The sequence below is a fragment of the Mesobacterium hydrothermale genome (assembly GCF_035818635.1).
Lineage (GTDB): Bacteria > Pseudomonadota > Alphaproteobacteria > Rhodobacterales > Rhodobacteraceae > Mesobacterium_A > Mesobacterium_A hydrothermale.
In genome coordinates, this window is sequence record NZ_JAYLLH010000006.1 from 113,801 (window position 1) to 167,628 (window position 53,828).

Genomic DNA, 53,828 nt, shown 5'->3' on the forward strand with positions numbered 1-53,828 from the left:
ACCAGAGGATCAGACGGCAACCGGGCGCACCTCGGTCACTTCGGGGATGTAGTGACGAAGTAGGTTCTCGATCCCCATCTTCAGCGTCAGGGTCGAAGACGGGCAACCGGCGCAGGCACCCTGCATGTGCAGATAAACCACGCCGCGATCAAAGCCGTGAAACGTGATGTCGCCACCATCCTGTGCCACCGCCGGGCGCACACGGCTGTCCAGAAGATCCTTGATCTGGCGCACGATCTCGCCGTCCTCGCCGCTGTGATCGGCGTGGCCCGACGACTGCGCGGCACCTTCGGCCATCACTGGGGCACCGGACTGGAAGTGTTCCATGATCGCGCCAAGGATCGCCGGTTTCAGATGATCCCAGTCGGCCTCGTCATCCTTCGTGACGGTCACGAAGTCAGAACCAAAGAACACACCGGTCACCCCGGACACACCGAACAGGCGTGTGGCCAAAGGCGAGGCTGCAGCCCCTTCGGCAGAGGGGAAATCCGCGGTTCCGATTTCCAGCACTGTCTGGCCGGGCAGGAATTTCAGCGTTGCGGGGTTCGGGGTGGATTCGGTTTGAATGAACATCTGTCATGTTCCTTTTGTGGCTTGCCCAACTATATGCGCCCGCCGATGCGGAGCGTCAAGCTTTGGAACGGTTCTAAACTGAAAGCGCCCCGGATTTCAGCGCCTTCAGACGGGCGCGGATGTATTTCGCGGCCGAGCGGTAGTGCGACGGGCCGGCTGCCTCGGCCCACCGTCCCGTGGTCCAGGCATTGCCTCCGCCCCGCATCGGGACACCATACAGGGCATCGTCGTCAAGGTCTGAAAGAAAGGCAATCAGCCGTGCATGACTGCCGGTCAGGGCGGCCCGGACCTCGGTCCAGCCAAGCGCGGCCTGTTCGCGCCGCAGATCGGCGTTGAAGCGTTTCAACTCGTTCCATTTGTAGCCCGGCGCGGGCATCGGGACGGGGGTGCCTGTCTGACCCTGCAGATACCACCCAAGAAACAGGTCGATCCAGGCGGCGCGATGGCCAACGATATCTTTGAGCGTGGTGCCCTCGGCCTCTGGATCGGGGGCCAGCCAGGCGTCAGCGGGCACGGTGTCAAGCAGCGCCTGAAGCTTGGCGAATTCCTTTTCGGTTATGGTCAGCAGGTCGGATTTGTTGGTGGCGGCGGGCATTGCGAAACCTCTGATCAGGGAAATCATGAACCATCCGCGCGCGCGTTGCCTTGATTTGCCGCATGTCGGCCAAAGAGTCCGGGGTCAACCGCGCGTCAGAGTGCCAATGTCATTTGCCCGGTCACAGCTTCGGTGTTTGATCAGGTGATCGCTTCCAGCCGTTCTTTCGAAAGGTCGCCGGGAACGATCGTGATCGGGATCGGCAGATTTCCCGCGCCTTTGGTCATTTGGGTGACCAGCGGGCCGGGTCCCTTCTTGTCGACGGCGGCCCCCAGCACCAGCACGCCGATTTCGGGGTCTTCACGCACATGGGCAAGGATTTCGGACACAGGCTCGCCTTCGCGGATGACAAGCTCGGGGTCGACCCCCTGCTTAGCGCGCATCCACTTGGCAAAAACCTCGAAATGGGCGTGGATGCGTTCGCGCGCCTCTTCGCGCATGACTTCGCCGACACCGATCCAGTGGTTGAATTCATCCGGCGGAATGACCGACAGGATCGCGACCCCACCGCCGGTGTGCGACGCCCGCATCGCCGCGAAGCGCATCGCGTTCAGGCATTCGCGGCTGTCATCGAGCACGACAAGGAATTTGCGCATGGGGCCTCCAGGGTCTTGGCGGATTTTGAACGACCGGCGCTGTCCTGTCCAGCGTCACGGCTTGGCAGCGCTGGTGGCCGATCAGGCCCCGGTGCTGGCCGCCCAGTCCCAGTACATCTCGCGCACGCGGCGGGTGACCGGGCCGACCTGATAGGACGTGTCCTCGAACCCGACGACGGGGGTCACCTTGCTCATGTTGCCGGACAGGAAAACCTCGTCCGCGTGCTTGAAATCGTCGAAGGTCAGGATGGTTTCATGCACGGCGGTGCCATCTGCGCGCAGGTTCTGCATGTGCCGCGACCGGGTGATGCCGGCAAGAAACGTGCCGTTGGCGATGGGGGTAAAGACCTCTCCGTCCTTGACCATGAAGACGTTGGCGGTCGCGGACTCCGCGACGTTGCCCATCGCGTCGGCCACCAGCGCATTGCCAAAGCCGCGCGCGCGCACCTCTGCCAGCATCCGGGCGTTGTTGGGGTACAGGCATCCGGCCTTGGCGTTGACCACCGCGTCTTCCATCACTGGGCGGCGGAACCGGGTGTGGCCCAGGGTGGTTGTCGTGGTTTCCGGTGCCATCGGGATTTCTTCGAGGCAGATCGCGAAACCGGTGGTTTCCTTCGACGGAACGATCGCGGTCAGATCGCCGTCGATTCCCCAGTACATCGGACGGATATAGACGGCGGCGTCTTTCGGGTAGGCCTGCAATCCCTCCCAGACGATCTGCACCATGTCTTCGGCCGAAACGGTGGGGGTGATCATCAGCGCCTCGGCGGACCGGTTCACCCGTGCGCAGTGCGCGTCAAGATCGGGCGCCAGCCCGTTGACATAGCGCGCGCCGTCGAACACGCCGCTGCCCAGCCACGCGCCATGATCGGCGGCGTTGATGATCGGCGTATCGCCGTCGTGCCAGCTGCCGTTGAAATAGGTGCGAATGTTCTTGCCGGTCGCCATGGCCTGTCTCCTTCTGAGTTGCGCGGAGACTAGGGGCAGCCCGGGCCAAGGTCCAGAGGGTCAGGCGCAGCGCGATTGCGCGCTGTCCTCGATCCCCTGTCCGGCGACCGGGATATTGTCGATCAGCCGGATCCCCCCGATCCATGCGGCGGCAAACAGGCGGGCATCGCGGTCGGGGCTGTGCAGCAGCGACAGGTCGTCGATGGCGCGCAGGTCAAGGTATTCGACCTCTTCGAACCCGGCCTTGTCCAGATCGTGCAACGCGGTCTCGCACAGGCCGTCCCAGGCAAGACCGGCGGCCAGCCCGTCCGCCAGCGTACCCATCGCCCTGTTCAAAGCCGAAGCCGCCACACGCGCCTGCGGATCCAGCCGCAGGTTGCGCGACGACATCGCCAGCCCGTCTGTTTCGCGCACGGTGGGACAGCCGATCACTTCGGTCGGGATGTTCAGATCGGCGGTCATGCGCCGCACGACCTGCAACTGCTGGAAATCCTTTTCGCCGAAATAGGCGCGGTCGGCGCTGGTCTGCAGGAACAGCTTGGCCACCACGGTGGCCACCCCGTCGAAATGCCCGGGCCGATGCGCCCCGCACAGCACGTTCGTCAGCCCGGACACGGACACGTTTGTGGTAAAGCCATCGGGGTACATCTGGTCTGGGTCCGGGCACCAGATCGCGTCGATCTGCCGTGGGGCCAGTTTCTCGGCGTCGCGCGCCTCGGTGCGCGGGTATTTCGCCAGATCCTCGGGGTTGTTGAACTGCTTGGGGTTCACGAAGATCGTCACGATCACCCGGTCGCAGTCTGCCTTGGCAGCGCTCACAAGGCTCAGGTGCCCGTCATGCAGCGCGCCCATGGTCGGGACCACGCCAATGGTGTCACCGGCCCGGCGCCAGCGCGTGGTCAAGGCGCGCAGATCGCTCAGGCGGCGGAGGATCGGGGGTGTCAAGGCCATCGGGCAACTCCGGGTCGCGGCATGTTTGGCCGGCGTTTACCCCGCGCGGACATGCTCTGCAAAGGTGCAATCTTTAGCGACTTCTTGAAAACGCCGCGGATTGGCCCGAAAGTCAGGGGGATTCCAGCGCCATCGGCGCACCAACAGGAGGACACCCCATGACTTTCCGGACACTTGGCAGCGTTGCCGGGTTGGCCATGTTCGCCGCGCTTTCCGCGCAGGCGCAACAGACCGACCTGACCATCGCCCTGCAACTAGAGCCGCCGCACCTGGACCCGACCAGCGCCGCGGCAGGGGCCATTGACAGTGTCCTCTATGCCAACGTCTTCGAAGGGCTGACGCGGTTCATGTCCGACGGGTCCGTGGTGCCGGGGTTGGCCAAAAGCTGGGACATCAGCGAAGACGGTACGGTCTACACCTTCCACCTGCACGACGGGGTGGTGTTCCACGATGGCACCACGATGGATGCCGAGGACGTGAAATTCAGCCTTGACCGCGCCCGGGCCGAAGACAGCGTGAACGCGCAGAAGGCGCTGTTCGCCGGGATCACGGACGTGACGGTGGTCGATCCGCTGACCGTGCAGGTCACGCTGTCCCAGCCGGACGGCAATTTCCTGTTCAACATGGCGTGGGGCGACGCGGTAATCGTCGCGCCGGAAACGATCGACGGGATCAAGCAGACCCCGATCGGTACCGGGGCCTTCCATTTCGTCGACTGGACCCAGGGCGATTCGATTCGGCTGGAGCGTTTCGGCGAGTATTGGGGCGCACCCCCGGCGCTGGAGACCGCGACCTTCAAGTTCATCTCGGACCCGACGGCGGCCTTTGCGGCCATGATGGCACAGGACATCGACGCCTTTGCCGGGTTCCCGGCTCCGGAAAACCTGCCGCTGTTCGAGGCGGACCCGCGATTCCAGGTGCTTGTCGGCTCGACCGAGGGCGAGACGATCCTGGCGATGAACAACAAGCAACCGCCGCTCGACAATGTCATGGTGCGCGAAGCCGTGGCCCATGCCATCGACCGTCAGGCGATCATCGACGGGGCCATGTTCGGGTTGGGCACGCCCATCGGCACCCATTTTGCACCGCACAATCCCGACTATGTCGACCTGACCGGCCTGTCGAATTACGACCCCGCGAAATCCAAGGCCCTGCTGGCCGAGGCGGGCTATCCCGACGGGTTCACCACCACGCTGAAACTTCCGCCGCCGTCCTATGCCCGGCGGGGTGGGGAAATCATCGCGGCGCAACTGCGCGCGGTTGGCATCCAGACCGAGATCACCAATCTGGAATGGGCGCAATGGCTTGAGGAAGTGTTCCGCGGCAAGGACTTCGGCATGACCATCGTCAGCCATACCGAACCGTTCGATATCGGCATCTATGCCCGGCCTGACTACTACTTCCAGTATGACAACCCGGCGTTTCAGGACCTGATGAAGACCCTCACGGCAACGACCGATCCGGCGAAACGCAGCGAACTGATCAAGGAAGCAGAGACGGTCATCGCCAAGGACTACGTCAACGGCTACCTGTTCCAGCTCGCCTTCCCGACCGTGGCGGATGCCCGCCTGCGCGGACTGTGGCAGAACGCGCCGACCCAGGCCACAGACCTGACCGGCGTCAGTTGGGCGGAATAAGGCATTGTGAAAAAAACAAGAAACGCCCCGGGGCCTTCCGGGGCGTTTCTTTGTTCCGGATCGGACCGGATCAGAACCGGTAGGAAATCCCGAAGTTCAGCGCGTTGGTTTTGATGTCGGTGCTCATCTTGCCGACGCCGCCCAGGTCCACATCGTTGGTGGAATAGGTGAACTGGTATTCGGTGAACAGCGCGTAACGCTGGTTCAGGTCATAGCGGACACCGGCCAGCAAACGTACCGCAGGACCGGAATACTGGAACCCAAGGGTGCGCACCCCGCCGGTCGAGGTCGAATCCACATGCGGCACGGCGACGCCGACACCGGCGCCGACATAGGGGGTCAGCTTGTCCCACTTGTTCTGCCAGCGGTACATGGCGTTGACGGTGGCCACGTTGTGACCATCGGAAAATTCCAGCCGGTCAAAGCCAAGCGCGGCGCGATCGGCGCCGGGCACATAGGCCCTGGTATGGGTGTATTCGAGCGCCCAGCCAAAATTCTCGGACCGCCAGAACGCAGCGCGCAGGCCATAGTACGGCGGCATGGCAAAGGGCTTGCCTTCGAATTTCACAAGGCGGTTGAACGACAGACCGGTATCCGGGTTCACGCCGGTGACGCGGCTGTGCGGCAGGGTCTGCCATCCCATGTAGAAGGACAGCTCGGTCTCTGCCAGCGCCGGAGTCGCAGCGCTGAGGGCCAGGAACGAAGCTGAGAGAATCAGGCGCTTCATATTCGGTCTCCGATATGTGTTTGGGCCATGGCTATATGACATAAACCTTACGTCGAGGGGTTATCAACCGCGACACAAACGCGCTAAGTGAAGTGGCAGGAAATTGCACGCTGGACGACCAGCCACAGCGCGGCTAAACAGCGCGGCGGAGACGCCGTGTTTTGGACGCGCTTCGAAAGCGTTGACGCGTCAATGGCCTGGCCTTGAGAAATGGAGAGACGCCCGTGTCACATCAAGACGACCACGCACCCACCCGACGAGATTTTCTATACTACGCGACCGCAGGTGTAGGTGCGGTGACGGCAGGGGCGGCAGTCTGGCCGCTGGCCAACCAGATGAACCCGTCGGCAGATGTGCGGGCCCTGTCCTCGATCCGCGTGGATGTTTCCAGCGTTGAGGTCGGCACGCAGCTGACCGTGAAATGGCGCGGCAAGCCGGTGTTCATCCGCCGCCGCACCGAAAAAGAGATCGCCGAAGGCCGCGCGGTCACCATGGATCAGCTGATCGACACCAAGTCGGAAAACGCCAACAAGCCCGACGCGGACGCCAGCGATGAAAACCGCACGATGGACGAAGCCGGCGAATGGCTGGTGATGATCGGCGTCTGCACCCACCTGGGCTGCGTGCCGATCGGCAACAACGCCGGTGACTATGATGGCTGGTTCTGCCCCTGCCACGGATCGCATTACGACACCGCAGGCCGCATTCGCAAAGGCCCGGCGCCGCGAAACCTCGATGTGCCCATCGCGGTCTTCGAAGACGACACCACGATCAAACTCGGATAAGGAAACGCGCTCATGTCCGGAATTCCGCACGACCATTACGAGCCGAAAACAGGCGCCGAGAAGTGGCTTCACAAGCGTTTGCCCATCGTCGGTCTGGCTTATGACACCATCATGATCCCCACCCCCAAGAACCTGAACTGGTGGTGGATCTGGGGCATCGTGCTGGCCTACTGCCTGGTGCACATGATCGTCACCGGCGTGGTGCTGGTGATGCACTATACCCCGCATGTCGATTACGCCTTCGCGTCGGTCGAACATATCATGCGTGACGTGAACGGCGGCCATATGCTGCGGTATCTGCACGCCAACGGCGCCTCGCTGTTCTTCGTCGCCGTCTACATTCACATTTTCCGTGGTCTCTACTATGGCTCCTACAAGGCGCCGCGCGAAGTGACCTGGATCATCGGCATGCTGATCTACCTCTGCATGATGGGCACGGCCTTCATGGGCTACGTTCTGCCCTGGGGTCAGATGTCGTTCTGGGGGGCCACCGTGATCACCGGCCTGTTCGGCGCAATCCCGTTCATCGGGGAATCGCTGCAGACCTGGCTGCTGGGCGGGCCCGCCGTGGACAATGCCACGCTGAACCGCTTCTTCTCGCTTCACTACCTGCTGCCAATGATCATCGCGGCGCTGGTCGCCGTGCACATCTGGGCCTTCCACACCACCGGCAACAACAACCCCACGGGTGTTGAGGTCCGTCGCGGCTCGAAGGCCGAAGCCGAGAAAGACACCCTGCCGTTCTGGCCCTATTTCGTGATCAAGGACCTGTTCGCGCTGGCCGTGGTCATGGTGATCTTCTTCGCCATCGTCGGCTTCATGCCGAACTACCTGGGCCACCCCGACAACTATATCGAGGCAAACCCGCTGGCGACGCCCGCACACATCGTGCCGGAATGGTACTTCCTGCCGTTCTACGCCATCCTGCGCGCCTTCACCTCCGAAGTCTGGGTTGTGCAGTGGGCTTCGTTCCTGACCGGTGGCATCATCGACGCCAAGTTCTTTGGCGTGCTGGCGATGTTCGGCTCGATCGCGGTGATGGCCCTGGTGCCGTGGCTGGACACCTCTGCCGTCCGTTCGGGCCGCTATCGCCCGATGTTCAAGTGGTGGTTCTGGCTGCTGGTCGTGGATTTCGTCTTCCTGATGTGGCTGGGCGCCATGCCGGCGGAAGAGCCTTATGCCAGCTTCTCGTTGATCGGCGCAGCTTACTGGTTCGCCTATTTCCTGGTGATCCTGCCGATCCTCGGCGTGGTCGAAAAGCCCAAGCCGCAGCCTGACACCATCGAAGTGGATTTCGAAGCCCATTACGGCAAATCCACGCACCCGGCCGAGTAAGAAAGGACGACCGATGTTCAAGAAACTTGCCCTCTCGGCTGCCTTGGCGCTGGCGCTTCCGGTTTCCGGTGCGCTTGCCGCAGGCGGAGAAGCCCATGTCGAGGACTTCAAGTTCTCTTTTGAAGGCCCGTTCGGGAAATACGATCAGAACCAGCTGCAACGCGGTCTGAAAATCTATACCGAGGTCTGCTCGGCCTGCCACGGCCTGAAGTTCGTGCCGATCCGCACGCTGGCCGATCCCGGTGGTCCGTCGCTGCCCGAAGATCAGGTGCGCGCCTACGCCACCAACTTCGAGGTATACGACGCAGAGCTGGAAGATTTTCGCCCGGCCAAGGAAACCGATCACTTCCCGGCCAACACCTCGGCCGGTGCGCCGGACCTCAGCCTGATGGCCAAGGCCCGCGCCGGGTTCCACGGCCCTTACGGCACCGGCCTGAACCAGCTGTTCAACGGCATGGGGGGGCCTGAATATATCGCCTCGCTGATGCTGGGTTACACCGGGGAAGAAAAGGTCGAAGCCGGCACCACCTTCTATGAAAACCACGCCTTCCCGGGGGGCTGGATCTCGATGGCGCCGCCGTTGGCTGGGGAAGACGTGGAATTCGACGACGGTCATCCCAACAGCCTGCACCACGAGGCGCAGGACGTTGCCGCTTTCCTGATGTGGGCGGCAGAGCCCAAGATGATGGCTCGCAAGCAGGCCGGATTCGTCGGCGTGCTGTTCCTGACCCTGCTGTCGGTGCTGCTCTACCTGACGAACAAGCGCATCTGGGCCAAGGTCAAGCACCAGAAAGGCTGACCGCGCCTGCGTGAAAAGGATCGAGGCCCCGGTAAAGTTACCGGGGCCTTTTTCGTCCAGCGCGCAAATCGCGTTCGCCTGTCTTTTGCTTTCCAAATACCTCGGGGGAACTGGGGGGGCGCCGCCCTGTGTGCCCGGTACGGGCACACCATCGGATCACAGCAGCAACAGCCGCTCCAGTGCCCGGCCCATCACCTTGGCGCTGTCCAGCATGTCGGTCACGCCGATCCACTCATCGGGCTTGTGCGCCAGTTCCAGAACCCCCGGCCCATAGGCGATGCAGTTCTTCAGCTTGCCGATCCGGTCGATGTGCTTCTGGTCATAGCTGCCGGGCGATGCGACATAGGCCGGGTCCTGCCCCATCACCTCGCGCATCGCCGCCGCCACCGTTTTCACCACCGGTGCATCGCGGTCCGTCATCGACGGGATCACCCGGTTCAGTTCCCGGATCTCGTAGTCGAACCGGGGGCGCGTTGCCTTCAGGTCTTCCAGCAGCGCCACCACCTCGGCGGCGACCCCTTCCACCGTTTCCTCGATCAGGAAACGGCGGTCGATGGTGATCCGGCAGCTGTCGGGCACACAATGCGCGGGCAAGCCGGTATAGTCCGGGTCCTGCTCGGGTTGGCCGCCATGAATGGCGTTGATGTTCATCGTCGATTGCCGCGCACCTTCAGGCACCACCGGCATCTCCGTGTGCCGCGTCGCCATGGCGGGATAAAGCCTGTCCTCGAAGGCCTGCAACACCGCCCCCATGTGCCGCACCGCGCAATCGCCGAGGAACGGCATCGAGCCATGGGCGATTTCGCCCTTGGTTTCGATCTCGGCCCACCAGCCGCCGCGATGGCCCAGGCAAATCCGATCCTTGTTCAGCGGTTCGGGGATGATGACATGCTGCACCCGCGCCGGATCAAAAAACCCTTGTTCGGCCAGGTAGGCAACGCCGCCATAGCCGCCTGACTCTTCGTCCGCCGTGCCACTGATCTCGATCGCGCCGGCAAAATCGGGATGCTCCTCGATAAACGCCTCTGCCGCGATGATGCTGGCGGCCAGCCCGCCTTTCATGTCGCAGGCGCCACGCCCGAAAATCTTGTCGTCGACCAGGTCTCCGCCGAACGGATCCCGGGTCCAGCCGTGGCCAACCTCGACCACGTCGGTATGGCTGTTGAAATGCACGCAATCGCCCGCCCGCGTACCTTCGCGCAGGGCCACGATGTTCCAGCGCGGATAGCGGTCGCTGTCCCCCGGCGCGCCATGCGCCCGCACCAGCCGGCAGTCGAACCCCCGCGCCGCCAGCCGGACCTTCAGGTAATCGCAGATTGCCGCATAGTTTTCCCCCGGCGGGTTCAGCGTCGGTATCCGGATCAGGTCCTGTGTCAGGGCGATCAGGTCGTCACGTTTGCCGTCGATCCGGTCCAGCAGGGTCATCTTGGTCTCCTTCCAGTCCGGTCCAGTCTGGGCTGGCGAAAAAAATTTGTCCATCCGGCCAAGGATTGACCTTTGACCCACGTCTATCCTTTGTGATGCGCATGGAAACCACGGACGAAGATTTGGCCCTTTCAGCGGCCACGGGCGACCGCGCGGCCTTTGCCGCGCTGGCGACCCGTGTCTATGACCGGGTGTTGCGGTTGGCCTGGCGTCTGACCGGCAACCGGGCCGAGGCAGAGGATCTGACACAGGACGTGCTGATGGCCCTGCCGGCCAAGCTGCGCAGTTTCCGCGCAGAGGCGCGTCTGACCACATGGCTCTACCGCGTGGTGATGAACGCCGCCCATGACCGCCGCCGCCGTGCCGCTGCCCATGGCCGCGCCGCCGATGGCTGGGGCGATTGGGAAATCGCCCGCCAGGCCGAGATCAGCGAAACCGCCGAGGCGCGCGATTGGCTGACCACCGCGATGGCACAGCTTGCACTCGATCTGCGCGACACGCTGGCGATGGTGCTGGACGGTGAAACCCATGCGCAGGTGGCCGAGGTGCTGGGTATCAGCGAAGGCACGGTCAGCTGGCGCATGTCAGAAGTCAGGAAACACCTGCGCAGCATGAAGGAGGCAGAGGCATGACCGACGATCTGGACGATCTGAAACGCGCGCTGGATGCCGGCGCCCCGATCCCCAGCGCCGCCGTAAAGGCGCAGGCGCTGGACGCGGCAATGCGCGCCTTCGATGCGGAATTCGAAAATTCTTCCCAAGGAGCGGTGGACCAGCCGCGTCCCACCTCTGAGCGCCCGAAAGCGGGCCTATTCAGAGGAGTGAAAGAGATGTTTGCCACTATCCCCCTGCGCGGCGCGCTTGTCGGATCGACCGCCCTTGCGGCTGTCGCGCTTGTCGCGCTGCTGCCGGTGTTGCGCGAAGGTCCGACCGGCCTGCCGGACCTGGCTGTGCGTCGCGAAGTGGACAGCGACCGCGCCCAGCTTGAAAAACCGCAAGCCATCGTCGTGGCCCCGTCTGCCGTCACCGAGGACTCCGCCGCGGGCCTGTCTCTGGACGAGGCACAGAACCTTGCCCCGCAGGCCCGCAGCGCCGTGCCGCAGGTGATGGGCAAGATGGCCCCGCCGTCCCCCGCGTCCGAGATGTATTCCGACGGGGCCTCTCCGATGGTCCTGCCTGCACCGATGCCGGAAATCGTGATGCAGCCCGAACCGAATACCGAAGCCTTCCCCGACTCGGATGAAAACCCGCTCAAGGTCACGGCAGAGGAGCCGGTTTCGACCTTCTCTGTCGATGTGGACACGGCGTCCTATGCCATCGTGCGCGATTCGCTGATGAACGGCTACTTGCCGCAGCCGGATGCGGTCCGGGTCGAGGAAATGGTGAACTATTTCCCCTATGCCTATCCCGCGCCGGACGGCGATGTACCGTTCCGGGCGACGGTCAGAGTGGGCCAGACCCCGTGGAACGCGGGTACGCAACTGGTGCAAATCGGATTGCAAGGCGCGCCGGTGGCGGACCGTCCGCCGCTCAACCTTGTCTTCCTGATCGACACCTCGGGCAGCATGAGCGACCCCGACAAGCTGCCGCTGCTCAAGCAATCCTTCCGCCTGATGCTGGGCCAGTTGCAGCCGCAGGACCAGGTGGCCATCGTCACCTATGCCGGCAGCGCCGGGCAGGTTCTGGCCCCGACCTTCGCTGAAAACCGGGCCGCGATCCTGGCCGCGCTGGACCGGCTGGATGCGGGCGGTTCGACCGCCGGTCAGGCCGGGTTGCAACAGGCCTATGCCGTGGCCGAAACCATGGCGACAGAGGGCGAGGTCAGCCGCGTGATCCTGGCCACCGATGGCGATTTCAACGTCGGAATTCACGATCCTGACGCCCTGAAAGACTACATCGCCACGAAACGCGATTCGGGGGTTTTCCTGAATGTTCTAGGCTTTGGGCGCGGCAACCTGGACGACGCGACGATGCAGGCGCTGGCGCAGAACGGCAACGGGCAGGCCGCCTATATCGACACGCTGGGCGAGGCGCAGAAAGTGCTGGTCGACCAGTTGCAGGGCGCGCTGTTCCCGATTGCAGGCGACGTGAAGGTGCAGGTCGAATTCAATCCGGCACTGGTCGCGGAATACCGGCTGATCGGCTATGAAACCCGCGCATTGCGGCGCGAGGATTTCAACAACGACCGTGTCGATGCCGGAGACATCAGCGCGGGCCATCAGGTCACCGCGCTGTACGAAGTCACGCCGGTCGGCTCGGATGCCCGCTTGACCGACCCGCTGCGGTATGGCGCGGCGGAACTGTCGGGCCCGGCGGACGAACTGGGTTTCCTGCGGCTGCGCTACAAGGTGCCGGGTGAAACCACCAGCCAGTTGATCGAGGCGCCGATCCCTGCCGTGGCAACCGATCTGGGGCAAGAGGCGCGCTTTGCCGCCGCCATCGCCGGGTTCGGGCAGTTGTTGAAGGGCGGCGCCTACCTGGGCGACTGGGGCTATGACGATGCCATCGCGCTGGCGACCGAGGCGCGAGGCGACGACCCGTTCGGGTACCGGCAAGAGGCGGTGAAACTGATGCGGCTGGCCCAATCGCTGGCGCAGTAATCATCGAAGGGACAGGGGTGCCCGGAGTCGGGCCCCCTTTTCCGACAGAAACGATCAAGAGATTTGCACTTTCCCCGTTCCTCGGCTAAGGCCGGATCAACGGAGGCGCGTTTGAAGATCAGGGCAACAGGGCGGGCGAAAGAGGCAGGCTGGCTTGGCGCGGTGTCGGCAGTGATCGCGCTGCTCTGCCTGATGCCGATGCTGGCGGTGCTGGTCACGGCCCTGTCCGGTGGCACGGAAACGCTGGTACATCTGTGGGATACGGTGATGCCGCGCTACCTGATGACCACGGTCGTTCTGGTCGCCATCGTCGCGCTCGGGACACTGGTGATCGGGACCACCGCCGCCGGGCTGGTGGTGCTGACCGAATTCCCGGGCAGGCGTGTGATCGAGGTGCTGCTGGTTCTGCCGCTGGCCTTTCCGGCCTATGTTCTGGCCTATGCCTACACCCACCTTCTGGATCATCCCGGGATCGTGCAGTCGACCTTGCGGGCGGTCACCGGCTGGGGGCCACGGGATTACTGGTTCCCGGAAATCCGCTCGCTCGGCGGGGCGGCCGCCATGCTGACGCTGGTGCTTTATCCCTACGTCTATCTGCTGACCCGTGCCTCTCTGATGGGGCAAAGTGCGTCAACCTATAACGCTGCCCGCGCGCTGGGGCGCACCCCGATCCGGGCCTTTGTCGCGGTGGTCCTGCCGCTGTCGCGCCCGGCGATTGCCGCAGGTGTCTTGCTGGCCACGATGGAAACCATCGCCGATTTCGGCACCGTGTCCTATTTCGGGGTGCAGACCTTTGCCACCGGCATCTACACCAGCTGGTTTTCCCTGGCCGACAGGGTGGCGGCGGCGCAGTTGTCGTTGGGGCTGCTGGTTTTTGCCTTGCTGCTGGCGCTGCTGGAACGGGTCAGCCGGCGCCAGGCCCGGTTCCATAACGGTCGTCGGCACGAAGCATTGCCCAAGACCCGGTTGAAGGGCGCCACCCGTTGGCTGGCGCTGGCGTGGTGCCTTGTGCCGGTGATCCTTGGCTTTGTCATTCCGGTGCTCGCGCTGGTCATCATGGGCATCGGGTCCGGGCAGGATCTGCTCAGCGACCGATACATGCGGTTTCTGTCCAATTCGCTGACGCTGGCGGCAACGGCGTCGGTGCTGACGGTGATCGCGGCGCTGGTCGTGGGCTATTTCCACCGCGTCCGCAACAGCCGCTATTCGGCTATGCTGTTGCACACCGGGCGGCTGGGGTATGCCGTGCCCGGCGGTGTGATCGCCGTGGGGCTGCTGGTGCCCTTCGCAATGTTCGACAACGCGTTCGACGCCTGGATGCGGGACACGTTCGACATCTCGACCGGGCTGTTGTTCACCGGGTCGATCTGGGTGCTGGTCATGGCCTACATGATCCGCTTCCTTGCGGCGGCCATCGGCGCCTACGAAGGCGGGCAGGCGGGCATCAACCCCAATCTCGACATGGCGGCAAGGGTGCTGGGGCGCAGTTCGATCGGCACCTTGCGCAGCGTTTACCTGCCGCTGTTGCGGCCGTCGCTGTTCACCGCGCTGCTGATCGTTTTCGTCGACGTGATGAAAGAGCTGCCTGCGACGCTGATCATGCGACCGTTCAATTTCGATACGCTGGCAGTACAGGCGCACAGGCTGGCGGCGGATGAACGGCTCGAAGGGGCGGCGGTGCCCAGCCTTGTGATCGTGGCGGTCGGGCTGTTGCCGGTGCTGTTGCTGATCCGGCGGCTCAGAGCCTGACGCGCGGGGCCGGAAACGGGCCCGGCAGGCAACAAAAAAGGCGGCATGACTGCCGCCTTTTCCGTATCGGTCAGACCGAAGATCAGTTGGCAGCAGCCGCGATCAGCGCCAGGATAACCAGCGGAACCACGATGCCAGCCGACGACGACGACTGAGCAGCTTCTTCCACAACAACAACGGGTTCCATGACCACGTCGTCTTTTGCGTAGGAACCAGCCATTGCGGTGGTGCCAGCAGCAGCGAAAGCAGCGGCGATAGCGAGTTTCTTCATATTATATCCTCCAGATATTCGCCTGGCGTCCCCCCAGAAGGACTAAGACGACAAGCACCCAAGACTTACCTCGTGATACTTTCTAAGCAGCAATTTCAGGGGATTGCAAACCCAACTTTGGCGGCTTTTCGCGGGCTCTGCCTTTTTGTCGTCAAATTAGCAACACTTGCGTGCCGATCTTCGCCATTCCGAAAAGTTCGGCAATGTGTTCGTTGTAAAGACCGATGCAACCGTTGGAAGATCTGCGGCCGATCTTGCGTGTGTCGTGGGTTCCGTGGATCCGATAATACTGCCAGCTCAGGTACAGCGCATGGGTGCCCAGCGGGTTGTCCGGACCAGGGCCGACATAGTCGGGCCATTCCGGGTTGCGCACCTTCATCGACGGAGTCGGGCGCCATTCCGGGCCTTCGACCTTGCGCACCACGTGTGTGCGGCCACGGCGCGTCAGGTCCTCGGTCAGCGGGACCGACGATGGATACAGGTGATAGCTGCCGTTCTCTTCCCAGAAATGCAGCGCGCGCGACGAGATGTCGACCAGGATCGCGCCCTTGTTCAGGTTGTTGAAATAGGGCTGCCAGTCGAGCGAGCGAAAGCTCGACACGTTGCGCCGCACGACATTGGACAGGTCGCGCTCCAGCTCGGTGGTGTTGTTGTTGATATCCTGCGCCAGGGCCGGGGTTGCCAGCATGGCCGCAGAGCCAGCCAGAAAGGCGCGTCGCTGCAGCGGGGTGCTTGCCGGTTTCTTCATATCCTGCCTCCTGGGGTCGAAGAAAAAATGACTGTTGCACCATATTGCTGTAAAGCCGCAGTTTCAATTCAAAGGCTTGTCATCCGGTCATTTCACGCCGATGTGGGTTTGCTTCGCCGCGCCACAGCGGCTATGCAACAAAACACATGATTTCATGGGTGGCTGGAAATGATCCGACTGACTTCGTTGATGTTGACGCTCGCACTGGCTGTTGCGGGTTGCGCGCCGGAACCGGCGCAGCGTTCTGTTGGTGCGGATGGCAAGGCTTTGCCACGGGTCTACAAGATCACCGCCGCCGACGAAGCACGGATCGAATACCGTACGCTGGACGGCCTGAACAGCCTGCGTCGCGCTGCTGGTGTGCCCGAGGTTGCATTGAACGCGCAACTGAACGCCGCCGCTGCCACCCATTCCCGCGACATGTCGGTGCAGAACCGCCCGTGGCATTTCGGCTCTGACGGGTCGTCGCCGATCGACCGGGTGCGCCGGGTTGGCTACACCGGGCGGATGCTGGGTGAAAACATCTCGGAAACCTATGAATCAGAGGTCGAGACCTTGGCCGCATGGATGGCCGAGGATGACACCCGCCGCGTACTGATGGATCCGAACGCCAAGGACCTTGGCTTTGCCTGGTACCAGGAACCCAACGGCAAAATCTGGTGGACGCTGATCCTGGGCGGCTGATCGGCCCGACATCTGCGCGTTCCACGTCTGACGCCGGTGCGCCGTGCAGGGCTCAGCCGTTCCGTTCTCTGATCCAGATCGCCTCTTGCCGCAGCGTGGACATAAGCTGATCGAGCGTCTTTGCAGAGCGCTCGTTCACAAGCCGCCCGTCCGCGTCCCACTGGTTGCGCCCGTCGGCCAGCATCAGTTCCGGCCCGGACAGTACCCGGGGCCGGAACGGGTTCAGGCACCAACGCAGCATTTCCTGTGCGCGCTCGCCACCGGCGCGCCCCGCCGCGGCCGACATAACCGCCACCGGCTTGTCTTTCCAGGGATTGCCCTCGACCCGGCTGACCCAATCCAGCGCATTTTTCAGCACGCCCGAAACACCCTTGTTGTATTCCGGCGTCACGACGATCACCGCATCGGCCTGAGCGATCTGATCGGCCAGAAGCTGCACTTCGGGTGGGATGCCCGACGCAGTCTGGATGTCTTCGTCGAACAGCGGCAGGCGCAGGTCGGTGTCCAGAACCCTGGCCGGTCCAAAACGGCGGATTGCCTCGGCCATCAGCAGCCGGTTGGACGATCCCGCGCGCAATGCGCCACACAGGCCTGTCAGTGTCAATTCGCTCATCACATCCCTCGGACTCTCAGTTCGCCTATCTCAACCTATGACACGAAAACGCCGCGGCAAGCCGCGGCGTTCGGGGTTTGTTTGAACCGAACCGGTCAGGCATTTGGCAGGATGACGATTTCCACCCGGCGGTTCTGCTGGCGGCCTTCCGGTGTGAGGTTCGAGGCCACCGGCTGATCTTCGCCCCGGCCAGAAACCAGAACGCGGCTGTAAGGCACGCCTTCCGAGGTCAGGATATTCGCCACCGCCTGGGCCCGGCGCTGCGACAGGTCAAGGTTATAGCCGGCGTCGCCGACGTTGTCGGTATGCCCCAGCACCTGAACGGTCGTGTCGGGATATGCCAGCAGGTTTTGGGCCACGGCGCGGATGTCGCGTTGAAGGTCGGGACGAAGGTTCGAACTGTCGGTCGCGAACAGGATGTCCTGCGGCAGCGTCACGATCAGCCGGTCTCCGGTGTTCTGGATCGCCACGTTGTTGCCAAGGGTCTGGCGCAGGTCGGCTTCCTGCTTGTCCAGTTGGTTGCCGATGGCTGCCCCGGCTCCGGCGCCGATGGCGGCCCCGATCAGCGCGCCGCGACGGCGTTCGCCGGAATCGCCGCCGGCAAGAATGCCGGTCAGCGCGCCGATGCCCGCGCCGACAAGGGCACCCTGTTTGGTTTTCTGGTTCGGATCGCCCTGGAAGGCGCCACTGCCATCGGTGCAGGCGGAAAGCGTCAGCGCGCCGGCGCAGGCAAGAAGGATCGGGAATTTCGCTCGGGTCATTTCGGGCCTCGTGTTGCTCCCCCGCTGAAGCGGGGTTGGTGCTATCTAAGCCCTAGTTGCCCCGCGACCCAAGCGTTGTCACGGGGAAATGAGCGATGATCCGCCAATCACGCCTCGGCCCGCGCCGATTCCCAGGCCAGGATCGCGCGCTTGACCGGCAGCCCCCAGTGATAGCCGCCAAGCCCCCCGGACTTGCGCAACGCCCGATGGCAGGGGATCAGCCAACTGACCGGGTTGCGCCCCACGGCCGATCCCACGGCGCGCACCGCGCGCGGGGCACCGATGCTTTGCGCGATCTCGGAATAGCTGGTGACGTGGCCGGTCGGGATGCGCATCAGCGCTTCCCACACCTTGATCTGGAACGGCGCCCCGATCAGGTACAGCGGCACCGCCTCGTCCGATTCCACGCCAAACGCCGCCAGCACCCAGGGCCGCAGGAACATCGGATCCTCGATGAATGTCGCCTTGGGCCAGCGGCCCAGCAGGTCCTCGAACGTGGCGTCCGTCCCGGTTTCGGCGGCAAAGCCCATGCCGCAGATGCCCTTTTCCGTACCCATCACCAGTGCCGGGCCAAACGGGCTTTCGAACCAGCCCCAAAAGATCGTCAGCCCCGCGCCTCCGCGGGCATAGTCGCCGGGGCTCATCGCCTCCCACCTCAGGAACAGGTCGTGCAGCCGCCCGCCGCCGGACAGCCCCACGCTGTGCGCGGTGTCCAGCGTGCTGAACTTTTCCACCAGCAGGGCCTTGGCGTGGCCCAGTGTCAGGTATTGCTGATACCGTTTCGGCGACACGCCAACCCAGCGCGAAAACACCCGTTGGAAATGCGCCGGGCTCATGCGCATTTCGTCCGCCAGCGCGTCCAGTGTCATCCCCGGCCCGCCCTGGTCGAGCACGTCCAGCGCCCGGCGCATGACGTTGTAGTGATAGCCTTCAGTCTCGGTCATGCTGTACCCCCGCGAAATCGGTTCGTATCCTCGCCTCGGTTGTGCCATCGCCCGCCCGCCGGCGCGACCCGGAACTTGCGCAAGCGCCTTGTACGAATCCGCTAGGTGAGTCGCGCTGTTCCATGAGACACTGCCTTATGGGACAGCATGACGTCGAAGTGTTTGGCTCTCAGGGCCAACAGGATATGGAGCGGCGTGCTTGGGCGCTCTGGCAGCTCTTGGGCGATGATCCCGCCTATGCAAGCCACGGTCGCGCGCTGGGGGTTGTAAATGACGATCCCAATTCACTTGTTCGGCAGATCGCCATGGCCCGCCTCGTCGGCGCCTGCGCCTGCGAAGAAGTCGGGACCGAAATCCTTGAATCCCGCGCGGCAGACCTGCAATCGGCGGGGCTTGTCACTGACAGTTTCGTCAACTGGTCCAGCGGCGACACCACGATTTCCAAGGCGCGCGCACGCCTTTCAGGCAAGGGACTGTCCGATGACCTGACCATCGTGGTTGTCGATTCCGATACCCCGCCCGATGTGATGGCGGAACTCGACCGGGTCACGCAGGCCTGCGAAGTCCTGTTGCCGATGGGACCGTTCATGCGCGGCATCGCGCGCCCATCTGTCTGCGTCGCCGCTCTGGACGCCAATGGCCGGGCTGTCGGGACCTCGGCCTCGGTCGCGATGTTCCACCCGGGCTCGCGCCTGTCCGGCATCTGCTGGTGGGGCATGCTGGCCACCGACCCCGACCGTCGCGGCGAAGGCATCGCCAGCTATCTTGGCGCTTATGTGCTGGACCAGATGCACAGGCGCTTCGGCTATGACCGGTACTTTACCGGCATCCGCACCGGCAATGCCCCGTCCGAGGCGCTGTGCACGAAATTCGGTTTTGCGGCGACAGACGATCACGTTCTGATCGCAATTGATCCGACCGTCTTGGGCGGTGGCCGCGTCACCAAGTAGCGGCAGGCTTTTTGCGTTGCAGGCCGGGGAACCGCGCGGCAATAAGACCCCATGGCCAAGCAACTCGATTATCACACGATCCGGGAAATCTTTACCCGTTTCCAGACAGCGGAACCCGAACCCAAGGGAGAGCTGGAGCACGTCAACGCCTACACGCTGGTCGTGGCCGTGGCCTTGTCGGCGCAAGCGACCGATGCGGGCGTCAACAAGGCGACGCGCGGGCTGTTCGCCGTGGCCGATACACCGGCCAAGATGCTGGCGCTGGGCGAAGACGGTGTGATCGAGCATATCAAGACGATCGGCCTTTACCGCAACAAGGCCAAGAACGTCATCAAGCTGTCGAAGATCCTGGTCGACGACTACGGCGGAGAGGTTCCCAATTCCCGCGCCGCGCTGCAATCGCTGCCGGGGGTGGGCCGCAAGACCGCCAATGTCGTGCTGAACATGTGGTGGGGGTACCCCGCGCAGGCGGTCGACACCCACATCTTTCGCGTCGGCAACCGCACGGGCATCTGCCCGGGCAAGAATGTCGACATCGTCGAACGCGCCATCGAAGACAACATACCGGTGGATTTCCAGCGCCACGCGCACCACTGGCTGATCCTGCACGGGCGCTACACCTGCGTCGCGCGGAAACCGAAATGCAACGCGTGTCTGATACGCGACCTGTGCCAGTTTGAGGACAAGACCCCATGAACACCAAGAAATACCAGGTTGTCGGCATCGGCAACGCCATCGTCGATGTGCTCAGCCGGGCCGAGGACACCTTTCTGGATCACATGGGGATCGAAAAGGGCATCATGCAGCTGGTTGAACGCGACCGGGCAGAGGTCCTGTACGGCGCCATGGAAGGCCGGGTGCAGGCGCCCGGTGGCTCGGTGGCCAACACCATGGCCGGGATCGGCAACCTGGGCTTGCCCACGGCGTTTATCGGCCGGGTGCATGACGACGCGCTGGGCCGGTTCTATGCCGATGCGATGGCGAAGGACGGCACCGATTTCGTCAACCCGCCGGTTCCTGGCGGCGAACTGCCCACCTCGCGCTCGATGATCTTCGTGTCGCCGGATGGCGAGCGGTCGATGAACACCTATCTTGGCATTTCCGCCGAACTGGGCCCCGACGATGTGCACGAGGACGTGACCCGGCAGGCCGAGATCGTGTTCCTCGAAGGCTATCTGTTTGACAAGGACAAGGGCAAGGACGCCTTCCTGCGCGCCGCGCGCACCTGCCGTGCCGCTGGGGGCAAGGCCGGGATCGCGATTTCAGATCCGTTCTGCGTCGAACGTCACCGAGAGGACTTCCTGCGCCTGATCGCCAACGAGATGGATTTCGTGATCGGCAACGAGGCCGAGATCCGGTCGCTGTTCCAGAACGACGACCTTGAAACCGATTTGGCTGCCGTGGCGGCGGTTTGCCCGCTGGTGGTTTGTACCCGGTCTGGCGACGGGGTCAGCATCGTGCGCGATGGCGTGCGCACCGACATCCCGGTGGACAAGGTTGTGCCCGTGGATGCCACCGGAGCTGGCGACCAGTTTGCCGCCGGGTTCCTGTATGGGCTGGCGACCGGGGCCGACATGGCCAGCGCCGGTCGCATGGGCTGTGTCTGCGCCGCAGAGGTCATCAGCCACATGGGTCCGCGCCCCGAGGCCAACATGCAGGCGCTGTTCCGCACCGCTGGGCTGATCTGACAAGGTCGTGCGCGCCTGCGGCGCGCGCAGGGTCAGCCGCGGCTCTGCCTTCGGCAGAGCCGCGGCGGTTCCGGGGGCGCTGCTGTCCGACGGGCGTTCGAAATGCCTTGAATTTATAAGGCAAATCGCTCTCCTGGGGGCATGGTGAAACTCGTCCTCCTGCACAAAGCTGACTCGATCTACGAGGACGAGCCGGATGTCGTTTACGACTTTCCCCGCAGCTATCTGAAAGCCGCTCGGGAGGGGGTTGGTGACTGGATCGTTTACTACGAGCCAGTCAAGGCAGGTCCACGCGGATATTTCGCCGTCGCCAAGATCCGGACCGTGATACCCAAGCCGGGCGTTGAGGGGCGTTTTCTGGCGATCATCGAACCCGGAAGCTACCTGCCGTTCGATCGGGAGGTGCCGCGCCTTGTCAACGGACGCCCATTGGAGGTGTCCTTGGCAGAATCGGACGGATCGCCGAGGAAAGGTGGGGCAGTTCAACGGGCTGTGCGCCGGTTGCCGGAGGCGGATTTTGCGAAGATCGTCAATCTGGGACTGCCCTATGACCTCGAACGCCAGGAAGAGACCCGTTACGATCCCGCCGCGGGTGGCTTCGCGGAAGACGCCCTGGCGTTTCAGCGCCCGGTCACGGAACGCCTGACCCGCAGGCCCTATCGCGATGTCGCGTTCCGTCGGAAAGTGCGGGAAGCCTATGACTATCGCTGTGCCATTTCAGGGCTTCGTCTGCGAAACGGGGGCGGACGACCGGAAGTGCAAGCGGCCCATATCCGTCCGGTCGAGAAAGGGGGGAGCGACTTCGTCCGCAATGGCCTGGCGCTCTCGGGTACGGTCCACTGGATGTTCGATCGTGGTTTGATCTCGGTCGCCGAGGATTGCGAAACCATCCTGATTTCCCGGAACAAGGTGCCGGGCGACGTTATCCAGCGATTGCTCAGGCCCGATGGCAAGTTGTTGAAGCCGTCCGATGCACGAGACTGGCCAAGTCCAGTGAACCTGCAATGGCACCGCGAAAACGTGTTTGGCCAGGTTCTCTCCGACGCGCCAATCGACTGGGGGTAGTGGGGGCGCTGCCCCCTCTGGCGCCTTTGGCGCCATTCACCCCCGAGGTATTTGGAAAACCAAAGACGGATCAGTCGCCCAGCTTGGCGTGGACCTCGTCCAGATCGATTTCACCGATGGGCATCTTGTTGCCAGGGTTCTCGAAATCGTATTTGAACAGGTCGAAATCGCGTTTGTAGATTTCGTAGACCAGGTGCATCGACAGGTCGTCGAAATAGGCCTCGACCGGGTGGGCGCGTTTCGGCCCGTGGCCTTCGCTTTCGTTGAACCGCGGGATCCGGGTCAGATCGACGGGCACGGGGGTCTGAAGCTGGTCGAGCACGTCCTGCATGCCGTCGTTGAAGCGCTCGGTCCAGAAGATGCGGTCATAGCGCCCGCCGTTGACCACGAAGGTGCCGATGTGGCCGGACATGGACGACCAGTGAATGTCCGGGTCCATCGGGCGGCGCCAGCGGATCGTGTCGCGGGCGAACAGAAGGAAGCGGCGAAAGGCGCGGACCTGGTCGAAATCCTCCTGGCCGTCGTCGCCGCCGACCTCGACCCCGTATTTCTGCACCAGCAGCGGTACGAGGTTGCCGCGATAGCGGCGGCCGTTGCGCTGGATGCCGCAGATCTTGTCGAAGAACGAGGACAGGATCCGGGTATAGGGGTTGCGCACGCAGGTGAAGGCGAAGGACCGGTGCGCGTTCACGTTGTCCGCGATCAGCGGCTGGCTTTCCTCGATCCCCCATTTGTGGAGCCCGGTCTGGGCGTCGTGGATGTCGCCGTCGAAAAACCGGCCGTGGTCGGAGTAATAGAGGATTTGCCCGATGGTCGAGCAGGCGCATTTCGGCACCACGCGGTAGACCACGCTTTGGCTTTCGGTCATCCAGGTTCCGGGAAACCCCATTTTATCGTTGCCTCGGCATGGTATCGTTGGTCTGTCTGGGCCAGTTGCCTGTTTATCTGGCGAAGAATGACCCGTATCAACATGATCAATCGGGCGAAAATAGGGCAGATTGTTTCCTGAATGGCGAAGATTGCCTTCCTCCTTCTGTGCCACAAGGATCCGGATGCGGTGATCCGCCAGGCCGAGATGCTGACCGGCGCCGGTGATTTCGTCGCGATCCACTGGGACGGGAGGGCGGCGGCTGCTGGGTATGACCGGATCCGGGCGGGGCTGTCGGGCAATGGCAACGTGATCTTCACGCGGCGGCGGATCAAGTGCGGCTGGGGGGAATATTCCCTGGTGCAGGCCACGCTGGAAGTGGCGCGTGTGGCGGTCGACGGGTTTCCCAAAGCGTCGCATTTCTACCTGCTGTCAGGCGACTGCATGCCGATCAAACCGGCAGAGCATGCCCACGCGTTCCTGGATGCCGGGGAGCGCGACTATATCGAAAGCTTTGACTACTTCACCTCTGGCTGGATCAAGACCGGTATGGTCGAAGAGCGGCTGATCTATCGCCATTTCGTGAATGAACGTCGCCACAAGTGGCTGTTTTACGCGATGATCGAGGCACAGCGCCGGCTGGGGCTGAAACGCGCACTGCCCCGGGGGCTGGACATGCGGATCGGCAGTCAGTGGTGGTGCCTGCGGCGGCAGACACTGGAGGCTGTGCTGGCGTTCATTGCCCGGCGCCGCGACGTTGCGCGGTTCTTCCGGCGCAGCTGGATCCCCGATGAAAGCTTTTTCCAGACGCTGGTCTGGCATCTCGTGCCGCGTGATCAGATTGTCGCGCGGCCGCTGACCTTCCTTGTGTTCAGCGACTACGGCATGCCGGCATCCTTTCATGACGACCATTATGATTTCCTGCTGGCGCAGGATCATTTGTTCGCCCGCAAGATCAGCCCCGGGGCGGCCCAGTTGCGCGACCGGCTGGCAACGCTGTTCCTGTCCTCGGACACGACGGTCTCGGTGACCGGTGAAGGCCGTGCCGTGCACGGTTTCCTGACCCGGCAAGGACGGTCCGGGCAACGATTCGGCCCACGGTTCTGGGAGGCCGCGGCGCAGATCGGGGCTGGGCGTGACCTGTTGATCGTGCTGTCGCGTGACCATGGGTTGGGGCGTCGCCTGGTGCGGCAGGTGGGGCAGGTGGCAGGCATTCCGGCCTATGGCTACCTGTTCCGCGACATCGGCGTCGACCTGCCGGACCTGGGTGGGATCGAAACGTCTTTGGTCAAACGTCACCGGCACCGCGCCAGCGTGCTGCGGATGATTTTCGAACATCACGGCAGCGATCGCCTGGCGATTTGCATGGACCCGGACGATTTCACCATGATCCGCGATCTGGTGCGGGAAAAGTCGACGGTGCGGCTGTTGTCGCTGGACCTGCCAGCAACGCCCGAGGCCCTGCGCGCGCTGGCCATCGCACGAGGGCTGGCGACCGATCAGACCCCCGGGGCACGGCTTGCCCCGGTGCTGGCGGCGCTGAAAAACGACCTACTTCGCGAAGCGGAAAGGTACCGCGCGATCGACAACGGATGTTTTTTCTGCATCTCGCCACAGGCGCCAGAAGCGGACATCGCCCAGACCCTTGCAGAGTTCCTGTCGGTGCCGCAAGACAGGGTGCAGGACATCGTCCGTTCCCGGACACTCTTTGCAGACTAAGGAAACTGCCCCATGGCCTATCAGTATGACCCCGAGAACATCTTTGCCAAGATCCTGCGCGGAGAGATCCCGAACCAGACCGTGCTGGAAACCGAGCACAGCCTGGCCTTCCGCGATATCCATCCCCAGGCCCCGGTGCATGTGCTGGTGATCCCCAAGGGCGCCTATGTCTGTTATGACCATTTCGCGCAGGCGGCGTCTGACGCCGAGATCGTGGATTTCAACCGGGCGATTGGCGAGGTCTGCAAGCGGGAAGGTCTGGAAGCCGGCGGGTTCCGGCTGATTTCCAACGCGGGTGAGGCCGGCGTGCAGGAAGTGCCGCATCTGCATGTGCATATCCTGGCCGGGCGCCCCTTGGGCCGGATGCTGCAAAAGGCCTGATCCGGGCGCGATTTTTCGATGTAAAACCGGTTCTTGGGGGCTTTGCCCCCAAACCCCCAAGGTATTTGGAAAACCAAAGACGGATCAGGACTCGAAGGGCTCGTCGGTCACATCCGCGTGCAGGTGGCGTTCACCGCGCTCCTCGGCCAGCCGGATCTGTTTCTGGCGCTCGCGAAAGCGGGCCTTGTCGTCTGCGGTGGTCTCGTCGATGCACAGATGGCAGCTGACCCCGTGTTCGTATTCCGGACGGGTCTGATCGGCGGGCAGGATCGGGCGGCGGCAGGCGTGGCACAGGATGTGCGGCCCTTCGGCCAGCCCGTGGCCGACCGACACACGTCCGTCGAAGACGAAACATTCGCCCTCCCACGCGCTGTCACCCGCCGGAACCTCTTCGAGGTATTTCAGGATCCCACCCCGCAGGTGATAGACCTCGGGCACGCCTTGCCCGAGCAGCCAGTTGGTCGATTTTTCGCAGCGGATCCCGCCGGTGCAGAACATCGCGATGCGCTTGTTGTGGAACCGGTCCTTGTTTTCCTCCCACCAGGCGGGGAATTCGCGGAACGTGGCGGTTTCGGGGTCCAGCGCGCCTTCGAACGTGCCGATGGCGATCTCATAGTCGTTGCGGGTGTCGATGGTGACCACGTCGGGCGCCCGGATCAGGTCGTTCCAGTCCTTCGGCTCGACATAATGACCGACGCGGGCGCGCGGGTCGACGTCGGGCTGGCCCATCGTCACGATTTCCTTTTTCAGCCGCACCTTCATGCGGGCAAACGGCCGTTCTGCAGCGGTGGACAGCTTCCATTCGATATCGGCGCAGCCGGGCAGGGCGCGGATATGCGCCAGCAAACGGTCGATCCCGGCGCGCGGGCCGGCCACGGTGCCGTTGATCCCCTCGCGCGCCAGCAGCAGCGTGCCGATGATCGCCTGGTCGCGGCACAGGTCCAGCAACGGCTGGCGCAGGGCGGACGGGTCGTCGAAACGGGTGAAGTGGTAAAGGGCGCAGACGGTCAGCATGGCCGTCCCTTACGCCTGCCGTGGCCCGGTTCGCAAGGGGTCAGGCAAGGGCATCCTGTCGCGCGGCGGCGATCGCCAGCCCGTCGACGATGGCGGTGAACGCGTCCGACCGGTCAATCGCGGCCCGCGGAAAACGCGCGCGCACCGCAGCATCCACCGGCGCCAGCAGGCTGGAGCCGCCCACCAGCACGACCCGGGTGATCTGGTCCGCCGCCACGCCCGCGCGGGCCAGTGCGGTGGTCGCCGCATCGCCGATTTCCTGCGCCGAGTCATCGAGCAGCCGCACCAGGTCCGCGCCGTCAAGCGTGGCACGCAGCCCAGGCTCGACCGGGTCAAGCGCAACGCCGCGCGCCGCGCCGGAATTGGCCGCGATCTTGGCCTGTTCCACCGCATGTGCGATGTCATGGGCCAGTTCCGAGTCCAGCACCTCGGTCAGCCGCTCCCAGGGCGTCGGCTCGACCGCCAAACGGGCCATGCCCGCCACCGCGCGCCGGGTTTCGGGCGTGTATTGGAACGGGATTTTTTCCCAGGTCGCCAGTTCGTTGAACAGCGCCTTCGGAGCCTCTGTCAGGCCGGTGCCGAACTCACGGCGCAGCTTGCTGCCCAACCCGAGCAGCGGCATCACCCGGTCGATGTTCAGCAGCCGGTCGAAATCCGTCCCGCCCAGCCGGATGCCGTGGCTGGCCAGCGTTTCGATGGCGTCGCCCAGCCCGCGGAACACGGTGAAATCGGACGTGCCGCCGCCGATGTCGACCACCAGCCCAAGCCCGGATGCCACACCGCCGCAGGCCAGCGCCGCTGCCTCTGGTTCGGCCAGGAACGTCACATCGCGGAACCCTGCCAGCGCATAACAGTCGGCCAGGTCCTTGGCCGCCTGGGCGTCGTAGGCGGGGTTGCGGCTGTGGAAATGCACGGGCCGGCCCGACAGCGCGCTGTCAAAGCTCATGTGGCACTGGTCCTCGGCCTGCGCCTTCACGCGGGCCAGGAACTGGCCGATCACCTGCAGCAGCGTCGTGCGCTTGCCGCCCAGAATGCGGCTTTCGCGCAGCAAGGGCGTGCCCAGAACCGATTTCAGCGCCCGCAGAAACCGGCCCTCGCGCCCGTCGATCAGCGCTGCCAACGCACGGTGGCCATAAAGCACCGTATCGGAATAGGGATCGAAGAACATCGCGGTGGGCATCGTGGTCTCTCCCGGTTCCAGCGGGATCTTCCAGGCCTGTTGCCCGGCCATGATCGCCGCGGCGGTGTTGGACGTGCCAAAGTCGATGGCAAGGCGGGGCATTGCGCGTCTCCTGTGCGGGGAAGGGCGCGGGGGTATCCGCTGCTGCGCGATCCGTCAACAGGTGATTGACGGGGGCGGGCACAGGGGGGAAAACGGGACAGTCCGCAAGACAGGAGACCCGCCATGCAGGCGCTGATCGTGATCGACATCCAGAACGACTTTTGCCCCGGCGGTGCGCTGGCCGTCCCCGGTGGCGATGAAATCGTGGCAGGGGTCAACACGTTGATGGCCGAATTCGACGCGGTGATCCTGACCCAGGACTGGCACCCGGCGGGACATTCGTCTTTTGCCAGCAGCCATCCCGGCAAGGCGCCCTTCGACCTGATCGACATGCCCTATGGCCCTCAGGTTCTGTGGCCCGACCATTGTGTGCAGGGCAGTTCGGGCGCAGAGTTTCACCCCGGCCTGAACACCGATCGCGCCGACCTGATCCTCCGCAAGGGGTTCCGCCGCGGGATCGACAGCTATTCCGCGTTCTTCGAAAATGATCACGAAACCGCCACGGGGCTTGAAGGATACTTGCGGACCCGTGGCATCGACCGGCTGACAATGGTCGGGCTGGCCACGGATTTCTGTGTCAATTTCTCGGCTGTCGATGCGGCGAAGCTGGGTTTTTCCGTCGATGTGCGCCAGGAACTCTGCCGTGCCATCGACCTCGACGGCTCGTTGGCCGCCGCGATGGACGGCATGTCCGAGGCAGGCGTTCTGCTGCACGGCTGACAAGTCTTGCCGGTTTGTTAACCTTTTCGCGGCTATCAGGGTCAAAACCCTGAGAGTGCCCGAGATCCATGCCCTCTGACGCGCAGGAAATCGACGACAAGATTTCCGATTTTCAGCACCGCAACAGCCGGGATGGGCTGTTCTTGCGATACGCGCGCGGACGCGCCCGGCATTTCCTGTACCGTCAGGTCGCAACCGTGCTGGGGGCGGTGACGCTGGCGGTGCTGTTTGCGCCCTGGGCGGGGCTTGCCGCGGTCGGGTTCGCCGTGGTCGGGGAACTGGTGGATTGCAGTGTCTTGTTGTCCGTGCCGGGGCTGCATCAGGCCGGGATTCCGATGTTCCGGCTGCGCCTTGCGGCCACGCTCAGCGCCGCGATTCAGGCCGTGGGCATCGCCGCCGCGGTGCTGCTGGCCCAACGCCTGGCCGGCAACGAGGCAGAAGCGCTTTTTGCGATGACCTTCCTCAGCGCGGCGGCCATCAACGCCGGGATCGCGGCCTACTACTTTCCCCCGGCGGCGCTGGCGCGGCTCGCGGTCTATGGCGTGACGCTTGTGGTCTATCTCTACCTGCGGTTTCCCGATCTCACGCCTGCGGGCAGTGCCGCGGTGCTGGATCTGGCCGGGATCGTGATGATGGGCTTCATGGTACAGGCGTTTGTCCGCACCTCGTGGACGCGGGCAGAATCCCAGCATCGGCAGCGCCTGTCGGTGCTGGAACTGTCGCGTGACGTCGCGCGGGCGAATGCCGAATTGCAGCACCGGCAGAAAGAACTGAAACAGCTGTCCCTTGTCGCGCGTCACGCCAATGACAGCGTGATCGTGTCCGGTGCCGACCGGCGCATCCTGTGGGTCAACGATGCCTTCACCCGCACCACCGGATTTTCCCGGGCAGAAGCGGTCGGGCGCAGCCCGGCCGACCTGCTGAACGGCCGTGGCACCGATCTGGAAACCTCTGCCCGGCTGGAAGCGGCGATTCAGGCCGGGCGCCCGTTCCGGACAGAGATCCTGAATTATACCAAGGCCGGGAAACCGATATGGGTCGATACCAACCTTGTGCCGGTGCTGGACGGCCGCGGCCGCGTCGACACCGTCATCGCGATTGAACGCAACGTGACAGAGGCCCGCGAAAGCGCCCGCATGCTGGCAGAGGCGACCCGCGCCGCCGAACGCGGTGCCCGTGCCAAGGCGGCGTTTCTTGCCAACGTCAGCCATGAAATCCGGACCCCGATGAATGGCATCATCGGCATCTCTGATCTGCTGTCCGAAACCCCGCTCAGTTCCGAACAGTCGGGCCATGTCGACACCATCCGCACCTCGGCAGAGGCGCTTCTGACTCTCGTCAACGACGTTCTCGATGTCTCCAAGCTCGAGGCTGAAAAGCTGCGGATCGAGGCAGAGCCGTTTTCCCCGCTCGCCTGCATCCGCTCTGCCGTCGAACTCTTGCGCGGGCAGGCACGCGACAAGGGGTTGTATCTGGACATGGTGCAAGACTCTGCCTTGCCCGACACGCTGCTGGGTGACGAAGGTCGGATCCGGCAGGTGCTAGTGAACCTGATCGGCAACGCGGTGAAATTCACCGATGCCGGTGGTGTGCGGGTGGAATTTTCCGCGCATCGCGACGGCGACAGGATCCGCCTTGACCTGCGCGTGCGCGACACCGGTGCAGGTATCCCCGAAGACCGTCAAGAGGCGGTGTTCGACCAGTTCGAACAGGCCGAACCGGGCACCGCGCGCAAATTCGGGGGCACCGGGCTGGGCTTGTCGATCTCGCGCCAACTGGCGCGGGCCATGGGCGGCGATCTGACGCTTGAACCGACGGATCCGCCGGGCAGCTGTTTCTATCTCAGTCTGAAGCTGCGCACCGCCACGCCCGATCGCATTGCGCCCGCCGCGCCCCCGGTGCAGCAGGCGCCGCTGGCGCGCATGTCTGTGGTTCTGGCCGATGACAACGAGATCAACTGCAAGCTGATCGAGGCCTATCTGAAAGATCAGGACATCGCCCTGCACATTGCCCGCGACGGGCGCGAAGCCGTGGATCTTGTCGCAGCCCACCCGCCCGACCTTGTTCTGATGGATATGTCGATGCCTGAAATCGACGGGTTGCAGGCCACCCGCATGATCCGCGAAATGCCGATCCCGCAGCCCGCGATCATCGCGCTGACAGCCAATGCCTTCCCGTCAGACCGCGCCCGCTGTTTCGATGCGGGCATGAACGGTTTCCTGACGAAACCGCTGCGCCGCGCCCGGCTGCTCGAGGTGATCGCGGAGGTGATGGCAAAGCATGACACCGAAAACCAGAAACCGCTTGGAAACAAAGGGCCCGATGACGTATCACGGGGCCCAATGTCGAAAGGGGGACCGGGGTGGAGATCGCAACACGGGTCTGGAACCACAAATGGAAAATCGATCCGATCGTAAGGTCGTTGATCGACACTGATTTCTATAAGCTCCTGATGTGCCAGTCGGTGTTTCGCAACAAGCCCGACACGCAGGTCACGTTCAGCCTGATCAACCGGTCGACCCAAGTGCCGCTGGCCAATTTGATCGATGAAGGCGAATTGCGCGAACAGCTTGATCACATCCGCTCACTGTCGCTGACCCGCGGCGAAAGCACATGGCTGCGCGGCAACACCTTTTATGGCAAACGCCAGATGTTCCGCTCCGATTTCATGGAGTGGTTCGAAAACCTGTCCTTGCCCGCCTATCATCTGGAACGCGTGGGCGATCAGTACGAACTCACCTTCGAAGGCAACTGGCCCGAGGTGATGATGTGGGAAATTCCCGCGCTTGCCGTGCTGATGGAACTGCGTGGCCGCGCCGTCCTGCACGACATGAAGAAATTCGAACTACAGGTGCTGTACGCCCGCGCCGCCACCAAGCTGTGGGAAAAGGTCGAACATCTGCGCAAGGTGCCAGAGCTGCGGATCGCCGATTTCGGCACCCGCAGGCGGCACAGTTTCCTGTGGCAGGACTGGTGCGTGCAGGCGATGCTTGAGGGGCTGGGCGACAGTTTCGTCGGCACATCGAACTGCCTGATCGCCAAGAATCGCGACCTCGAGGCGATCGGCACCAACGCCCATGAACTGCCCATGGTCTATGCCGCGCTGGCCCGCAACGATGCCGAACTGGCGCGCGCACCCTATGACGTGCTGGCCGACTGGCACGAGGAACACGACGGCAACCTGCGCATCATCCTGCCCGATACCTACGGCACCGAAGGCTTCCTGAACAACGCGCCGGATTGGCTTGCGGGCTGGACCGGCATCCGCATCGACAGCGGTGATCCGGCCGCGGCGGCAGAGATCGCGATCCGCTGGTGGAAAAGCCGGGGCGAGGACCCGAAGAAGAAACTGGTGATCTTTTCCGACGGGCTGGATGAAACCGCGATTGTCGAGCTTTACGAACAGTTCAAGGACCGCGTCCGCGTGTCCTTTGGCTGGGGCACGCTGCTGACCAATGATTTCCGCGGCCTGGCACCCGATGACGGGCTGGCGCCGTTCAGCCTTGTCTGCAAGGCGATCAGCGCCAATGGCCATCCCACGGTCAAGCTGTCAGACAACCCCAACAAGGCGATGGGCCCGGCAGACGAAATCGCCCGCTACAAGCGCGTCTTCGGGGTCGGCGAACAGCAGCCGCAAAAGGTCGTGGTCTGACCCGCGCGATACCCGGCAAACCGCCGCTGCGTCTGCCGGTCCTTGCATGCAAAACGGCCCGGACCTTTCAAAAGGTCCGGGCCGGTGCATCCGTTTCAGGCAGGTCGGGCGTTAGATCCCGACCTTGATGATCGCTTCGGCCAGGATCGGCACGGTCTGTGTGTTCAGACCGGCGATGTTCAGCCGCGAATCGCCAACCATATAGATCGCGTGTTCGTCGCGCAGCTTGTCGACCATATCCGACGTGGTCCCAAGCCGAGAGAACATGCCGCGATGCTGGCCGATGAAGGCAAACCGGTCAGAGCCCGACAGCCGCTGCAATTCGCTGGCCAGTTGCGTCCGCAGGCCCAGCATCGATTGCCGCACCTCTTCCAGTTCGGCCGCCCAGTCGGCGCGCAGCGCCGGATCGGTCAGCACCATGGTCACCAGCCTTGCGCCGTGATCCGGCGGAAAGCTGTAGTTCTGGCGGTTCAGGAACGACAGCGTCCCCTGGTTGATCTTTTGCCGGGCACTGTCCGCCGACACGGCCATGATCAGGCCGGTCCGTTCGCGATACACCCCGAAGTTCTTCGAGCACGACGCCGCAATCAGGCATTCCGGCACGGAAGAGGCCACCAGCCGGACGCCATAGGCGTCGTCTTCCAGTCCGTCGCCAAAGCCCTGATAGGCAATGTCGATCATCGGCGTGGCGCCGGTCTTTTGCAGCAGGGCCACCACCTCTTGCCACTGGATCTGGGTCAGGTTGGCACCGGTCGGGTTGTGGCAGCAGCCGTGCAGCAGCACGATGTCGCCCGCCCCGGCCTTGGCCAGGTCGGCCATCATGCCGTCGAAATCGACCCCCCGGGTGTCTTCGTCGAAATAGCGATAGGGCACCTGTTCGAGGCCCATGTGCTTGAGGATCGACAGGTGGTTCGGCCAGGTCGGATCGGAATAGAACACCCGCGCACCGACATTGGCCAGCTTGACCATGTCAAAGCCCTGGCGCACCGCGCCGGTGCCACCGGGGGTGGCTGCGGCGGCAATGTTGCCACGGGCCACAGAGCCGCCCAGCACCAGGTCGATCATCGCATCGGCAAACGCCGGATCCCCGGCAAGACCGGTATAGGACTTGGTGGTTTCGGTTTCCCACAACTGCTTTTCGGCGGCCTTGATGGCGCGCATCACCGGGGTCACGCCCTCGGCGTTCTTGTAGACCCCGACGCCCAGGTCGATCTTTTCCGGCCGCGGGTCGTCGCGATAGACCTGCATCAGCGCCAGGATCTTGTCGGCGGGTTGTTCCTTGAGGGTTTCGAACATCAGTCGTCTCCGGTGGCGACGGGCAGGGTGGGGAACTGCCCCCACTCGGTCCAGGACCCGTCATAAAGCGAATGGTCGGTCTTGCCGATGCGTTCCAGCGCAAGGCTCAGCACCGCCGCCGTCACCCCGGATCCGCAAGAGGTGATCGCGGGCTTGGACAGATCGACGCCGGCGGCCTCGAACACAGCCCGCAGCTCGGCGGGGTCTTTCATCGTGCCGTCTTCGTTCAGCAAAGTGGCAAAATGCACGTTCTTCGACCCGGGGATATGCCCGCCGCGCAGACCTTCGCGCGGCTCGGGCTCTTCGCCGCGGAACCGACCCGGGGACCGGGCGTCGATGATTTCATAATCGCGCAGCTTCGAGGCCGCAGCGACCTGCGTCACGTCCTTCACCAGATGGTTCTGGCGGCGCACGGTCATGTGACGGTCACGCACCATCGGCGGCAGGTCCTCGATCGGGCGGCCTTCGGCCTGCCATTTCAGGAAACCGCCGTCCAGCACCGCGATGTTGTCCTGTCCCATCAGCCGGAACAGCCACCACACCCGGGCCGAGGAATAAATGCCGACGCTGTCATAGACCACCACCTGGTGGCCGTCACCGATGCCCATGGCCCGCAGGCGCGACATGAATTTTTCGACCGGTGGCACCATGTGCGGCAGGTCCGACCGGCTGTCGCTGACATCGTCGATGTCAAAGAACCGCGCGCCGGGAATGTGCGCGGCGTCGTATTCGGCCTTGGCGTTGCGCGGATTGCCCGGCAGGAACATCGACGCATCCAGAACCCGCAGATCGGGGTCTTTCAGATGTGCCGCCAGCCATGCGGTGGAAACCAGCGTCTTGGGATCGTCTTGGACCATCGGAACCCCCGGAAATGTCTATCCGGCCCTCAATAGTGCCCGTCTGGCGCGCTGGCAAGTCTGGGTGCCTGTGGCAAGGCGATCAGCCCTGTTTCAGCAGCCGTTCCTTCTGGCGGTTCCAGTCGCGTTTCGCCTCGGTCTCGCGCTTGTCGTGGGTCTTCTTGCCCTTGGCGATGCCGATCTTCAGCTTGGCGATGCCCTTGTGGTTGAAATACAGCACCAGCGGCACGATGGTCATGCCCTTGCGCTGGGTTTCGTTCCACAGCCGTGACAGTTCCTTGCGGCTGACCAGCAGCTTGCGCCGCCGCCGTTCCTCGTGCCCGAACATGGCGCGTTCGTAGGGCGCGATATAGCTGTTGACCAGCCACAGCTCGCCATTGTCGACGGTGGCATAGCTCTCCGCGATATTGGCGCTGTTCTCGCGCAGCGATTTGACCTCGGACCCCGACAGGATGATCCCGCACTCAAGGTCGTCCTCGATGGCATAGTCAAAGCGCGCCCGCCGATTCTCGGCGATCACCTTGTAGTTCGGATCTGACTTCGGTTTCTTGGCCATGGGAGGCGTAGATAGGCGCGTGCCCTGCGTCTGTCCAGAGACACATCCGCATGCGCATGGAATGTGCATGCAATGTGCATCGGTTGTGCATCGCCGATTCAGCTGCCCCGATAGGTCGAATAGCCGTAGGGCGACAGCAGCAGCGGCACGTGGTAATGCGCCTCCAGATCCGCCATCCCGAACCGGATCGGCACCTGGTCCAGGAACAGCGGATCGGCGCCATCCTGCCCCGTGGCCCGCAAATAGTCTCCGGCGAAAAAGATCAGTTCATAGGTGCCGGTGGCAAAGCTGCCTTTCGGCAGGATCGGGCTGTCGGTGCGGCCGTCGTCATTGGTGACCATCTCGACGATCTTGCGGTGCGAATTGCCCGTCACCTTGTAAAGAACGATCTTCAGACCTGCGGCCGGGCAACCCGTCGCAGTGTCCAGAACATGGGTGGTCAGATATCCTTCGGCCATCGGCAAGCTCCCTTTTTCGGCACATCTATCAGAAATCGCGGCCAAGGCATCGTCCAGCCCGCAATGAACCTGCTTTCGGGTTTTTTTGAAAATCTGGCTCGATTAAACGGATTAAGGTGCAGTCTGACGCAGCGAAGGCAGGAACATGCAAAGATACCCCCGCAACATGATCGGCCACGGGCCGGATCGTCCCGATGCCCAATGGCCCGGTGGCGCCAAGGTGGCCGTGCAATTCGTGCTGAACTATGAAGAGGGCGGCGAAAACTGCATCCTGCATGGCGATGCCGCATCAGAGGCGTTCCTGTCCGACATCGCAGGCGCCGCGCAATGGCCGGGCCAGCGCCATTGGAACATGGAATCGATCTACGAATACGGCGCCCGCGCCGGGTTCTGGCGGCTGCATCGCCTGTTCACCGGGGCCGGCATTCCCGTCACGATCTACGGCGTGGCCACGGCGCTTGCCCGCAGCCCCGAACAGGTTGACGCGATGAAGGACGCCGGTTGGGAAATCGCGTCGCACGGCCTGAAATGGGTCGAACACAAGGACATGCCAGAGCCCGAGGAACGCGCGGCCATTGCCGAGGCGATCCGCCTGCACACCGAGGTCGTCGGTGACCCGCCGCGCGGCTGGTACACCGGCCGCTGCAGCGCCAACACCGTGCGCCTTGTGGCTGAAACTGGGGCGCTGGACTACATCAGCGACACCTATGACGACGACCTGCCGTATTGGCTCAGGGTCGATGACCGTGACCAACTGATCATCCCCTACACGCTGGAAGCCAACGACATGCGCTTCGCCACCGCCCCTGGCTATATCGAGGGCGAACAGTTCTTCACCTATCTGAAAGACGCCTTTGACATGCTCTATGCCGAAGGCCAGGCCGGCAAGCCCGCGATGATGAGCATCGGCCTGCACTGCCGCCTGATCGGCCGCCCCGGCAAGGCCGCGGGGCTGAAGCGGTTCATCGACTACATCCAGGGCTTTGACGGTGTCTGGTGCCCGCGCCGGATCGACATCGCCGATCATTGGGCGGCGACCCACCCGCCGGTCGACAAACCCCGCCCCAGCCTGATGGACAGGGAAACCTTCGTCGGCACCTTCGGCGGCGTTTTCGAACATTCCCCCTGGATCGCCGAACGCGCCTGGGACCTGGAGCTGGGCCCGGCCCATGACAGCGCCGCGGGCGTGCACAACGCGCTGGCGCGCATGTTCCGCTCTGCCAGCCACGCCGAACGGCTTGGCGTGCTGACCGCCCACCCCGACCTTGCCGGAAAACTGGCGGAGGCCAAACGCCTGACCGCCGACAGCACCGCCGAACAGGCCAGCGCGGGCCTCGATGCCCTGACCGATGCCGAACGCGCCCGGTTCACCTCGCTCAACACGGAATACGTGGACAAGCACGGATTTCCGTTCATCATCGCGGTGCGCGATCACGACAAGGCGGGAATCCTCGCCGCCTTCGAACGGCGCATCGCCAACGACACAAACACCGAATTCGCCGAGGCGTGCCGACAGGTCGAACGCATCGCCCGCCTCCGGCTGGAGACCCTGATTTGACCTACGCATTCCCCCCGGGCGGCCTGCCCGACCAATCCGTGAGCCCCGAAGGCACGGCCGTCTTCACCGAGGCCTATGCCGTGCTGCCGGCCTGCACGATGCGCGATATCGTGACGTCGTTCCTGCCCGGCTGGCTGTCGGCCAAGGTCTGGATCCTCGCGCGCCCGCTGACCGGTTTTGCCGAAACCTTCGCGCAATACGCGGTCGAACTCGCCCCCGGCGGCGGCAGTGCCGAACCCGAACCGGTGATCGGCGCGCAGGCGGCGATCTTCGTCGCCTTCGGCACGCTGCGCATCTCCATCGGGGGGGCTCGCGAAGACATCCGCGCAGGCCACTTCGTCTATATTCCCGCAGGGGCGCACTGGGAAATCTGGAACACCTCTGACGCTCCGGCGGGCTTCCACTGGATTCGCAAGAAATACGAACGTCTCGATACGCTGAACCCGCTCGAGGCGTTCGTGGTCCATGAATCTGACGTGGTCGCCAACCCGATGCCCGATTGCAATGGAGTCTGGGTCACGCAACGCTTCTTCGACCCGTTCGATCTGCGCTATGATTTCCACGCCAATATCGTCACTTTCCAGCCCGGAGGGCGCATCCCCTTCGCCGAAACCCATGTGATGGAACACGGGCTCTACGTGCTGCAAGGCACCGCGCGCTACCTGCTGAACAAGGACTGGGTCGAGGTCGGCCCCGGCGATTTCATGTGGCTGCGCGCCTTCTGCCCGCAGGCCTGCATCGCCACCGGCGACGAACCGTTCCGCTACCTGCTCTACAAGGACGTGAACCGCCATCCCGCACTCACCCTCTGACCTTTCATCTTTCCCCAAATACTCCGGGGTGAATTGCCCGCAGGGCAAGGGGGGCAGCGCCCCCTGCAACCGAACAGGACCCGCCCATGACCGACCTCAACGCTATCCCCCTGACCGCTGCCGCCTTCGCCCCGTTCGGGGATGTGCTGGACGTGTCCGGTGACCCCGACAAGCTGATCAACCAGGGGCTTTGCGGGCGGTACCATGACCGGGCCCGGCTCGATCTCGGTCCCAACGGACGTGCCGGGATCAGCCTGTTCAATGCCGAGCCCCGCAGCCTGCCTTTCCGGCTCGACATGGTCGAACGTCACCCCGAGGGCAGCCAGGCTTTCCTGCCGATGCACCAGAACCCCTGGCTGGTGATCGTCGCCGAGGATGCAGGCGATGCGCCAGGGCAGGTCCAGGCGTTTCTTGCGGCGCCAGGGCAGGGGATCAACCTGCATCGCGGCACCTGGCACGGGGTGCTGACCCCGCTTGCGGAACCGGGCCTCTTTGCCGTGGTCGACCGGATCGGGGACAGCGCCAATCTGCAAGAACACTGGTTGGGCACGCCATTGACCATCACCGCGTGAGAGGTGGCGAATCTCTGGACAGGGCGCGCCATGGGTGCGAGGTTTGATCAAATTTGATCTTTCTCGAAAGTGACGCGCCATGAAAGACGACAACTTCCTCCGCGAAAACAACGCCCGCCACATCTGGCACCCCATGGGCCACCCGGCCGATATGCAGGCCAACCCGCCAAAGATCATCACCGGGGCCGAAGGCGTGAAGATCAAGGACATCGACGGCCATGCCGTGATCGACGCGGTCGGCGGGCTGTGGTGCGTGAATCTTGGCTATTCCAACGACGTGGTGAAGGACGCGATTGCCAAGCAGCTTTACGACCTGCCGTATTATTCCGCCTTCGCCGGCAGTACCAACCCCACCGCCATCGAAGCCAGCTATATGGTGCGCGAGATGTTTGCCGAGGATGGCATCGCGCGGGTGTTCTTCACCTCGGGCGGATCGGACAGCGTCGAAACCTGCCTGCGGCTGGCGCGGCAATACCACCGTCTGCGCGGCGAACCCACGCGGACGAAGTTCCTGTCGCTGAAGAAGGGCTATCACGGCACCCATTTCGGCGGCGCGTCGGTCAATGGCAACAACCGGTTCCGCACCGCGTATGAACCGCTTCTGGCGGGCTGTTTCCACTTGCCGTCGCCGTATACCTATCGCAACCCGTTCAACGAAACCGACCCTGCCCAGCTGGCACAGAACATTGCCCAGATGATGGAAGACGAGATCCAGTTCCAGGGCGCCAATACCATCGCCGCCTTCATCATGGAACCGATCCAGGGCGCGGGCGGCGTGATCGTTCCGCATGAAACCTTCATGCCCCTGATGCGCGAGATCTGCGACCGCCACGGTATCCTGCTGATCTCGGACGAGGTCATCACAGGCTTTGGCCGCACCGGTCACTGGTCCGGTGCGCGTCACTGGGGGGTGAAGCCCGATCTGATGAGCACGGCAAAAGGCATCACCTCTGGCTATTTCCCGGTCGGGGCCGCGCTGATCGGCGAAAAGGTGGCCGATGTGTTCGAAAACTCCGATGCCGAAGGCGCGATTTTCCATGGCTACACCTATTCCGCGCATCCAGTGGGGGCGGCCGCGGTCATTGCCTGCCTGAGCGAAACTCAGCGCCTGGACACGGCGGCAAACGCCGGGCCACGGGGCACGCAGATTTTCGACGGGCTTAAGGCGCTGGCCGAAAAGCACGATATCATTGGCGATGTGCGGGGCGGCCATGGCCTGATGTCGGGGATCGAACTGGTCAGCGACAAGGCGACCAAGGCACCGCTGGACATGGCGGTGGTCAAGAAGATCCACGAGACGATCTATCAGGCGGGCACGATGGTGCGGTTGGTGGCGCATTCGATCGTGATGTCGCCGCCACTGACCATCACCGAGCAAGAGGTTGCCACCGTACTTGCGTGCATCGACCAGGGCCTGTCCGCGGCCTGAGCGGCGGATTTCCAGACAGTCGCGCTGCGCGCGGCAGGGGCGGTGCCCTTTTGCCTTCGGCGCAAGGGCACCCGGGTCAGGGGGCGCTGCCCCCTCTTTGCCGTTCCGGCAAATTCACCCCCGAGGTATTTGGAAAACCAAAGACCTGAAACGGTCAGTCGTGCTGACCCAGCCTGGGGGACGCGTGATCGAGCACGAGTTTGGCATCCGAGAAGGTCAACGGCGCGCGCAGGCCTGGGATGCCCTCGGGGGAAATCTGCATGTCGCGGGCCTGGACCTGCGGATCGGCCATCACCTCTGCCAGGTCATTGATCGGGCCGGCGGGGACGCCTTCGGCCTCGCAGGCGGCCAGAAGATCGGCTTTGGTGCGCTGCGACGTGGCTGCGGTCAGGCGGCGGATCATTTCCTCGCGGTTGGCGATGCGGTCGGCGTTGGTCAGGTATTCGGGTGCGGTCACCATGTCGTCAAGGCCCAGCAGGCGGCAGAGGCGCTGGTATTGCGCGTCGTTGCCGGTGGCGATGATGATGAAGCCGTCGGCGCAGTCGAACACCTGGTAGGGCGTCAGGTTCGGATGATAATTTCCGGTGCGCCCGGGCGGAGTGCCGGTGGCCAGATAGTTCATCGCCTGGTTGGCGGTGACGGAGACGGCGGTGTCGAGCAAGGCCATGTCGATATGCTGGCCCTTGCCGGTGCGGTCACGCTGGTGCAGGGCCGACAGGATTCCCACCACGCCGTAAAGACCGGTGAAGATATCGGTGACGGCGACGCCTGCGCGCTGCGGCTGTCCATCCGGGTCGCCGGTGATCGACATCAGCCCGGACATGCCCTGAATGATGTAGTCATAGCCCGCGCGATGGGCATAGGGGCCGGTCTGGCCGAAACCGGTGATCGAGCAATAGATCAGGCGCGGATTGATCTGTGCCGCGCTGGCATAGTCGAGCCCGTATTTCGTCAGGCCGCCGACCTTGAAATTCTCGATCAGGATATCGGCATCCCTGATCAGGTCGCGCATCTGGTCCTGCCCGTCGGGCGAGGCCAGATCGACCACGATGGAGCGCTTGCCGCGGTTGCAGGAATGGAAATAGGCGGCCGACCTGTCGCCATCGCGTTCGATGAAGGGCGGGCCCCAGCGGCGGGTGTCGTCGCCTGACGGCGCTTCGACCTTGATCACCTCTGCGCCCAGGTCGGCCAGCGTCTGACCGGCCCAGGGGCCGGCCAGGATACGCGCCAGTTCGATGACTTTCAGGCCTTCCAGCGGGCCGCGCGGGGCCGAGACCGTCATTCCGCCAGTTTCTCGTCCAGCACGCGGGAAAAGTCCTTGTAGGACATGTTCGAGTATTTCTCGCCGTTGATCATGAACGACGGGGCGGAATCGATTTGGTCCCGGGTGGCGTTTTCCTGGTACCAGCCGACCAGCGCGCGCAGCTTGGCTTCGTCGGTCAGGCAGCTGTCGAGCTGTTCGTTGGAAATGCCGGCCAGCAGGCCGATCTTGCGCAGTTCGCCCGCGATGGCAGCATCGGAACCGGCGCGCACCCATTCCGCCTGACCCTTGAAGACCAGGTCGGTGATGCCGAAGAACTTCGACGGTTCGCAGCGCGCGATCATCGACGCCCACATGCCGTACTTGTCGAAGTAGACTTCGCGGTAGACGAACTTGACCTTGCCGGTGTCGATGTAATCTTTCTTCAGCAGCGAGAACACGTCTTCGAAGAAGTGGGCGCAATGCGGGCAGGTGTAAGAGGCGTATTCGATGACCTCGACCGGGGCGTTCACGTCGCCTTCGATCATTTCGATCACGCTGACGGCCTCGGATGTGCTTTCCTGGGCGCTGGCGGCGCCAGGCAGGGCGATTTCAGGGCCGGTCACGGCGGTGCGGCTTTGGCTGAGCCAGAAGCCTGCGCCGACGATCAGAACAAGCGCGAGCGCGGCGACGGAAACGATGCGGTTCATCGGAGGTCCTCTTTTCAAGCGGAGCCGGGGCGTCAGCCCCGGGCGTTGGTCTTGGATATGACGTTTGCGGCCAGACGTTCAAGCGCAAGCCGCAATCCATCGTCGGCAACATCGCCGGTCAGTGTGCGGGCCTCGGCCACTGCGGCGGGCGAGGGGGCGGTTTCATGAGGCTTGGCGGGGCGATGGTCGAAACTGGCGCGGCCTTCGGCAAAACCGGTCGCGGCGGTCTGGGTGATGCGGACGCGGGCGATGGCGTTGTAGCCGTAGACCGCGTTCACCTTTTCGCGGATGCGGTCCTTCTGCATCTCCAGCATCGGGGCCTGCGCCCCGGTTGTCAGCAGAACCAGCGTGGCGCCGAACCCGCCCCGGCCATAGCTGACCTCGACCGGGCGGGAAATGGCGGCGACATCGGGGCCTGCGATTTCGGCCCAATGGGTCAGCAGGCGCGACTGTGCGAATCCACGGGTTTCGCTGACCGAACGAATCTGCTTTTGCAGCAGTCCCGAGGTGCGGGCGAAACCGAATGTGGTGGACGGGCGCTTGGCCATGTTTGACTCCCTCTGCCGCACACTATTCTAGTGGCCTGCGCCGGGCGCGCCAGCCCGGAAGCGCCCCCGCCGATCAAAGGACTGTCAGACGTGCGTGAAATCGCCGACGCAAAGGATTTGCTGGACTGGTATGACCGCCATGCGCGGGTGCTGCCGTGGCGTGTCAGCCCGCAGGACCGGGCGCGCGGGGTGCGGCCCGATCCTTATCGCGTCTGGTTGTCCGAGATCATGTTGCAGCAGACCACCGTGGCCGCGGTCAAAAGCTATTACGAGTCGTTCACCAGCCGTTGGACGACGGTCTCCGATCTTGCCGCCGCGAGAGATGAGGATGTGATGGCTGCCTGGGCGGGGCTTGGCTATTACGCGCGGGCACGCAACTTGCTGAAATGTGCGCGGGCGGTGGCCAGCGAACATGGCGGGCAGTTCCCGGCGGATCACGCGGCGCTGCTGGGGTTGCCGGGAATCGGCCCGTATACCGCGGCGGCGGTGGCGGCGATCGCCTTTGACCTGCCCGAAACCGTGGTCGACGGCAATGTCGAACGGGTGATGGCGCGGGTGCACAACGACGACACGCCCCTGCCCAGGGCCAAACCGGTTTTCACCGACTATGCCCGTGCGCTGACGCCGCGCGACCGCCCCGGTGATTACGCGCAGGCGGTGATGGACCTGGGCGCCACGATCTGCACCCCGCGCAAACCCGCCTGTGGCCTGTGTCCCTGGCGCAAGGGCTGCGCGGCGTGGCTGGCGGGCACGGCGGCAGAGCTGCCGAAGAAAGCCCCGAAACAGCGCAAGCCGACGCGGCTGGGCATCGCCTATCTTGTGCGGCGGGTGGACGGGGCGTGGCTGCTGGAACGGCGCCCGGACAGCGGGCTGCTGGGCGGTATGCTGGGCTGGCCCGGCAGCGACTGGTCCGAGTCCCCGGCAGAGGCGCCGCCGATCCGGGCCGAATGGAAGGCGCTGAACGGCGAGGCGCGGCACACCTTCACCCATTTCCACCTGCGCCTGACGGTCAAGACGGCGCTCGTGCCAATGGAACGTCAGCCGCAGCGCGGCGCATTCGTCGCGGCAGAAGATTTCGACCCGGGTGCGCTGCCCACGGTGATGCGCAAGGCATTTGACCTTGCGCAAGGCAAGTGATCAGCGTCTTGGCCAGTCTGCCCGCAAGGCGGTAGGGTGGCCCTGACCGCATGAAACGCCGGAGCAGATCATGATTCCCGCCCAAAATGTTGCCCGCCTGTCGCAGGCCCTGCCGTTCTGGATGTCGCTGTTGCTGATCCCGCTGGTCTGGACTGGCGCGCTTTGGGGCGGATGGTGGGTTCTGTTGCCGATCGCCGCGACGTGGTACCTGTTCACCGCGTTGGACGCGGTGCTGGGGTTGAACCTGGAAAACGCCGATCTGGATACCAGCGACGACCAGTTGTTCTGGTACCGGATCGTCACCCTGCTCTGGGTGCCGTTGCAATTCCTCAACCTGTTCGCGCTGATCTGGTTCGTGCCGCAGGCCGCACATCTTGGTGTGCTGGAAAAGATCCTGGTGTTCGTTGGCGTGGGAGTGATGACCGGTACGGTTGGCATCAACTATTCCCATGAACTGATGCACCAGACCAACAATTTCGAACGCTGGCTGGGCGATATCCTGTTGTCGATGGTGCTGTATTCGCATTTCCGGACGGAACACCTGCTGGTGCATCACGTCTATGTCGGCACCCGGCGCGACCCTGTCACGGCGCGCTATAACGAGGGGTTCTATCGTTTCTACCCGCGGGTGTTGCGGGAATCGCTGGTGTCGGCCTTCCGGGCGGAAAAGGCGCGCCTGGCGCGGCGGGGGCTGCCCTGGCACCACCGGTCGAACCCGTTCTGGCGGTATTGGGCGTTACAAGGTTTGATGCTGGCTTTGGCGCTGATCATCGGTGGCTGGGCCGGGCTGGCGCTGTTCGTGTGGCAGGCCAGCGTCGCGATCTGGCAGCTTGAGATCGTGAACTACGTCGAACACTATGGCCTGACCCGCAAGCACCTGGGTGATGGCAAGTACGAACTTGTTCTGCCAAGGCATTCGTGGAACGCGGCGCACAAGGCGTCGAACTGGTTGCTGATCAATCTGCAACGCCATTCCGACCACCACTACAAGCCGCAGCGCCGGTTTCCCCTTTTGCAAAACTATGCCGAGGACGAGGCGCCACAACTGCCCTACGGCTATCCACTCATGACCATGGCGGCGATGGTGCCGCCGGTCTGGCGCCGGGTGATGAATCCGCGCGTCAAGGCGTGGCGGCGAACGTTCTATCCAGAGATCGAAGACTGGACCGCCTACAACCGCGCGAACTTGCCTTTGCCGCGCTGATCGTCGGTCGTGTGCACGGCGAATTTTCGCAGACTGACTCGTGTTTGGCGGGATTGTGCGGGTTTCGACGACAATCCACGAAACAGCCGTAAACTGTGCATAACCTCATGACGATTAAGGGTTTATTAACCCTTCTGCAATTGACTCAAGCGGCGGTTGACCAAATATTGCGTGTATCTGATCGCCCGGACTGGTCCCGCAGTGCAGGATCCGACGGACGCGTTTGGGTGGGGATGCTTTTGGACGAGTCATACCCGGCGTGCCGGGCTTCAAAATGTGAGTAGCCATGCCGACCGAGGTCAGTCTTTACATCTACGGCAACAGCCTTGTGAATTACGCCGAAGGCAGCGACTGGACCAATGTGCCGGTCTGGCTTGACATGCTGGCGATGTCGTCAGGCAACGATTTTGCCGCCAGTGGGGGGTATGGGTTTCTGCGCCAGTTCGCCGACCGGGCAGAGCCGGGGTCGGAATGGGGGTTCAACGCGGTCGAGGCGGCCTGGGACGCGGACACCGAAAGCTTTTCGGCATCGTCGGTCGATACGGTTCTGATCACCCCGAACAACTTCATTCAGGACGTATCGCCCAATACCGATTATTATGGCGATACGCGGTCGCCGGTCGAGGCGACGCTGGATGTCGTGGCCGATACGCAGGCGGCGCTGCCCGGTGCGCGTATTTTTGTCTATGAAGGCTGGGCCGATATGGCGGCTTTCGCCGACACCGTCCCCGAAACCAACGCCGCGCTTCAGGCGTATCACGACTACAACACCGGGGCCTATCATGACTGGTATGTTGACTACGTGGCGCAGATCAACGCGGCCGATCCCGATGCCAATGTCGAACTGATCCCGGTCGCCTCTGTCCTGTCGGAACTGCTGACGACGACGCTGTCGGATATCCCGCCCGAAGAACTTTATGTCGACAGTGCCCCGCATGGGACAGAGACAATCTATTTCCTTGCCAGCCTTGTCACTTATACATCGATCTACGGCGAAGCGCCGCCCACCGATTTCGACATTCCGGGATTGGTGCATCCGTCGGTCGCAGAACACTACGCCGAGGTGCTTCGGACCATCGAAGATGCGGTGAACGGCGATGCGCCGGACCTGGCAGACGACGCCCCGGTGATCGACGACGTCGAAGACCCTGCGCCGCAAGACGAGGAACTGATCGTCCGCGAAGATGCGCCGCCGCCCGACCCGGTGACACAGCCCGAGCCGGCGACAGACCCCGAGCCCGACCCGGGACCGCAACCGACGGTTGGCGCATTGGCGCAGGCCGACAGTTACCAGGTTGGCACCGGTCAGACGGTGTACCTCGATGTGCTAGCCAACGACACCCCGGGCGGAGAGTTGGTGTATACCGACACCGGCACGCTGGGAGAGGCGAGCGTTGACGGTGACCGCATCGCCTATACGCCCGACAACGAAGGCACGGATGCGTTCAGCTATGTCATGCGCGACGCCGAAGGGGGCTTTCACGAGGCATGGGTGACGGTTTCGGTGGGGGGCCAGACCCCGCTCGAAAGCGAACAGGTCGTGCAGGACGATCCTGGTACGACCACCGAACTGGATCTGGAACGCCCGGTCAGCCATGAAGCTGCGCGCAGTCTTCAGGCCGATCTGGATGTCGACGTGGCGGGCCGGTTCTCCATCACTTTGCAGGGCGTCAGCGACGGTACGATCAGCATCAATGGCACGGCATTGCAGACGACACTGTCGGACGATGGCGAAACCGTCACGGCACAATCCGATCTTGGCGTTGGCACCCACGATCTGCGGCTTGGCTTTTCCGACCTGGACAATGGGCACGGTCTGTCGGTGTCGGTCCATGGTCCTGGCGACCCGGACCTGAGCGCGCAGGACGACTCATCTGATGACAGCCCGGCGACATCCCCCGAAACCGTGCCTGACGTGGCAGAACCGCACTCCATCGCCGCGTTGCTGATCGGCTATAGCAACACCTGGCAGGGCATGGGGCGTGACGGCGGGTTCGGAGCAGAGATTCGCAACGCGGATTTGCAGGACGATTACCGCAACCCCAACGGCGCCGAAGCGCGCGACGATGCCGAGGACATGTACGACTTTTTCTGATCCTCGGCGCGTCAGCAGCAGCGGCTCAGCCCGATGGGGTCGCAGCCGCAGAACGTCGGTGCCGCGCGTTCGTCGACGGAATCGAGATCGGCAAACAAGGGATTGTTGGCCAGACATTCCTGCACGAAACCGAACAGTTGCGCCTCTGAACGGTGGCCGATCCTGCCGGGCGGTGTGACGCTGCCCAGAATGCCTTGGCCGCGCGCATCCATCACCGCGATCCGGTGTGCAACGCGGGCGGCTTCGGTCAGGTCGTGGGTGATGAACAGACCGGCAAAGCCCATGTCCGCAACCGCCGACAGGACAAGGTCCTGCATGCGGCGACGCAGCGCGGCATCCAGCGCACCGAACGGTTCGTCAAAGATCATGAAATCGGGATCAACGGCCAGCGCCCGCACGATCGAAACCCGCTGCCGCATGCCCCCGGAAAGTTCGGCCGGAAACTTCGCAAGGTCGTCGGGCAGCAGGGCCGCGCGTTCGGCGACCTCGTGGGCCTTGTCTCGGGCGGCCTTGCGCTTCACACCGGTCAGTTCCACCGACAGGGCGATATTGTCCAGCGCGGTGGCCCAGGGCAGCAGTCGCGGTTCCTGGAACACCACCCCGTGGCGGCGATAGCGTCGCAGGACACGGCCCTGATCGGGGGTCAGCGTTCCGGTTGCGATATGGGCGAGCGTGGTCTTGCCGCAGCCCGATGGGCCGACCAGCGCCACCATCTCGCCTTCGCGCAGGACAAGTGAAACGTCGCGCAGCACTTGCCGCCCGGAATAGGCATAGTTGATCGCGGCAAGGGTCATCGGTGTTTCAATCACGGTCACAGACATGACTTACCCCCGACCGATCGCGCGCCAGCGTTCCAGCCGTCGCCGCAGCGGGCGCACGGCGGTGTGTTCGACCGCCAGCAGGCCCGAGACCGCCAGCACGACCCAGGCCATGGCCATATCGACATCCAGATGGGTACGCGCCAGCGCCAATTCGCCGCCGATTCCGGTCACGCTGGTGATCAGTTCCGACATGATCGCAACCTTGAACCCAAGCGCCAGCGCGATGGCCATGACGGGGGCAAGGTGCCCGGCGATCTGGAACAGCCCAACCCGCAGGAATTGCTGCCAAGCGCTGGCCCCGAAGCCCAGTGCCATGTCATCAAGCCGACGGTCGCGAACCAGAACGCCTTCGGCGGCCCCCATGAACAACACCGGGGTCGTCATCACCGAGACTGTAAAGATCACCGCGCCATGTGATGGGCCGAACCAGATCATCGTCAGGATGATCCAGGCAATCGCGGGCATGCCCAGCAGGATCGTCGCCCAGGGCATGAGCATGCGCAGCAGGAAAGGGACGTAACCCGCCGCAATGCCCAGCCCGGCGCCGATGGTCAGCGAAATGGCCAGCCCGGAAATCACCCGGACGATGGTGGACAGCACCGCCGCCCAGCCGTCGACCGAGGAAAGAACAGAGGCCACCGCTTTCGCGGTGGCCAGTGGGGTGGGCAGCACGAAGGGACCATACGCCACCGCACCCAAATGCCAGATGAACAGACCCAGCAGCAGCCCCAGCGCCCCCGGCCCAAGTCGGACCGCTGTGTTGCCCATCTGGATGGGCAGCGCCTCGACAGCTTCGGTCAGCCGGGTGCTCAGGGCGACGCGGGATGTCACAGCAGGTAATATCCGTCGTCGGGCAACTTGCCGGCCAGGATGCCGGGATCGGCGGCCAGCAGCGCCTTGAACGTCCCTTCCAGATCCGCGCGCGCCTCGGACGCGGGGCGGACATGCAGCGCGCAATGCGGCAGCGCGGCCTGGATCAGCGGTGCGGGGCGTTCGGTCAGCGTGGCGGTGTGCGCCGCTGCGGTGGCCGGATCGGAATTGGCGGCCTGGCAGGCCCCTGCCAGCGCGGCGTGCAACGCCTCGACATGGGCCGGGTGGGCCTCTGCGAAGCCTGCGGTGACGCCAAGCCCGGCCTGTGGCAAGGCACTGCCTGCGCCGCTGACCAGTGCCCATTCATCGCGGGTGCGCACGCCCATGGTAATGGTCTGGCCGGCTTTCTTGGCCTTCATCATTGCGGCGGTGCCGGCGGGTTCTGCCAGAATAGCCGCTTCGGTCCGGCCCGACAGCAGCAGTTGCGCGGCCTCGACATGGGTGGCGGCGGGGATCAGCTCAACCTGATCGGCGATGCCGTGCTTGGCCAGCAGCGCACGCATCACATGGCCGGTGAAATCGTTGTAGAACGGCTGGGCCACGGTCTTGCCCTTCAGGTCGGCGAAGGAATTCAGCCGCGCGCCGGTCGAAAACAGACCGCAATGGCCATCGGTCACAACGTTGACCAGACGGATCGGGAAGCCGCGGTTATAAAGGCTGGCCCCGGATTGCGTCGGGATGATCGCGACCTCGACCTTGCCCGAGGACAGATTGGCGCGCAGTTCGTCGCCGGTGTTCCAAAGGCTGAAATCGACCTCTTTCGCGATGTCGTCAAAGGCGCCGGTTGCCACGGCCTGCGACATGACGATCGACGGGCCGGACGGCGGGCTTTGCAGAACAAGGCGGTCAAGTTTTGCACCACCGGCGCGCGCCAGCGACGGGGCGGCAAGAATCGCGCCACCAGCGGCAAGGAAGGTGCGGCGTGAAAGGGGGAGAGTCGGCATGATGTGTCCAGTTCAGTCGATGTGTCCCGGCTCTCGTAGCGATCTGTCGGGGGACGCAACATGATTCAGATCAAACATTCCAGCACTGGAAGGTTGGTCTTTTGCAAGCAGCTTGCATTCACATTCAAAAAACAATATGCGTTTTGGCAGCCGGCATGTCAAACCCAAAAACCCGAAGAGTCCCGGGCTTTCATTGACCTGCAAGTCTAAAACGGATGCAATGATGCACAGACGACCCCGGTCGGGGGCGACTCAACGCAAGAACAATCAAGGCGAGGGCCAGATGCGTTCAGCACTTTTCTCTATTTTTCTGCTGGCGGCAGGAACCGCCGCGACCGCTGCCACGATCGAGGTGGCGCCACAGACCGTGACAGAATGGAAATCGGTATACGGCCAGGTCGAAACCCGCGACTTGATCCCGGCGCGAGCCCGGATCGCCGGTACCGTGATCGCGCTTGACGTGACCGAGGGGGACCAGGTCATGGCCGGACAGCGCATCGCCGTGATCGAAGACGACAAGCTGAATTTCCAGATCGATGCCCTCGATGCCCAGCTGGAAGCGTTGCAGGCGCAGCTGAACACCGCGCGGTCCGATCTTGCCCGTGGTGAGGTGCTGATCGAACGGGGCGTGATCACCAACCAGCGGCTGGAACAGTTGCAGACGGCGGTCAACGTGCTGGATGGCCAGATCTCGTCGTTGCAGGCCGAAAAGCTGGTGGCCGAACAGCGCATCACCGAAGGCGAGGTGCTGGCCCCGGACGATGGCATCGTCCTGTCGGTGCCGGTGTCGCGCGGCTCGGTCCTGAACCCGGGCGAAGCGCTCGCCCAGATCGGTGGCGGTGGCGCCTATCTGCGCCTTGCCGTGCCTGAACGCCACGCCCGTGACCTGTCCGAAGGCGACACGATCGAGATCGACACCGGTACCGGCGTGCTGGAAGGGACGCTGGTAAAGATCTATCCGCAGATCGAAGGCGGTCGCGTGCAGGCCGATGTCGAGGTCGACGGGCTGGACGCGCGCTTTGTCGGATTGCGGATGCCCGTGCGCCTGCCGGTCGGCGAACGCCAGGCGATCCTTGTGCCGCAAGCCGTGCTCAGCCACATCGGCGGGCTTGATTTCATCACGGTCGAGGCCACCGGCGGCCCGATCGAGCGGGTCGTGGTTCCCGGCGGCGTGGTGCGCGTGAATGGTGAAACCTATCGCGAAATCCTCAGCGGTCTGGCCGCGGGCGACGTGGTGGTGACCGATCATGAGTGACGACCAGAAAGACAAGTCCGGCGGACTTGGGATCGCGGGGAACCTGACCCGCGCCTTCATCTCTTCGCCCCTGACACCGCTGTTCCTGATCGCGTCCTTCGCGGTCGGCCTGCTGGCCCTGGTCAGCCTGCCGCGCGAGGAAGAACCGCAGATTTCCGTGCCGCTGGTCGATATCCACGTCATGGCCGACGGTCTGCGCGCCGAAGACGCGCTGAAACTGGTGACCGAACCGCTGGAAACCATTGCCAAGGGCATCGACCAGGTCGAACACGTCTATTCCGATACGCGGGATGACCGGGTGATGGTCACCGCCCGGTTCGAGGTCGGCGTGTCTGCCGATACCGCGATCCTGCGGGTGCGGGACAAGATCCTGTCGAACCTTGACCGAATCCCGGTCGGCATTCCCGAACCGCTGGTGGTCGGGCGCGGCATCAACGACGTGGCCATCGTTGCGCTGACTTTCAGCGCCAAGGAAGGCCAGGACGAGATCACCGCCGCAGACCTGACCCGCGTCGCCAAAGAGGTCGAGGTGCGCCTTGCCCGGATCGACGACGTGGGCCTGACCTATGTCATCGGTGGCACGCAAGAGGCGCTGCGGATTTCTCCGGACCCGCAGAAACTGTCGCTGTACGGCGTGACGCTGCAACAGCTGGGCACCAAGGTGCAGGGCGCCAACAGCGCCGCGCCCGCCGGCACCGTGCGCGATGGCGGCCAGCAAGTTGGCCTGCTTCTGGGCGATACGCTGTCGACCCCGGAACAGATCGGCGCGCTGGAACTGACCGCGCGCGACGGGCGCACCGTCTATGTCCGCGACGTGGCCGATGTGGGTTTTGTCACCGACCTGGATGAATACCACGTGGCAACGATCCAGCGTTCCGGCGCAAACGATATCATCCGCCGCCCGGCAGTCACGCTGGCCATCGCCAAGCGCGCGGGCGCCAACGCGGTGACCGTGGCCGAACGCATCCTGCACCAGGTCGAGGTCATGGAAGGGGACCTGATCCCCGACAGTATCGAGGTCGAGGTCACCCGGGACTACGGTGAAACCGCGGATGAAAAGGCCAACGAACTGCTGTTCCACCTGGGCCTGGCAACCGTGTCCATCGTGGCGCTGGTGCTGCTGACCATCGGCTGGCGCGAGGCCATCGTGGTTGCCATCGTGATCCCGGTGACGATCCTGCTGACGTTGTTTGCCGCGAACCTGATGGGTTACACGCTGAACAGGGTGTCGCTGTTCGCGCTGATCTTCTCGATCGGGATCCTGGTCGATGACGCCATCGTGGTGATCGAAAACATCGCTCGGCACTGGGGTATGAAACGGCACGGGTCGAACCGGATCGGCGCGGCGATTGCCGCGGTGGCAGAGGTCGGCAACCCGACCATCGTTGCGACCCTCACGGTGGTTGTTGCGCTGTTGCCAATGCTGTTCGTCAGCGGGCTGATGGGCCCCTACATGAGCCCGATCCCCGCCAACGCGTCGGCGGCGATGATCTTTTCCTTCTTTGTGGCGGTGATGATCACCCCATGGCTGATGATCAAGATCGCAGGTCGCGCGCAGTTGCATCACGAAGATGACCACGGCACCCCCGGCGGGCGCATGGGCAAGATGTATGCCGCCATCGCGCGGCCGCTGCTGAAACGCAAATCGGTCAGCGCCCTGTTCCTGCTGATCGTCGTTGTGGCGTCTTTCGGTTCTCTGGGTGCGCTGTATACCAAGGACGTAACGGTCAAGCTGCTGCCTTTTGACAACAAGTCGGAACTCAGCATCGTGATCGACCTGCCCGAAGGGTCCAGCGTCGAAGCGACCGATGGCGTCGCACAACAGGCCGCCCGCGTTGCCATGGGACTGGAAGAGGTGATTTCGGCCCAAACCCACGCGGGCACATCGTCGCCCTTCAATTTCAATGGTCTGGTGCGGCACTACTACCTGCGGCAAAACCCGGAAATGGGCGATGTGCAGCTGAACCTGGAGGCGAAGCAGGACCGCGATCGCACCAGCCACGAAATCGCGCTGGAGCTGCGCGAAAAGCTGCTTGAGCTGAAAGTGCCCGCGGGCACCAGCATCAAGGTGGTTGAACCGCCGCCCGGACCGCCCGTGATCTCGACTCTGCTGGCCGAGATCTATGGCCCCGACCCGGAAACCCGGCGCGAGGTCGCGACCAAGGTGCGCGCGGCCTTTGAAGAGGTGCCTTTCGTTGTCGACGTGGACGACAGCTTCGGCGTTCAGCCTCCGCGCATGCGGGCGGTGCTGAAACCTTCGGACCTGGATTTCTATCGCGTGCAGGAATCCGACGCGCTGGACACCTTGCGGTATCTGAACGGCACCTTCACCGTGGGCTATTCCCACCGCGGCGATGGCCGCCGTCCGATCCCCATCATTCTGGGCCGGGACAAATCGGCGCGGGTGATGGACGCCGAAACGCTGTCCACGCCGGTTCCGGCCAACGCCCTGCCCGGCGGGCGCGGCGTGGTCGAACTGGGCGACGTGATCGACATCGTCAAGGAAGAGGCGTCTTACCCGATCTTCCGGCACAACGGTTACGACGTGATCATGGTCACTGGCGAACTGGCAGGCGCGTTCGAGGCCCCGCTTTACGGCATGCTCGATGTGGCCCAACGGCTGGATCAGATGGATTGGGCCGAAGGCACCAAGCCGATCATCAGCTACAACGGCCAGCCCGACAACACCGACACGCCGGTGCTGTTGTGGGATGGCGAGTGGGAGGTCACCTGGGTCACGTTCCGTGACATGGGGGCGGCCTTTGGCGTCGCGCTGCTGGGGATCTATATCCTTGTCGTGGCGCAATTCGGCAGTTTCCGCCTGCCGCTGGTGATCCTGACCCCGGTGCCGCTGACCTTCCTCGGTATCATGATCGGGCATTGGCTGTTCGGGGCACCGTTCTCGGCCACGTCGATGATCGGGTTCATCGCGTTGGCGGGGATCATCGTGCGGAACTCGATTCTGCTGGTCGATTTCATCCGCCACGCAGACCCCGATCAGAAAGTGACCGTCGATATCCTGGTTGCCGCCGGGGCAACCCGTTTCAAGCCGATCCTGCTGACCGCAATCGCGGCGATGATCGGTGCGGCGGTGATCCTGGCCGACCCGATTTTCCAGGGCCTGGCGATTTCGCTGCTGTTCGGGCTGCTGTCGTCCACCGCGCTGACGGTTCTGGTGATCCCGGCGATCTATCGCATCTTCAAGATGTAAGAACCGCCAGCAATGACATGCAAAAGCCCGCCCCACTGGCGGGCTTTTGTCGTTTCCCAGGTAAGGTTTTCGGTAACTTGGCAGGTGTGCCGGCACGGTCTAGTGGATTGAATCCAACATTTGGAACCCTCGATTTCTTGCGGCGATGATGTCGTTGGGGTCTGCCCGCCAAACGA

The 53,828-nt window shown here is 63.7% G+C and carries 52 protein-coding genes (1 of these 52 cut by a window edge); 26 read left to right on the forward strand and 26 right to left on the reverse strand.

Annotation, left to right across the window (positions count from 1 at the left end; genetic code table 11):
* From tsaB to panC, 6 genes are all read right to left on the reverse strand, one after another.
* A protein-coding gene (tsaB, locus tag VK792_RS06370; protein ID WP_326296538.1) for a tRNA (adenosine(37)-N6)-threonylcarbamoyltransferase complex dimerization subunit type 1 TsaB crosses the window boundary here: on the reverse strand, nt 1-20 show its beginning. Its footprint begins 583 nt before the window's first position; the window shows 20 of its 603 coding nt (coding positions 1-20); the start codon lies at nt 18-20; its stop codon lies off the left edge, out of view.
* Nucleotides 10-573, reverse strand: coding sequence for a NifU family protein (locus tag VK792_RS06375; protein WP_326296539.1), 564 nt, complete (start codon nt 571-573; stop codon nt 10-12). Before VK792_RS06375 ends, tsaB begins: the two co-directional genes overlap by 11 nt.
* Before the next feature lie 73 nt (nt 574-646).
* On the reverse strand, nt 647-1,195 hold the full coding sequence (locus VK792_RS06380) for a ClbS/DfsB family four-helix bundle protein (protein WP_326296540.1): 549 nt from the start codon (nt 1,193-1,195) through the stop codon (nt 647-649).
* A 113-nt stretch (nt 1,196-1,308) separates the two neighbouring features.
* Entirely contained in the window at nt 1,309-1,764 is a 456-nt protein-coding gene (locus VK792_RS06385; protein WP_326296541.1) for a universal stress protein, read from the reverse strand.
* An 81-nt stretch (nt 1,765-1,845) separates the two neighbouring features.
* Nucleotides 1,846-2,712 carry a branched-chain amino acid aminotransferase gene (locus VK792_RS06390; RefSeq protein ID WP_326296542.1) on the reverse strand — a complete coding sequence of 289 codons (867 nt, stop codon included), beginning with the start codon at nt 2,710-2,712 and terminating at the stop codon, nt 1,846-1,848.
* A gap of 60 nt (nt 2,713-2,772) precedes the next feature.
* A complete protein-coding gene (panC, locus tag VK792_RS06395; protein WP_326296599.1) occupies nt 2,773-3,657 on the reverse strand; it encodes a pantoate--beta-alanine ligase in 885 nt (294 codons plus the stop codon).
* Between the two features lie 164 nt (nt 3,658-3,821).
* Between panC and VK792_RS06400 the strand changes: the two genes are divergently transcribed.
* Entirely contained in the window at nt 3,822-5,300 is a 1,479-nt protein-coding gene (locus VK792_RS06400; RefSeq protein ID WP_435404832.1) for an ABC transporter substrate-binding protein, read from the forward strand.
* Between the two features lie 70 nt (nt 5,301-5,370).
* On the opposite strand, the gene VK792_RS06405 is transcribed toward VK792_RS06400, so the two are convergent.
* Nucleotides 5,371-6,027 carry an outer membrane protein gene (locus VK792_RS06405; protein WP_326296544.1) on the reverse strand — a complete coding sequence of 219 codons (657 nt, stop codon included), beginning with the start codon at nt 6,025-6,027 and terminating at the stop codon, nt 5,371-5,373.
* A 224-nt stretch (nt 6,028-6,251) separates the two neighbouring features.
* Here VK792_RS06405 and petA point away from each other — a divergent pair, with 224 nt between their 5' ends.
* From petA to VK792_RS06420, 3 genes are read left to right on the forward strand one after another with little or no spacing between them, the layout of a single operon-like run.
* Nucleotides 6,252-6,812, forward strand: a complete 561-nt coding sequence (gene petA / locus VK792_RS06410; RefSeq protein ID WP_326296545.1) for a ubiquinol-cytochrome c reductase iron-sulfur subunit — start codon at nt 6,252-6,254, stop codon at nt 6,810-6,812.
* Between the two features lie 12 nt (nt 6,813-6,824).
* Nucleotides 6,825-8,147, forward strand: coding sequence for a cytochrome b (gene petB / locus VK792_RS06415; protein WP_326296546.1), 1,323 nt, complete (start codon nt 6,825-6,827; stop codon nt 8,145-8,147).
* A gap of 13 nt (nt 8,148-8,160) precedes the next feature.
* Nucleotides 8,161-8,946: a cytochrome c1 gene (locus VK792_RS06420; RefSeq protein ID WP_326296547.1), complete on the forward strand. Its 786-nt coding sequence runs from the start codon at nt 8,161-8,163 to the stop codon at nt 8,944-8,946.
* Between the two features lie 156 nt (nt 8,947-9,102).
* Here VK792_RS06420 and VK792_RS06425 read toward each other — a convergent pair whose 3' ends face one another.
* A complete protein-coding gene (locus VK792_RS06425; RefSeq protein ID WP_326296548.1) occupies nt 9,103-10,371 on the reverse strand; it encodes an acetylornithine deacetylase/succinyl-diaminopimelate desuccinylase family protein in 1,269 nt (422 codons plus the stop codon).
* A 101-nt stretch (nt 10,372-10,472) separates the two neighbouring features.
* Between VK792_RS06425 and VK792_RS06430 the strand changes: the two genes are divergently transcribed.
* The 3 genes from VK792_RS06430 (at nt 10,473) to VK792_RS06440 (ending at nt 14,719) form a co-directional block, all read left to right on the forward strand.
* Nucleotides 10,473-11,003 (forward strand): RNA polymerase sigma factor, encoded by a 531-nt coding sequence (locus VK792_RS06430; RefSeq protein ID WP_326296549.1) that lies wholly within the window; start codon nt 10,473-10,475, stop codon nt 11,001-11,003.
* A complete protein-coding gene (locus VK792_RS06435) occupies nt 11,000-12,970 on the forward strand; it encodes a vWA domain-containing protein (protein ID WP_326296550.1) in 1,971 nt (656 codons plus the stop codon). The genes VK792_RS06430 and VK792_RS06435 overlap by 4 nt, the downstream gene beginning before the upstream one ends.
* Nucleotides 12,971-13,087: 117 nt before the next feature.
* Nucleotides 13,088-14,719, forward strand: a complete 1,632-nt coding sequence (locus VK792_RS06440; RefSeq protein WP_326296602.1) for an ABC transporter permease — start codon at nt 13,088-13,090, stop codon at nt 14,717-14,719.
* Nucleotides 14,720-14,801: 82 nt separating this feature from the next.
* Here VK792_RS06440 and VK792_RS06445 read toward each other — a convergent pair whose 3' ends face one another.
* Nucleotides 14,802-14,990 (reverse strand): ferrochelatase, encoded by a 189-nt coding sequence (locus VK792_RS06445; RefSeq protein ID WP_326296551.1) that lies wholly within the window; start codon nt 14,988-14,990, stop codon nt 14,802-14,804.
* A gap of 151 nt (nt 14,991-15,141) precedes the next feature.
* The gene (locus tag VK792_RS06450; RefSeq protein ID WP_326296552.1) at nt 15,142-15,738 is read right to left on the reverse strand and encodes a L,D-transpeptidase; all 597 of its coding nucleotides are present in this window, start codon (nt 15,736-15,738) and stop codon (nt 15,142-15,144) included.
* A gap of 168 nt (nt 15,739-15,906) precedes the next feature.
* Here VK792_RS06450 and dalA point away from each other — a divergent pair, with 168 nt between their 5' ends.
* Nucleotides 15,907-16,422: a divisome-associated lipoprotein DalA gene (dalA, locus tag VK792_RS06455; protein ID WP_326296553.1), complete on the forward strand. Its 516-nt coding sequence runs from the start codon at nt 15,907-15,909 to the stop codon at nt 16,420-16,422.
* Between the two features lie 52 nt (nt 16,423-16,474).
* Here the strand turns inward: dalA and VK792_RS06460 are convergent, their stop codons facing one another.
* The 3 genes from VK792_RS06460 to VK792_RS06470 all read right to left on the reverse strand — a co-directional run bounded on the left by VK792_RS06460 (nt 16,475) and on the right by VK792_RS06470 (nt 18,740).
* Nucleotides 16,475-17,035, reverse strand: coding sequence for an NADPH-dependent FMN reductase (locus VK792_RS06460; RefSeq protein ID WP_326296554.1), 561 nt, complete (start codon nt 17,033-17,035; stop codon nt 16,475-16,477).
* A 95-nt stretch (nt 17,036-17,130) separates the two neighbouring features.
* Nucleotides 17,131-17,796: a YiaD family glycine zipper/OmpA-like lipoprotein gene (locus VK792_RS06465; protein ID WP_326296555.1), complete on the reverse strand. Its 666-nt coding sequence runs from the start codon at nt 17,794-17,796 to the stop codon at nt 17,131-17,133.
* A gap of 107 nt (nt 17,797-17,903) precedes the next feature.
* Nucleotides 17,904-18,740 (reverse strand): methylated-DNA--[protein]-cysteine S-methyltransferase, encoded by an 837-nt coding sequence (locus VK792_RS06470; protein ID WP_326296556.1) that lies wholly within the window; start codon nt 18,738-18,740, stop codon nt 17,904-17,906.
* A 137-nt stretch (nt 18,741-18,877) separates the two neighbouring features.
* Here VK792_RS06470 and VK792_RS06475 point away from each other — a divergent pair, with 137 nt between their 5' ends.
* The 4 genes from VK792_RS06475 to VK792_RS06490 all read left to right on the forward strand — a co-directional run bounded on the left by VK792_RS06475 (nt 18,878) and on the right by VK792_RS06490 (nt 22,443).
* Complete coding sequence (locus VK792_RS06475; protein WP_326296557.1) at nt 18,878-19,690, forward strand: GNAT family N-acetyltransferase; 813 nt, start codon at nt 18,878-18,880, stop codon at nt 19,688-19,690.
* 51 nt (nt 19,691-19,741) lie between these two features.
* Nucleotides 19,742-20,386: an endonuclease III gene (gene nth, locus VK792_RS06480; protein WP_326296558.1), complete on the forward strand. Its 645-nt coding sequence runs from the start codon at nt 19,742-19,744 to the stop codon at nt 20,384-20,386.
* Entirely contained in the window at nt 20,383-21,378 is a 996-nt protein-coding gene (locus tag VK792_RS06485; protein ID WP_326296559.1) for an adenosine kinase, read from the forward strand. Before nth ends, VK792_RS06485 begins: the two co-directional genes overlap by 4 nt.
* Before the next feature lie 141 nt (nt 21,379-21,519).
* Entirely contained in the window at nt 21,520-22,443 is a 924-nt protein-coding gene (locus VK792_RS06490) for an HNH endonuclease (RefSeq protein WP_326296560.1), read from the forward strand.
* 70 nt (nt 22,444-22,513) lie between these two features.
* On the opposite strand, the gene VK792_RS06495 is transcribed toward VK792_RS06490, so the two are convergent.
* Nucleotides 22,514-23,332: a sulfotransferase family protein gene (locus VK792_RS06495; protein ID WP_326296561.1), complete on the reverse strand. Its 819-nt coding sequence runs from the start codon at nt 23,330-23,332 to the stop codon at nt 22,514-22,516.
* A 120-nt stretch (nt 23,333-23,452) separates the two neighbouring features.
* Here VK792_RS06495 and VK792_RS06500 point away from each other — a divergent pair, with 120 nt between their 5' ends.
* Both VK792_RS06500 and VK792_RS06505 read left to right on the forward strand, forming a co-directional pair.
* Complete coding sequence (locus VK792_RS06500; RefSeq protein WP_326296563.1) at nt 23,453-25,030, forward strand: DUF5928 domain-containing protein; 1,578 nt, start codon at nt 23,453-23,455, stop codon at nt 25,028-25,030.
* Between the two features lie 12 nt (nt 25,031-25,042).
* The gene (locus VK792_RS06505) at nt 25,043-25,411 is read left to right on the forward strand and encodes an HIT domain-containing protein (protein ID WP_326296564.1); all 369 of its coding nucleotides are present in this window, start codon (nt 25,043-25,045) and stop codon (nt 25,409-25,411) included.
* Between the two features lie 84 nt (nt 25,412-25,495).
* Here the strand turns inward: VK792_RS06505 and trhO are convergent, their stop codons facing one another.
* Together trhO and VK792_RS06515 are read right to left on the reverse strand one after the other, a co-directional pair.
* The gene (gene trhO / locus VK792_RS06510; protein WP_326296565.1) at nt 25,496-26,425 is read right to left on the reverse strand and encodes an oxygen-dependent tRNA uridine(34) hydroxylase TrhO; all 930 of its coding nucleotides are present in this window, start codon (nt 26,423-26,425) and stop codon (nt 25,496-25,498) included.
* 40 nt (nt 26,426-26,465) lie between these two features.
* Complete coding sequence (locus VK792_RS06515; protein WP_326296566.1) at nt 26,466-27,707, reverse strand: Hsp70 family protein; 1,242 nt, start codon at nt 27,705-27,707, stop codon at nt 26,466-26,468.
* 123 nt (nt 27,708-27,830) lie between these two features.
* Between VK792_RS06515 and pncA the strand changes: the two genes are divergently transcribed.
* From pncA to pncB, 3 genes are all read left to right on the forward strand, one after another.
* A complete protein-coding gene (gene pncA, locus VK792_RS06520) occupies nt 27,831-28,427 on the forward strand; it encodes a bifunctional nicotinamidase/pyrazinamidase (RefSeq protein WP_326296567.1) in 597 nt (198 codons plus the stop codon).
* Nucleotides 28,428-28,495: 68 nt separating this feature from the next.
* On the forward strand, nt 28,496-30,844 hold the full coding sequence (locus VK792_RS06525; protein WP_326296568.1) for a hybrid sensor histidine kinase/response regulator: 2,349 nt from the start codon (nt 28,496-28,498) through the stop codon (nt 30,842-30,844).
* Complete coding sequence (pncB, locus tag VK792_RS06530) at nt 30,790-32,079, forward strand: nicotinate phosphoribosyltransferase (RefSeq protein WP_326296569.1); 1,290 nt, start codon at nt 30,790-30,792, stop codon at nt 32,077-32,079. Before VK792_RS06525 ends, pncB begins: the two co-directional genes overlap by 55 nt.
* 111 nt (nt 32,080-32,190) lie before the next feature.
* On the opposite strand, the gene VK792_RS06535 is transcribed toward pncB, so the two are convergent.
* The 4 genes from VK792_RS06535 to uraH form a co-directional block, all read right to left on the reverse strand.
* Nucleotides 32,191-33,375, reverse strand: a complete 1,185-nt coding sequence (locus VK792_RS06535) for an amino acid aminotransferase (RefSeq protein ID WP_326296571.1) — start codon at nt 33,373-33,375, stop codon at nt 32,191-32,193.
* The gene (gene sseA, locus VK792_RS06540) at nt 33,375-34,232 is read right to left on the reverse strand and encodes a 3-mercaptopyruvate sulfurtransferase (protein WP_326296573.1); all 858 of its coding nucleotides are present in this window, start codon (nt 34,230-34,232) and stop codon (nt 33,375-33,377) included. Before sseA ends, VK792_RS06535 begins: the two co-directional genes overlap by 1 nt.
* Before the next feature lie 82 nt (nt 34,233-34,314).
* Nucleotides 34,315-34,788, reverse strand: a complete 474-nt coding sequence (smpB, locus tag VK792_RS06545; protein WP_326296575.1) for an SsrA-binding protein SmpB — start codon at nt 34,786-34,788, stop codon at nt 34,315-34,317.
* 98 nt (nt 34,789-34,886) lie between these two features.
* Nucleotides 34,887-35,246 (reverse strand): hydroxyisourate hydrolase, encoded by a 360-nt coding sequence (gene uraH / locus VK792_RS06550; protein ID WP_326296577.1) that lies wholly within the window; start codon nt 35,244-35,246, stop codon nt 34,887-34,889.
* A 145-nt stretch (nt 35,247-35,391) separates the two neighbouring features.
* Between uraH and puuE the strand changes: the two genes are divergently transcribed.
* The 4 genes from puuE to VK792_RS06570 all read left to right on the forward strand — a co-directional run bounded on the left by puuE (nt 35,392) and on the right by VK792_RS06570 (nt 39,617).
* On the forward strand, nt 35,392-36,804 hold the full coding sequence (gene puuE, locus VK792_RS06555; RefSeq protein WP_326296579.1) for an allantoinase PuuE: 1,413 nt from the start codon (nt 35,392-35,394) through the stop codon (nt 36,802-36,804).
* Nucleotides 36,801-37,616 (forward strand): bifunctional allantoicase/(S)-ureidoglycine aminohydrolase, encoded by an 816-nt coding sequence (locus tag VK792_RS06560; RefSeq protein ID WP_326296580.1) that lies wholly within the window; start codon nt 36,801-36,803, stop codon nt 37,614-37,616. Before puuE ends, VK792_RS06560 begins: the two co-directional genes overlap by 4 nt.
* A gap of 86 nt (nt 37,617-37,702) precedes the next feature.
* On the forward strand, nt 37,703-38,188 hold the full coding sequence (locus tag VK792_RS06565) for an ureidoglycolate lyase (RefSeq protein ID WP_326296581.1): 486 nt from the start codon (nt 37,703-37,705) through the stop codon (nt 38,186-38,188).
* 79 nt (nt 38,189-38,267) lie between these two features.
* Nucleotides 38,268-39,617, forward strand: a complete 1,350-nt coding sequence (locus VK792_RS06570; RefSeq protein WP_326296583.1) for an aminotransferase class III-fold pyridoxal phosphate-dependent enzyme — start codon at nt 38,268-38,270, stop codon at nt 39,615-39,617.
* A gap of 154 nt (nt 39,618-39,771) precedes the next feature.
* Here VK792_RS06570 and VK792_RS06575 read toward each other — a convergent pair whose 3' ends face one another.
* Genes VK792_RS06575 through VK792_RS06585 form a run of 3 tightly spaced genes read right to left on the reverse strand, consistent with a single transcriptional unit; the run spans nt 39,772 to nt 42,115 of the window.
* Complete coding sequence (locus VK792_RS06575; RefSeq protein WP_326296584.1) at nt 39,772-40,899, reverse strand: CaiB/BaiF CoA transferase family protein; 1,128 nt, start codon at nt 40,897-40,899, stop codon at nt 39,772-39,774.
* Nucleotides 40,896-41,567 (reverse strand): DsbA family protein, encoded by a 672-nt coding sequence (locus VK792_RS06580; RefSeq protein ID WP_326296586.1) that lies wholly within the window; start codon nt 41,565-41,567, stop codon nt 40,896-40,898. The genes VK792_RS06575 and VK792_RS06580 overlap by 4 nt, the downstream gene beginning before the upstream one ends.
* A gap of 32 nt (nt 41,568-41,599) precedes the next feature.
* The gene (locus tag VK792_RS06585; protein ID WP_326296587.1) at nt 41,600-42,115 is read right to left on the reverse strand and encodes a DUF721 domain-containing protein; all 516 of its coding nucleotides are present in this window, start codon (nt 42,113-42,115) and stop codon (nt 41,600-41,602) included.
* Nucleotides 42,116-42,205: 90 nt separating this feature from the next.
* Between VK792_RS06585 and mutY the strand changes: the two genes are divergently transcribed.
* From mutY to VK792_RS06600, 3 genes are all read left to right on the forward strand, one after another.
* Entirely contained in the window at nt 42,206-43,252 is a 1,047-nt protein-coding gene (mutY, locus tag VK792_RS06590) for an A/G-specific adenine glycosylase (protein WP_326296588.1), read from the forward strand.
* A 70-nt stretch (nt 43,253-43,322) separates the two neighbouring features.
* Entirely contained in the window at nt 43,323-44,456 is a 1,134-nt protein-coding gene (locus tag VK792_RS06595) for an alkane 1-monooxygenase (RefSeq protein WP_326296590.1), read from the forward strand.
* Between the two features lie 286 nt (nt 44,457-44,742).
* Entirely contained in the window at nt 44,743-46,551 is a 1,809-nt protein-coding gene (locus VK792_RS06600) for an Ig-like domain-containing protein (protein ID WP_326296591.1), read from the forward strand.
* 11 nt (nt 46,552-46,562) lie between these two features.
* On the opposite strand, the gene VK792_RS06605 is transcribed toward VK792_RS06600, so the two are convergent.
* From VK792_RS06605 to VK792_RS06615, 3 genes are read right to left on the reverse strand one after another with little or no spacing between them, the layout of a single operon-like run.
* Complete coding sequence (locus VK792_RS06605) at nt 46,563-47,372, reverse strand: ABC transporter ATP-binding protein (RefSeq protein ID WP_326296592.1); 810 nt, start codon at nt 47,370-47,372, stop codon at nt 46,563-46,565.
* A 3-nt stretch (nt 47,373-47,375) separates the two neighbouring features.
* Nucleotides 47,376-48,203: an ABC transporter permease gene (locus VK792_RS06610; protein WP_326296593.1), complete on the reverse strand. Its 828-nt coding sequence runs from the start codon at nt 48,201-48,203 to the stop codon at nt 47,376-47,378.
* Entirely contained in the window at nt 48,200-49,186 is a 987-nt protein-coding gene (locus VK792_RS06615) for an ABC transporter substrate-binding protein (RefSeq protein ID WP_326296595.1), read from the reverse strand. The genes VK792_RS06610 and VK792_RS06615 overlap by 4 nt, the downstream gene beginning before the upstream one ends.
* Nucleotides 49,187-49,469: 283 nt before the next feature.
* On the opposite strand from VK792_RS06615, the gene VK792_RS06620 reads away from it, so the two are divergent.
* Nucleotides 49,470-50,441 carry an efflux RND transporter periplasmic adaptor subunit gene (locus VK792_RS06620; RefSeq protein WP_326296596.1) on the forward strand — a complete coding sequence of 324 codons (972 nt, stop codon included), beginning with the start codon at nt 49,470-49,472 and terminating at the stop codon, nt 50,439-50,441.
* Nucleotides 50,434-53,652 (forward strand): efflux RND transporter permease subunit, encoded by a 3,219-nt coding sequence (locus VK792_RS06625; protein WP_326296597.1) that lies wholly within the window; start codon nt 50,434-50,436, stop codon nt 53,650-53,652. Before VK792_RS06620 ends, VK792_RS06625 begins: the two co-directional genes overlap by 8 nt.
* Nucleotides 53,653-53,828: the final 176 nt, after the last annotated feature.

Bases quoted from the DNA above. Each gene is read 5' to 3' on its own strand.
- VK792_RS06470 (WP_326296556.1), bottom strand. From the start codon at position 18,740: ATGACCGAGACTGAAGGCTATCACTACAACGTCATGCGCCGGGCGCTG.
- VK792_RS06445 (WP_326296551.1), bottom strand. From the start codon at position 14,990: ATGAAGAAACTCGCTATCGCCGCTGCTTTCGCTGCTGCTGGCACCACC.
- VK792_RS06625 (WP_326296597.1), top strand. From the start codon at position 50,434: ATGAGTGACGACCAGAAAGACAAGTCCGGCGGACTTGGGATCGCGGGG.
- VK792_RS06500 (WP_326296563.1), top strand. From the start codon at position 23,453: ATGGCGAAGATTGCCTTCCTCCTTCTGTGCCACAAGGATCCGGATGCG.
- VK792_RS06535 (WP_326296571.1), bottom strand. From the start codon at position 33,375: ATGTTCGAAACCCTCAAGGAACAACCCGCCGACAAGATCCTGGCGCTG.
- VK792_RS06505 (WP_326296564.1), top strand. From the start codon at position 25,043: ATGGCCTATCAGTATGACCCCGAGAACATCTTTGCCAAGATCCTGCGC.
- VK792_RS06575 (WP_326296584.1), bottom strand. From the start codon at position 40,899: ATGACGGTCTCGGCCCCGCGCGGCCCGCTGGAAGGCCTGAAAGTCATC.
- VK792_RS06435 (WP_326296550.1), top strand. From the start codon at position 11,000: ATGACCGACGATCTGGACGATCTGAAACGCGCGCTGGATGCCGGCGCC.
- pncA (WP_326296567.1), top strand. From the start codon at position 27,831: ATGCAGGCGCTGATCGTGATCGACATCCAGAACGACTTTTGCCCCGGC.
- smpB (WP_326296575.1), bottom strand. From the start codon at position 34,788: ATGGCCAAGAAACCGAAGTCAGATCCGAACTACAAGGTGATCGCCGAG.
- VK792_RS06595 (WP_326296590.1), top strand. From the start codon at position 43,323: ATGATTCCCGCCCAAAATGTTGCCCGCCTGTCGCAGGCCCTGCCGTTC.
- VK792_RS06615 (WP_326296595.1), bottom strand. From the start codon at position 49,186: ATGCCGACTCTCCCCCTTTCACGCCGCACCTTCCTTGCCGCTGGTGGC.
- VK792_RS06570 (WP_326296583.1), top strand. From the start codon at position 38,268: ATGAAAGACGACAACTTCCTCCGCGAAAACAACGCCCGCCACATCTGG.
- trhO (WP_326296565.1), bottom strand. From the start codon at position 26,425: ATGCTGACCGTCTGCGCCCTTTACCACTTCACCCGTTTCGACGACCCG.
- petB (WP_326296546.1), top strand. From the start codon at position 6,825: ATGTCCGGAATTCCGCACGACCATTACGAGCCGAAAACAGGCGCCGAG.
- VK792_RS06580 (WP_326296586.1), bottom strand. From the start codon at position 41,567: ATGAACCGCATCGTTTCCGTCGCCGCGCTCGCGCTTGTTCTGATCGTC.
- VK792_RS06390 (WP_326296542.1), bottom strand. From the start codon at position 2,712: ATGGCGACCGGCAAGAACATTCGCACCTATTTCAACGGCAGCTGGCAC.
- VK792_RS06485 (WP_326296559.1), top strand. From the start codon at position 20,383: ATGAACACCAAGAAATACCAGGTTGTCGGCATCGGCAACGCCATCGTC.
- puuE (WP_326296579.1), top strand. From the start codon at position 35,392: ATGCAAAGATACCCCCGCAACATGATCGGCCACGGGCCGGATCGTCCC.
- VK792_RS06460 (WP_326296554.1), bottom strand. From the start codon at position 17,035: ATGAGCGAATTGACACTGACAGGCCTGTGTGGCGCATTGCGCGCGGGA.
- VK792_RS06620 (WP_326296596.1), top strand. From the start codon at position 49,470: ATGCGTTCAGCACTTTTCTCTATTTTTCTGCTGGCGGCAGGAACCGCC.
- VK792_RS06525 (WP_326296568.1), top strand. From the start codon at position 28,496: ATGCCCTCTGACGCGCAGGAAATCGACGACAAGATTTCCGATTTTCAG.
- VK792_RS06565 (WP_326296581.1), top strand. From the start codon at position 37,703: ATGACCGACCTCAACGCTATCCCCCTGACCGCTGCCGCCTTCGCCCCG.
- uraH (WP_326296577.1), bottom strand. From the start codon at position 35,246: ATGGCCGAAGGATATCTGACCACCCATGTTCTGGACACTGCGACGGGT.
- VK792_RS06380 (WP_326296540.1), bottom strand. From the start codon at position 1,195: ATGATTTCCCTGATCAGAGGTTTCGCAATGCCCGCCGCCACCAACAAA.
- VK792_RS06495 (WP_326296561.1), bottom strand. From the start codon at position 23,332: ATGGGGTTTCCCGGAACCTGGATGACCGAAAGCCAAAGCGTGGTCTAC.
- dalA (WP_326296553.1), top strand. From the start codon at position 15,907: ATGATCCGACTGACTTCGTTGATGTTGACGCTCGCACTGGCTGTTGCG.
- VK792_RS06385 (WP_326296541.1), bottom strand. From the start codon at position 1,764: ATGCGCAAATTCCTTGTCGTGCTCGATGACAGCCGCGAATGCCTGAAC.
- VK792_RS06600 (WP_326296591.1), top strand. From the start codon at position 44,743: ATGCCGACCGAGGTCAGTCTTTACATCTACGGCAACAGCCTTGTGAAT.
- VK792_RS06405 (WP_326296544.1), bottom strand. From the start codon at position 6,027: ATGAAGCGCCTGATTCTCTCAGCTTCGTTCCTGGCCCTCAGCGCTGCG.
- VK792_RS06515 (WP_326296566.1), bottom strand. From the start codon at position 27,707: ATGCCCCGCCTTGCCATCGACTTTGGCACGTCCAACACCGCCGCGGCG.
- VK792_RS06450 (WP_326296552.1), bottom strand. From the start codon at position 15,738: ATGAAGAAACCGGCAAGCACCCCGCTGCAGCGACGCGCCTTTCTGGCT.
- VK792_RS06400 (WP_435404832.1), top strand. From the start codon at position 3,822: ATGACTTTCCGGACACTTGGCAGCGTTGCCGGGTTGGCCATGTTCGCC.
- VK792_RS06605 (WP_326296592.1), bottom strand. From the start codon at position 47,372: ATGTCTGTGACCGTGATTGAAACACCGATGACCCTTGCCGCGATCAAC.
- VK792_RS06475 (WP_326296557.1), top strand. From the start codon at position 18,878: ATGGGACAGCATGACGTCGAAGTGTTTGGCTCTCAGGGCCAACAGGAT.
- sseA (WP_326296573.1), bottom strand. From the start codon at position 34,232: ATGGTCCAAGACGATCCCAAGACGCTGGTTTCCACCGCATGGCTGGCG.
- VK792_RS06585 (WP_326296587.1), bottom strand. From the start codon at position 42,115: ATGGCCAAGCGCCCGTCCACCACATTCGGTTTCGCCCGCACCTCGGGA.
- VK792_RS06490 (WP_326296560.1), top strand. From the start codon at position 21,520: ATGGTGAAACTCGTCCTCCTGCACAAAGCTGACTCGATCTACGAGGAC.
- VK792_RS06425 (WP_326296548.1), bottom strand. From the start codon at position 10,371: ATGACCCTGCTGGACCGGATCGACGGCAAACGTGACGACCTGATCGCC.
- VK792_RS06465 (WP_326296555.1), bottom strand. From the start codon at position 17,796: ATGACCCGAGCGAAATTCCCGATCCTTCTTGCCTGCGCCGGCGCGCTG.
- VK792_RS06430 (WP_326296549.1), top strand. From the start codon at position 10,473: ATGGAAACCACGGACGAAGATTTGGCCCTTTCAGCGGCCACGGGCGAC.
- nth (WP_326296558.1), top strand. From the start codon at position 19,742: ATGGCCAAGCAACTCGATTATCACACGATCCGGGAAATCTTTACCCGT.
- VK792_RS06420 (WP_326296547.1), top strand. From the start codon at position 8,161: ATGTTCAAGAAACTTGCCCTCTCGGCTGCCTTGGCGCTGGCGCTTCCG.
- VK792_RS06375 (WP_326296539.1), bottom strand. From the start codon at position 573: ATGTTCATTCAAACCGAATCCACCCCGAACCCCGCAACGCTGAAATTC.